The sequence below is a fragment of the Caballeronia sp. AZ7_KS35 genome (genome assembly GCF_023631045.1).
GTDB classification, from domain to species: Bacteria; Pseudomonadota; Gammaproteobacteria; order Burkholderiales; family Burkholderiaceae; genus Caballeronia; species Caballeronia zhejiangensis.
This window is the reverse complement of sequence record NZ_JALQDV010000001.1, coordinates 1,021,587-1,076,804: the sequence shown is the minus strand read 5'-3', so window position 1 is coordinate 1,076,804 and position 55,218 is coordinate 1,021,587. Positions and strand designations below refer to the sequence as shown.

The window sequence follows — 55,218 nt, the reverse complement described above, 5'->3', positions numbered from 1 at the left end:
ACGTAGCCGACTTGCGAGAGCCGGAACAGCGCCATCAGCAGATTGCGCTCGTATTTGCGGTTGAGATACTGGATCGGCGTCCAGTCGAGCTGCGCGAAACGTCCGTTGATGCGCCCCGCCTCGCCTTCCAGATTCTGTCGAATGCGCTGATAGGTCTGCACGTCCGAGCGCGTCGGCGGCGCGATCTGCACGAGCGACACGCGCCCATGCCAGCCGGGCGCATTCAGCAGCAGGCGCTCGAACGCCTGAAAGCGCTCGACGAGACCCTTCGAGTAGTCGAGACGATCGACGCTCATGATGAGCTTGCGGCCGCGCATGCTGTCACGCAGGCTTTTCACCGGCTTGCGGTTCGAGAACTGCTCGGCGGCCTTGGCGATGGCGTCCGGATAAATGCCGATCGGATACGCGCCCACCTTGAGCATGCGGCCGAAGGCCTGAAGCATGCCGTCGTCGTCGTTGTAGTGGCCGCGGCTCGTGCGTTCCACGTAATCGATGAACGACTGCTTGTCGGCATCCGTCTGAAAGCCGACGACGTCGTACTGGCACATCGCCGCGATCAGTTCCTCATGCGGCGGAACCGTACGCATCATCTCCGGCACCGGAAACGGAATATGCAGGAAGAAGCCGATCGGATTCGCGACGCCGAGCTTGCGCAGCTCCTGCGCGAACGGGAGCATGTGATAGTCGTGCACCCAAATGATGTCGTCGGGCTTGAGCAGCGTCTTCAGCTTGGCCGCAAGACTCGCGTTCACGCGCATGTAGCCCGCGTACTCCTCTCGATCGAAGCGCGAGAGGTCGTTGCGATAGTGAAAAGTCGGCCACAGGGTGGCGTTCGAGAAACCTCGGTAATACTGGTCGTAATCGCGGCGCGTCAGGCCGACGGTCGCGTAGGTCACTTTTCCGCTGTTCTCCAGAACAGGCGCGCCCGATTCGCCGACGATCTCGCCGCTCCATCCGAACCACACGCCCCCAGTCTCCTTGAGCGCGTCCAGAACGCCGATCGCGAGGCCGCCCGCGCTGGGCTTGCCTTCCTGGATCGGTGCGACGCGATTCGATACCACGATCAATCTGCTCATTACAGCATCACCTCATCAGTTGTCGTTGCATGCTCGAATTGGCGATCAAGGGTATGCAAAAGCTGTGCCTTTTTGTTGGTTTTTGTAAACGAAAGTTTGTATGGAGATGTTACGGACGAACGAAAACACGCGGCGAAGGCGCGCCGCGTAGAAATTTTTGTTCTTCTGCCGGATGCTGCCGCCGGCTGAAATCACGAGTCCTGCTCGGAGCCCAAATCGCGCTGATAGTCGATTCCTTCGCGCCGCACGCCGCCCTGATTGTGTTCGCCATCGGGCGGAACGCCAGGCGCGGGGCGGTTCTGCGAGGCGGGATCGTGTTCGGCGGGCGGTGCGGACGCGCTCTGCGTGCCGGCCGACTTGGCGGCTTCGGCGCGCGCTTCGCGCTTGGAAGAATGACGCGCGGAGCGTCGAAGTGCGGGATGCCTCATGATGCCTCCAGGTAAGAAGGCCGTCGCGATAGTGACGTCGGCGGCGTCGGACCGATGCGCTGCGATGAGCGCGGCTTCAGAAAAAACGACCGGCGACAGAACGTGTCGCCGGTCATCGTTGCGTCATCCGTTGTAATCCCTACGTCCGGGATGGAAACTTATTCAAACCTTGCACGAATTCTGGGCATTGTCCAACGTCTGCGGTTCAACATCGTTCTGACACGCTACTGCACATGCGGCTGATCGCCCGGTCCAGGCGGCGGATCGCCGATCGGCTGCGACGGCGGTTCGGGCGGCTCGCGCGTCGGGTCCGGATTGGTGTCGGGCGGAATCGGCGTGGGCGGCGGCTGGTCCGGCGGCGTCACCGGCGGGTCCGGCGGCTGCGGCGTCTGAGCTTCGAAACGGGCATCGTCGGAAGCGCGGATCGACATGTTGAGTGACATGATGGGCTCCTTGCGGTCTTGTGATCGTACTTTTCCCATCCGCGACACGCACTGGCGCGACTGCGCGGATGTCATTCGATCGGCAGCAAGGGCCATGCCCCTGAGACACATCGGCTACGTTCGCTTCTGAGACATTATCGGCGTAGAAAACGCGCCTGCCAATGAAAAACGCCTGCGGTTTTACAAGCCGCAGGCGTCGATTTGTCTAAAGATACGCGAAGTTCAGGGATTTTCGCTGTCGGAATCGCTTATGTCGCCGCCTTCGCCGACGGCAGCCTTGTTTGCATCCTCGCCGTACTCGACGAGCCGGTTATAGAGCGTTTTCAGGCTGATGCCGAGGATTTCCGCCGCGCGCGTCTTCACGCCGCCGCACTGATCGAGCGTCGCCAGAATGAGCTGACGGTCAGCCTGCGCGAGCGACGTGCCGAACGGAATCGTCACCGCCGTGCCCGCCGACGGCTTCGAAAGCGAAATCTGCAGCGGCACGGTCGCGGTGCTGTCCGAGTCCGACGCCGACATGATGTACGCGCGCTGCACGTAGTTCTTCAGTTCGCGCACGTTGCCGGGCCAGTTGTACGACGCCAGCATCTCGCGGACGGCGGGCGGGAAATCCTTTTTCGTGTTGTACCGTGCGTTCAGTTCGTCGAGAAACGCCTGGCCGAGCAGCTCGACGTCCTTGCCGCGCTCGCGCAGCGGCGGCAGGTTGATCGGGAACACGTTCAGACGGTGATAAAGGTCGAGGCGCAGCTTGCCTTCGAGCACGGCCTGCTCGGGATCGCGATTGGTCGCGGCGATCAGGCGCACGTCCGTCTCGATTTCCTTGGTCGTGCCGACGCGCATGAACATGCCCGTCTCCAGCACGCGCAGCAGTTTCACCTGAAGCTCGATCGGCATTTCGGTGATTTCGTCGAGGAACAGCGTGCCGCCGTTCGCGCGTTCGAAATAACCCTTGTGCTGCCGATCCGCGCCCGTGAACGAGCCGCGCTCGTGGCCGAACATCTCCGATTCGATCAGGTTCGGCGAGATCGCGCCGCAGTTCACCGCGATGAACGAATGCTTGCGGCGCAGCGAGAGCTCGTGCAGCGTCTGCGCGGCGACTTCCTTGCCGGTGCCCGACTCGCCGATGAGCAGCACCGATGCCGCCGTCGGCGCGACGCGGCCGACCTGGTCGTAGACGGTCTGCATCGCAGGTGAATTGCCCAGCATCAGACCGAAGCGCCCCATGCGGCGCAACTCGCCGCGCAAGGTGCCGATTTCCGCTTTCAGGTCGCCGGCGCGCGGCAGGCGCGAAAGGATGGCCTTCACGCGCTGCATGTTGATCGGCTTGACGAGGTAGTCGGCGGCGCCCATCTTGAGCGCGCTGACGGCGGATTCCACCGTCGCGTGTCCCGTAATGACGATGAACTCGACGCCCGAGCGCGGATCGAGATCCTCGAACAGGTCGACGCCCGTGCCATCGGGCAGTTTGAGATCGGTGAATACGACGTCCGGCGTTTGCCGCACGAGCTGGATGCGCGCCTCGCGCAGATCGCTGGCGGTGGCCGTCGTCAATCCGTCTTCGCCGATGATCGCGGCTAGCGCCTCGCGGGTACTGGGATCGTCATCGACAATCAATACGTGTGGCATTGCGTTTCGAATTCTTCCTAAGCGTTTCAGGGTCACACGCCAGGTGGCGGCGTGGTCTTCTCCGCGCGGCGGCGCTGCCGCACGGGCCGGTGCGATTCGCGGTTACGGCCGAAAAAAGATAATCGGCGTCACGCAGAATGCGCGAAAAATAAAATAATTTCCGATTTCTGCACGCTTGATTCGGTCCAAGTAAGTTTTTCCATTTAGGCAACTTATGGCCGAAGTTTCACTGATTATAAGCGTTTATCAAGATGAAAACGCACGCTGGTCCAGCGTGCGTGTGATTGATCGGACCATTAATTCGGCCGAATGTCTGAAGTGAATCAACTCCGCGGAAAATGCCATGCATCGGCGGTGCCGCCGACCGCACCGTGGCCATTTACGGCCTGCCCGCTCGCGCCGGTGGCGGGCGTGAGCACCTTGCCGCCCTCGTCTTCCCAACGGTTCAGATCGCGTGCAGTGCGCCGCCCGGCGTCCTGAGACTGCACCCACTTCCATGCGAGAACGCCGCCTAGCGCGAACAGCGCGCCGAAAATTCCGATTGAAGGCCGTGCCATTTGTGTTCTCTCCTTCGTCTAATGAAAATCGCCGCTGTCAGGAAAGCCGGCCGGAGCGATAAAGCTGTAAATCACCGCGAAACCAGAAGTCCCACCAGAAAACCGACGCCCGCCGCCATGCCGAGCGATTGCCAGGGATTGTCCTTCACGTATTTCTCGGTGCAATCGACGCCTGCGCGGTATCGGCTTTGCGCACTCGCCTGTGCATCTTCGAGCGCGCCGCGCGCCGAATCGACGTGATCGCGCAGACGCGAGCGCAGCGCATCGACGCCCTCGCCTGGCAGCGTCGCCGACAAGCGCAGCAATTCCTCCGCGTCGTTCAGCAGCACCTTGATGTCTTCGATGATCTTTTGCTTGCCCAACGCAAGCTGGACAGTCGTTTGACTCATGGAATGTAGTCCTCGCCCAAGTGGGTTTGTCGGGATCGTCGGCGCGCGTCAGCGCGTTTCGGCGACAGGCACGCCCGCGACGCGGAGGCGCTCGCCCGCCGCGCTCCGCGCGCGCAGGCTGCGCACGACGCCGCTCGCCATCAACGCGCCGCCCATCGCGCCGAACACGAGGCTCGTCACGTTCGCGGCACGCGCGAGCGCTGGCGTGCCCGCCGCATAGCCTAGCACCGCGCACATCAGCGCGGTCACGAGCGCGACAGCGGCCCAGTGATAGATGTCGATCGGCTCGCCGGCCGTGAGTTCCTTCCGGGTCCGGGCCGGCCGCGTGGGAATCGAGCGCGGATGTGCGCCCCCGTCGAAGTTGAAAATGTCTTCCATGATGCGTTGCCTCTCTCGCCCATCCTCGTGTGTGCGCCTCCGAGACCGCGCCCTTCGGCAATTTTTCGAATATGAGTCACGATGTGAGCCCTATCTTGCAGCTTTCGTGCCAGATCCGGCGACACCGCGCAGGACTGCCGATGGGAGGCGAACCCGCCGACGATCGGGTAACAATTACGCCGTCGCCTTGTAAATTTTCAGTACGGCAAGGAGAACCTTTCCGGAAGCGCCGCGAGGGCCCGCGTGATGCAGACAAAATGCGCCGAACGGCCGGCCCGCGCATTGCCGCAATGTCGTTGCGAATGGTTAAATAGCGTTTATGAGATAGGTGCGTTTGCAACGAACCGGCTCTGAACAAGCAGCCGATGCAGACGCGCCTGGACCGACGCTCAACCAGGAACGACGCTCACGGATCGCGTGAGTCTCAAGGGCAGCGCGCAAGGGCGCGTCATATGCCGATGCGCGCGGTCATCCACGGTTGCGCCGCTCGCGCGCGCCGAGCCGCGCCAGGCCGACCGCAACCGGAAGCGCCCGCGCGAGTCCGCCGCCCGCCCACTACATACGCAGCACTCAGGAACGATCAGGACACATGGCGTCAACCGATCTGGATCAGCCGCCCGCCGCGGTCGGCGATACACCCGCGCAAAGAAAACGCAACACGGGGGAAGTGCCGGGCTTGAAGTCTTATGGACTGCTCTATGGCTCGTCGCCCGTGATGCAGGAGTTGTACGCGCAAATCGAGCGCGTGGCCGCGACCGATGCGACCGCGCTCATCATCGGCGAGTCGGGCACAGGCAAGGAGCTCGTCGCCCGTACGATTCACGACCACAGCGCGCGCAAGGACGCGCCGTTCATCGCGGTGAACTGCGGTGCGATTCCCGACAATCTCATCGAGGCCGAGCTCTTCGGCCACGAGAAAGGCAGCTTCACGGGCGCGGTGCAGGGACGCATCGGCTATTTCGAGCATGCGAACGGCGGCACGCTCTTCCTCGACGAAGTGACCGAGATGTCGCCCGTGCGCCAGGTCAAGCTGCTGCGCGCGCTGGAAACAGGCACGTTCTTTCGCGTCGGCGGCAACGATCTCATCAGCTCCGATGTGCGCGTGATCGCAGCGACGAACCGCGATCCTGTCGCGGCCGTGAAGGAAAACGGCCTGCGCGAGGATCTCATGTACCGGCTCGCCGTGTTCCCGCTGCGCGCGCCGCCGTTGCGCGAGCGCGATTCGGATCGCGAACTGCTCGCACAGCATTTCCTGTCCGAAATGAACGCGCAGGAAGGCACGAACAAGGTGTTCAGCAAACGCGCGCTCGACGTGCTGCGAACGTATTCGTGGCCGGGCAACGTGCGCGAACTGAAGAACACGGTTTATCGCGCGTTCATTCTGGCGGAGAAGACGGTGGAGATCGCGCATCCGCATCTCGCATCGCGCGTGAAGAAGCCGGTCACGCAAGGCGACGCGATGAACGTCTGGGTCGGTACGCCGCTCGCCGATGCGCAGAAGCAGATCATCCTCGGCACGCTCAAACACTGCGGCGGCGACAAGCGGCGCGCCGCGAAAGCGCTCGGGGTGAGTCTGAAGACTTTGTACAACCGCTTGGGCGCGTACGAAAACGAGGACACCGAGGGCAGCGACGCGTCGTCGAATAGCGAAAGCTGAAGCGTATCCGAGGCGATATCCGCATGACCGGGAAGCGAGCGCAGACATCCGCGCTCGCTTTTTTTTCGCCCTCGGAGCGGTACGTGGATCGAAACGTGCTCTTCACGCTTGCAATTTCTTGCAATTTTCTCAAACCGGTAATTAGAAGCATGCTTCAAAATGCGCGGAGCCCGCGTGCGCGTTTCGTCGCTTCGCGTTGCCGGGCGGTGACTTGAGGGCGGAACCTCAAGTAGATTCGAGCCCCTCGAACCCCGATCGCAAGCGTCGGGAAACGGAAGACGAAGGAAAAGCAACATGCAGATCAGGGTTCATCGGCGCGGGTCGCGTGCCGCCGCGCTCGCCGCGATCGTTTCGGGCGCCATCGCTTGCGTGAGTCTCAGCGGATGCAACTCGCTCTACAGCGAAGGCGCGACGGCCGGCGCCGGTATCGCGGGCGCCGCGGTGGCAAACAGTGTCACCAGCAACGCCGCCGTCGCAACGGGCATCGGCCTCGGCGCGGTCGCCGCCGCGCGCGCGGGCGTGCAGTACACGCAGCGCGTCGCGCATACCTACTCGCAGGATCAGATTGCGACGGTCGCCGGTCCGCTCGCGGTCGGCGCGGTTGCGCCGTGGAAGGCCGTGCATTCAGTGCCGATCGAGGACGACGAAAAAGGCCGCGTGACGGTGAGCCGCACCATCAGCAGCGGCGTGCTCGAATGCAAGGAGATCGTGTTTTCCGTCGATCGCGACGCGACCAAGGACCGCCCCGCCGACAGCGCGTTCTACGTGGCATCGGTTTGCCGCGACGGCGACAAGTGGAAGTGGGCGTCGGCCGAACCGGCTACGCCGCGCTGGGGCGCCCTGCAATGACGCTGTCTTTCGACGTATCTTTTGCGCTGCGTCTTGGGCTCGTCGCTGCCGGCGCGGCCGCGTGCGTGACGATGAGCGGCTGCGCATCGATCGGCGCCGCGACGGGTGCGGTGGCGGGCGTCGCGACCGGCGCGTTCACGACGAACCCGGCTGTGGGCCTGGGCGTCGGCATCGCGGTGCAGGCCGCCACCGACGAACTCGTCGCGCGCACGATGAAATCGCTGCATCAGGATCAGCAGGTCATGATCGCGGTGACGGCGGGCATGTCGCAGGTCGGCGAAACGCGGCCATGGAAGGTCAAGCATACGTTGCCGGTCGAGAACGGCCACGGCGAGGTGCGCGTGCTGCGCGAGTTCAATAGCGCGCTCGCGAGCTGCAAGGAATTCGCGTTTTCGGTCGTCGATGGCGACGATGCGAAAGCGCCCGCCGAGTGGTTCGTCGCTACGGCCTGCCAGCAATCCGAAGGATGGAAATGGGCGTCGGCGGAACCGGCCGTCGAGCGTTGGGGGAATCTGCAGTAGGTTTCCCGCGGCTGGATATCGAACGCGCGGCGCTCGTCACGAGCGCCGCGCTTTTTTGCGGTCTCAGCCGTTCGCGATCGCTTCGAGCGCGACCCGCGCCAGAAAGCCGCTGCGGGTTTCGTGGCGCGCCTCGACGTAGCTGTCGATCTTGCGCAGCACGAATCGCGGCAGGCTGATGTTGATGCGCTCGGGACGCGAGTCGAGCTTCGAGAGATCGACTTCGACGTAGGCCCAGATTGCCGTGGCGAAGTCGGGGTTCGGCATCAGATCTTCAATCGGGGAAGGCACCAGCGAAACGTCCAAACCGTCCTCTATAAGAATCGAGACGTGGCTGTAGATTGCCTCCTTCGTATTTTTAATTGCCTCGTCGACCGTCTCTCCCGCAGAAAAAACGCCGGGAATGTCAGGCACGGTAACGCCGTAGCAACTGTCCGGGTCTTTGTGAATGGCGACTGGGAATTCCACTTTCGAATCTCCGTTATGAAGAGTACAGCCGGTTGAGCAACCCGGCCGTCTTGAGGACGCTTCTTACCGTTCCAATGGAAAGATCTTTTCGGGGATGAGGCACCGTGACCAAGCTCATATTTCCCCGACGTTTGAAATGATGGTGACTGCCGACAATTCGGTCCAAGTGCCACCCGTCATCCAGCAGCATTCGTATCAAGCGCGATGAATCCATCTCGTCTCCGAACGCTGCGTGTGTAGCTTTACACACGCAGCAACACTGTTCAAGACGAAAACGGTACGATTCAACGCACCGCGCGAACATTCAGCCAAACGGCCAACGCGCAAAGAAAAAGCGCGGCGCCGGCGCCGGCAACCGCGCTTCGCGTGCTTGCATCCACAGGAAACTCAAGCCTCCACGTCCTCCAGGCTCAGCATCTCGGTCTGATCGTTGTACGAGAAAATTTCCCCGTAGCGGCCCCAGTCGATAACCGCATCGAGCGTTTCCTGCGCGGCCTTGTCGGAGAGAAAGTCCTCCAGTTCCTGCTCGAAGCGCAAGCGCGGCGCGCGATGCCCAGGCCGCTCGTTCAGCACCTTCTTGATCCGCGCCGCCAGCGGCACGTGCCGCAGCAGATGCTCCGCGAACATCATCTTGCGCTCCTGCGTGCCGAACTCCGCGAACACGCGCGCCTGCGGCGTCAGATAGATGTCGCCCTCGCGCACGTCCGCGAAACCGAGATGTTGCAGCACTTCCGCGATCGGGAAGAGATCGTCCACTTCGAGATGCAGCGACCGCGCGATTTCCGGCATGTCCGCGCGGCCGTGGTACGGCTCGGCCGCGAGCGTTTCGATGAGACCCGCCATCAGGTTCGTCGAGACTTCGGGCAGCCAGCTTCCCAACTCCAGCCCCTTCTTCTTCGCTTCGCCCATCTGCCGCGCGGTCATCTTCGCGTAGATATCGTCGACGAGACGCCGGAACGCCGGATCCAAGCGATTGCGCGGATGCTTGAACGGCACCTTGATCTCGGCCATCACGCGGCCCGGATTCGACGACAGCACGAGAATGCGGTCGCACATGAACACCGCTTCCTCGATGTTGTGCGTGACGATCAGCACCGACTTGATCGGCATGCGCCCTTGCGTCCACAAATCGAGCAGGTCGGTGCGCAGGTTTTCGGCGGTGAGCACGTCGAGCGCGGAGAACGGCTCGTCCATCAACAGCAAGGTCGGATCGACGACCAGTGCCCGTGCGAAACCCACGCGCTGACGCATCCCGCCCGACAATTCACGCGGATACGCGTTCTCGAAGCCGTCGAGACCGATCAGGTCGATCGCGGCCAGCGCGCGCTCGCGCCGCTCGCGCGCGGCCACGCCTTGCGCTTCCAGACCCGCTTCCACGTTCTGCAGTACGGTCAGCCACGGAAACAGCGCGAAGGTCTGAAACACCATCGCGACGCCCTTCGCGGGACCGCGCAACGGCTCGTTCAGATAAGTGACTTCGCCGCCCGTCGGCTCGATCAGCCCGGCGATGATGCGCAAAAGCGTCGACTTGCCCGAGCCCGAACGTCCGAGCAATCCGACGATCTCGCCTTCGCGCAGCGAGAGATTCGCATCGTCGAGCACGAGCAGTTCGCCCTGCGTCTTGTTGAAGCCGCGGCTCACGTTCGCGACGCGCAGGATTTCCGCGCCGAGACGCGGCGGCGTGCCCTGGAGTCGCCGCGAGTCTTGCGCAGCGGACGTCTGCGTAGTTTTCAGGTTCTGCATCGGAACTCGTCCTCAATCCAGCCGGAGTCTTGCTTCGGCGTAGGCGTATAGCGGGCGCCACAACAGTCGGTTGAACAGCGTGACGAACAGCGACATCACGGCGATGCCAAGAATGATTTTCGGATAGTCGCCCGCGGCGGTCGTCTGGGCGATATATGCGCCGAGACCATGCGCGACAACCTCCGTCTTGCCCCACGACACCGCTTCCGCGACGATGCTCGCGTTCCACGCGCCGCCCGAAGCGGTGATCGCGCCGGTGATGTAGTAAGGGAAGATGCCGGGGAGCATGCATTTCTTCCACCACTGCCAGCCGCGAATCTGGAAGTTGGTCGCGGCCTCGCGATAATCGTTCGGGTAGGAAGACGCGCCCGCCACCACGTTGAAAAGGATATACCACTGCGTGCCGAGCACGATCAGCGGCGAGAGCCAGATATCCGGGTTCAGATGCCAGCGCACGATCACGACGACGAACACCGGAAACAGCAGGTTCGCCGGGAACGCGGCTAGGAACTGCGCGAGCGGCTGGATCTTCTCGGCGAGCGCGGGGCGCAGGCCGATCAGCACGCCGAGCGGCACCCAGATCACCGAAGCGATCGCGATCAGCACGACCACGCGCAAGAGCGTGATGAAGCCGAGCACGAACACGTGGCCGACTTCGCTCCACGTGACGCCCGTCGCGACGAACGACGCGACCTTCCACACGACGAACACCGTGACTAGCAGCACGGCCGTGCCCCACGCGATATCGCCCGCGCGCGTGGACGGCACCTTCGCGCGCAGCGGCAGGCCGACGTTTTCCAGCGCGCCCTGCAGCGACGGCAGCTTGATCGGCACGCGCGCCGCCTTCGCGAGGATCCAGCCGGCCGGAACCAGCAGACGGTGAATCAGGCGCGTGCGGCGGATCAGGTCGAGCAGCCACGACTTCGGCTCGTCGCCGGAACTCGTGTTCTCCATGCGGAATTTGTCCGCCCACGCGACGAGCGGGCGGAACATCAACTGGTCGTAGGCCAGGATGACGACGGTCATCGCGAGAATCACCCAGCCGATCGCGGAGAGATTGCGCTCGCCGATGGCGGTCGCGAGATACGCGCCGATGCCCGGCAGTACGATCGTGCGGTTGCCGACCGTGATCGCCTCGGAGGCGACCACGAAGAACCAGCCGCCCGACATCGACATCATCATGTTCCAGATGAGGCCCGGCATCGAGAACGGCACTTCGAGCTTCCAGAAGCGCTGCCAGTTGGTGAGATGAAAACCGCGCGAGACTTCGTCCAGATCGCGCGGCACCGTGCGCAGCGACTGATAGAAGCTGAACGTCATGTTCCACGCCTGGCTCGTGAAGATCGCGAAGATCGCCGCGCATTCGGCGCCGATCACGCGCCCCGGGAACATGGCGAGGAAGAACGTCACCGTGAACGAGATGTAGCCCAGCACCGGCACCGACTGGAGAATGTCGAGAATCGGCACGAGCACGATCGACGCGCGCCGGCTCTTCGCCGCGAGCGTGCCGTAGATCAGCGTGAAAATGAGCGACGCGACCATCGCCAGCAGCATGCGCAAGGTCGTGCGCAACGCGTATTCGGGGAGATTCGCGGGGTCGAGCGAGATCGCCTGGGTCTGCAGGGTCGAGATCGGCGCCAGGGTCTCGTGGAAACCGACTGCGGCGAGCGCGATGATGCAGATGATCATCGGGAACGCGACGAAATCCCAGCGGTTGGGCAGGATCCGCCACGCCGACGCATTCGCCGTGCGATTCAGATTGAAACCAAATTCCATGCAAGGCCCTCCCCGTAAGGCTTTGTTCCGACCGCGCCGGGCGCGGGATGTTGCTTCCGACGGCAGATAACCGTCAGGCGGGCAAGAAGCCTCTGCCCGGGACGACCCCATGCTCAACGCACGGAGCCGCCGAAACGACGACACGTTCAGCTCGCAGCGCGGCGCCAGGCAGTCGCCGCGTCAGACGATCCCCGTTCTGAACCGCGCGACACTACACCAACCCGCGTGACAGGCACAACCTTCATGCGGTCCGGCACGCGAATCATGCGATGTTTCTGTTGCTCTTCGGCACGGCACGGGCAAAATGAAGGGCAGCCCGCGTCGAATGCGCCCGGCGCTCGTGCTTTCGCTTCCTTTCAGTTTGGCTGCGGCTCGCCGCTATTCGACGAAGAAGCGCCAGCGCGTGCGCCCGGCGCGCGTCCGTTGTGTTGGACAGACGTCGCACGCCGTGACATGGCGCTTGATAGGCGGCAAAAAACATCGTCCAATCTGGGCTTATCACAAACAATAATTTGAGCGCCGATGCGATGCGAGACGCCAGATCCGAGCCGAATAACCGCCTGAGCCGCGCCCGCCGCCCCGTTGCGAGCACAAGCCGGAATACGGCAGACATCACGCGCTGCAATCCACACGCCCGCGTCGACCGCCATGTGCACACCGCGCCGAATGGCCGGCATGGCGCATGCGACCTTTGTCTCGCGTGAACCTCCCATGCGCGCGCGTCCGATGAACAAACTCATCCTGCACCGTGTGGTCGCGACGCTCGGCATCGCCGCGTTGGCGTGCGCGTGCTGGGTGGCCGCCGGCTTGTTGTCGGACCGAATGGTACAACAGGAGATGACGGCGACGGTGCGTACCGAGCGTCAGATGGCGGGGTCGATCGTCGACAACATGGCGCAGATCATCGCGAGCGATCTGGCGATGTCGCGCGCCATTCCCGCCACGCTCGCGCAGATGGACCTCACGCAGCGCGCGCTCGCGGAGTCGCGGAATTATGCCTCGAACCCGGCCGGGACGGAACTCGAACGCCGCAAGGACTGGACCGCGCGCCCCGCGCTCGAAAAGGTCAATCACTTCCTGCACGACGCGCAGGGCTTCTCCGGCCTCGACTCGATCTGGCTCGTCAACGAGCGCGGTTTCTGCATTGCGTCGAGCAACGCCGCCGACGACGACAGCTTCATCGGCTACGACATGAGCGCCCGGGGCTATGTCGCCCGCGCGCTGCTCGGCGGCTTCGTCGAGATGTACGGCGTCGGGCGGCTGTCCGGCGAGCCGGGCATCTTCATCGCGGCGCCCGCTTACGAAGACGGCATCCTGGTCGGCGCGGTGATCGCCAAAGTGAGCATCGACCGGCTGCGGCACTGGGTGTCGCGCGCCGGCACCTTCGTGACCGATGAAAACGGCGTCGTCGTGATGGCGCACGACGGCCGGCTCGAATACCAGGCGATGCCCAATGCGCCCATCGCGCGCATGACGGAGCGCGAACGCGTCGAGCACTATCGGCGCGAGTCGTTTCCGGAGCTGCGCATCTCGCACATCGGCGAGCAGATGCGCGCCTCGGAGCACTGGCTCGCGCCCGCGCTCGCGCAAACCTTCTACGCCGCGAACGGCAGCAACGTGCCTTCGCTCTACGACGAGCGCACGGGTCTCAATTCGGGACTGTCGGCGCATATCGTGCATCCGCTCACGAGCTGGCCGGAGATCAGCCGCAATCACAGCCGCGACCGCTTCCTCGTGTTCCTGACGATGCTCGGCGTCGTGACGCTCGCGATCGTGATCGCGACGTCGTATTCGCGTGAGCGGCGCCTGCACCGCGCGACCCGCGATCTCGCTGAACAGCTCCAGTCGGCCAATACGCTGCTTTCGGCCGAAGCGCGCCACGACGCGCTCACCGGCGCCCTCTCGCGCCGCTATTTCCTCGACACGCTGCGTCACGAAGTGGAGCTCGCGCGCTCGGTCGGCACCCCGCTGTCGGTGGCGATCGCGGATCTCGATCACTTCAAGCAGATCAACGACCGCTTCGGGCACGCGTCGGGCGATCGCGCGCTGGAGCATTTCGTCGAAGTGTGCCGTGCGCAGCTTCGTCCGAGCGATGCGATCGGGCGGCTCGGCGGCGAGGAATTCGGCATCCTGCTGCCGCAAACCCCGCTCGCCGACGCGCACGCCGTGCTTGAGCGCCTGCGGAAGCGCTTCCATCACGAGCACTGCGCGCATCTGCCGGACGACGCGGCGCTGTCGGTATCCATCGGCATCACGGAGCTCGCGCCCGACGACGCGCTCGAATGGATTCTCTCGCGCGCCGACCTCGCGCTTTACGAGGCGAAATCGCGCGGGCGCGACCGCAGCGAAATGCGCCCCGCCGATCCCGGCCCGTCCACCCGGCATCCCGAAGACACGCTGGCCGGCAAGTAGCCGGCCGAACCGGCGCGTCGAGTCACCGCACGGTCATGCGCGTGCCGCGACGCGCACGCATCGCGCAGGTATCATCGATGTTCGAAATCGAATGCCGCTGGCGTGAATCGGGAGGATTGCATGAAGGGAAATCTGGTCATCGTGTGCCGGGATCAGGACGCAGAAACGTTCGACCACCTGCTCGCCGAGTACGGCTCTTTTCAGACGCGGCTGTCGTCGACGACGTGGTTCCTGAAGATCGATCTCGCGCCCGAGGTGATTCAGGAGGAGATTCTCTCGCGCCTCGGCAAGTACACGACGCACTACATCTTCGAGGCGTCGACGGTGACGTACAACACGGTGGACAGCGAAGCGGCGTCCGCGCTCGAAACCCTGTTCGACTGACGCCGCTCCGCCTCTCTGACCGAGCGCGCCGTTACAGCGCGCGCTCTTCGTGCTGCGACCCGGCGCGGCGCTCCTGCACCGGCCGCGTGGCGCTGTCGAACGGAAAGGTCATCGTGACCTGCAATCCGCCGTCGGCACGATTGCCGATCTCGCACTCGCCGCCCGCACGTCGCGCGAGCCGCTCCACGATCGCGAGTCCGAGCCCGCTGTGGCCGCTGCCGCCGCGCGCCGGATCGAGCCGCACGAAAGGCCGGCTCGCCTTGATGAGATCGTCCGGCGCGATGCCCTTGCCGTGATCGGACACCGACAATACCCAGCCCTTGGCTTCCCGCCGCGTCTCGATGACGACCGGCGGCGCGCCGTATGCATGGGCGTTATCCAGCAGATTCGACAGCAACCGGTCCAGCGACGCCGCCGGCAGCGCGAAAGCGGGCCCCGCTTCGAGCTTCAGGCGGATCGGCTGCGCGTCCGGCGACACCGCGCGATACGCCCGCGCGATCCGCTCGCACTGCTCGTCGACGGGAACCGGCTCGCTGCCGTCCGGGCGGTCGTGCGCGAACACGAGGAACTGGTCGACGATATGCGCCATCGAATCGACATCGCGCACGACGCCGTCGCGCATTTTGTCGTCGTCCATCATTTCGGCGCGCAGACGCAGGCGCGCGAGCGGCGTCTTCAGATCGTGCGCGACGCCTGCAAGCATGACGGCGCGATCGTTCTCCGTCTGCGAGACCTCGCGGACCATCTGATTGAAGCCGTGCGTGAGCTGCCGCAATTCGCGCGGACCGCGCTCCGGCACGGGCGGCGTCGGCTGGCCGCGTCCGAAGCGCCCGACCGCTTGCGCGAGCGCGCGCAGTGGCGACTGCAACTGCCACGCGCCGAAAAGCGCGGCGAGCACGGCGGTCGAAAAGATCAGCGCGAGCCAGACGAGCATGCGGTCGCGCGAGCGCGGCGGACGCAGCGGCTGCACCGGCACGACGACCCAGCCTGCGTCCTTCGCGCCGTGCACCCAGACGCTCGGCGGGCCGCCGGGCTCGTTGAGACGCACGTCGGTGCCGTCGGGCAGACGGTCTTTCAGATCCTCGACAAAGCGCTGTAGCGGCGGCGGCGTGCCCTCGTCCGGCTGCTTCGGCACGTCCGGGCTATCGAGCGCCACGAGGCGCACGCGCGGCGGCAGCGGTTGATCCGGCGTATTGGCGATGTGCTGGCGCACCGCCTCGACCAGGAACACGGCCTCCTCGACGGCGAAGCGCGTCTGCACGTTATCGCGCTCGAAGCGGATGATCGCGAACCACGCGACATGCGACAACACCAGCATGCCGATGACGATGACGACCAGCCGGCCGAACAGCGTGTCAATTGCCCGGCGCATTTTGCTCGCCATCCGGCACGAACACGTAACCGCGTCCGCGCACCGTCTGGATGAAGCGCGGCGCCGACGGATCGGTTTCCAGGATGCGGCGCAGGCGCCACACCTGCACGTCGATGCCGCGATCGGTGCCGTCGTACTCCGGACCGTGGAGCAATTCGAGCAGGCGCTCGCGCGTGAGCGTGCGCATCGGGTTGTTCACGAAAATTTTCAGAAGCGCGAATTCGCTGCCCGACAGCGTGAGCGGCCTGTCGTCCTGTTGCAGCGTGCGCGACTGGAAGTCGAGCCTGAAGCGGCCGAACGAATACGGTTCGCGCTGCTCCGGCGCGGCGGACGGAATCGTGCGGCGGCGGCGCAGCACGGCCTGCACCCGCGCGAGCAGTTCGCGCGGATTGAACGGCTTGCCGAGGTAATCGTCCGCGCCGAGTTCGAGGCCGACGATGCGGTCAACGTCGTCCGCGCGTGCGGTCAGCATGATGACGGGGATGTCGTCGCCGGATGCGCGCAATGCTTTGAGCGCGGTCAGCCCGTCGACGCCCGGCATCATCAGGTCGAGCACGATGAGATCGGGCCGCTCGCGTTCGATGCGGCGTTCGAGACCGCCGGCGTCATGCAGCACCGATACCTCGATGCCCTGCCGGACCAGATAGTCGCGCAAAAGGTCGCGCAGTTCGGCGTCGTCGTCGACGACAAGTATTTGCGTAGTCATGGAATGGAGTTTAGCGCGTGCGTCAGACCTCGATTGATGACAGGCCTGCCATAAGGGTTACGGGGTGTTACGACGAAAGCGAGGCGTAAACCTGCGTAACAAGCCTAAACCATGCCGTAACACGCGGTGCACGGCGAACCCCTACGCTGTGTCTCACCGACAAGCGCGAGACCTCCACGCATCAACCCGTACGTCGATGCAGGTTTCGCGGCTTCGGCTTCGAAAACAATCAAGGGAGTACCAAGATGGCCAAGCAATATCGCATCCTCACCGCCGCCGCTGCCGCAATCGCGCTGACGTTCGGCACGGCCTACGCCGCGACGAACGACGCGCCGCCCCCGCCGCCTCCGGGCGGTCCGGCCATGATGGGCGGCCCCGGCGGTCACGGCGGCCACCGCATGGAAATGCGGATGCAGAAGCAGCTGGACGAACTGCACGGCCAGTTGAAGCTGAACGCGGATCAGGAAAAGCTGTGGCAGACCGCGCTCACGACGATGAAGCAGAATCGTCAGGCGATGCGCGAAAGCTTCAGGCAGATGCACGATCAGATGAAGTCGATGGAAAACCAGCCGATCCTCGACCTGAACGCGATGCACGCCGCGCATCAGAAGATCGAGCAGCAGAACGAGCAGTTGCGCGAGCAGACCGCGACCGCGTGGTTGAACTTCTATAACGCGCTGAACGACCAGCAGAAGACGACGGTCAGCACGGCGCTGAAGAAGCACTTCGCGAAGATGCGCGAGCACGAGCAGAAGATGCACGAGCGCTGGGGCAAGCACCGCGGCGGCCCGGACGGCGCACCGGGCGCGGCGGCGGGCGCATCCGCCACGGCCAAGCCGTAAGCCGTCTCGGCGCATGAAAGAAGGCCGCGGAGCATGCGCTCCGCGGCCTTCTTTACATCAGTGGAACGATCAGGCGAGGTCGAACAGCAGCACTTCCGCGTTATCGCCCTTCTCGATCGTCACCTTCGACACGTCTTCGAGCTTCACGGCGTCGCCCGCGCCGAGCGCTTCGCCGTTGACCGTCACCGCGCCGCGCGCCACATGCACATACACGCGGCGGCCCGCCGGCACGTCGAAGTCCGCGCGCTCGTCGCCGTCGAAAAGTCCCGCGAAGATGCGCGCGTTCGCGCCGATCTTCACCGAACCGTCGGTGCCTTCCGGCGATGCGATCACCCGCAGGCGGCCGCGCTTTTCATCGTCGGCGAAGCGCTTTTCCTCGTACCCGGGCGCGCCGCCCGGCGCATCCGGAATGATCCAGATTTGCAGGAAGTGCGCGGTGTCCGTCGGCGAACCGTTGAATTCGCTGTGGCGCACGCCGGTGCCGGCGCTCATGCGCTGGACATCGCCGGGACGGATCGTCGAGCCGTTGCCGATGCTGTCGCGATGCGCGAGCGCGCCCTCGAGCACGTAGCTCACGATTTCCATATCGCGATGGCCATGCGCGCCGAAGCCCTGTCCGCCCGCGACGCGGTCCTCGTTGATCACGCGCAGCGCGCCGAAGTGCATGTGCTCGGGATCGTAGTAATCGGCGAAGGAGAAGCTGTGATACGAGTCGAGCCAGCCGTGGTTGGCGTGACCCCGTTCGTTGCTGCGGCGAATCTCGATCATGGTATTTGCTCCCGCCCAAGGCGTTGTTTTGCGATGGAGAGAATGTAAGGGCGACGCCCTTCCGAAACAACGCGCGCCACGGCACTACATCGTTCCGCTGATGCATGTAATCGGACACATCCTGCTTCGAACTCGCGCCCTGGCCGGCTTCGGGTAAAATACCGCGCTTTTCCGGGCGGCGACGGGTTGGGAACGCCCGCGAGACGCCGGAACGCGCCGCGATGCGCCGGAAAAACGCATCCGAAACGTTGGCAGGGTTAGCAGCAGCGGCTGCTCGCAATTTTGGCCATCTAGAATACCGACCGCCGCGCTCGTCACACTCCATGCACGTCAGGCACCTTACCAAGGAATCACCATGTTGCAAGGCTACGGTCCGCTGATCCTCGCGGGCACCTGGCAGACCGTCAAGCTGGCGGTGCTGTCGCTCGTGTTCGCCTTCGTGATCGGCCTGATCGGCGCGGCGGCGAAGCTGTCGAAGAACCGCGTCGCGTCGGGCGTCGGCACCGTCTACACCACGCTCATCCGCGGCGTGCCCGATCTCGTGCTGATGCTGCTGCTCTTCTACAGCATCCAGATCTGGCTGAATCTCTTCACCGACGCGATGGGCTGGGATCAGATCGACATCGATCCGTTCCTCGCCGGCATTCTGGTGCTCGGCTTCATCTACGGCGCGTATTTCACCGAAACCTTCCGCGGCGCGTTTCTTTCCGTGCCGCGCGGCCAACTCGAAGCGGGCGCGGCCTACGGCATGACGCCGTGGCAGACCTTCGCGCGCATCATGTTTCCGCAGATGATGCGTTTCGCGCTGCCGGGCATCGGCAACAACTGGCAGGTGATGGTCAAGGCGACGGCGCTCGTGTCGATCATCGGTCTCGCGGACGTCGTCAAGGCCTCGCAGGACGCGGGCAAGGGCACGCTGCGTTTCTTCTTCTTCACGCTGCTCGCGGGCGCGATCTATCTCGCGATCACCACGATCTCGAATCTCGTGCTGATCTGGCTGGAGCGGCGCTATTCCATCGGCGTGCGCAAGGCCGACCTCTAATCGGTCCATTACAGGGCGGCAGGGATCATGATCGAAATCATCCAGGAATACTGGAAGAATTACCTCTTCACCGACGGCTACCGCATCACCGGTCTCGCGATCACGATGTGGCTGCTCGTCATCTCCATCGGCCTCGGCTTTTGTCTTTCGGTGCCGCTCGCGGTCGCGCGGGTGTCGAAGAACAAGCTGCTCTCGCGTTCGGTGTGGCTCTATACCTACGTGTTTCGCGGCACGCCGCTCTATGTGCAGTTGCTGCTCTGCTACACGGGCCTGTATAGCCTCCAGGTCGTGCGCGATCACATGCTGCTTTCCGAGTTCTTCAGAAGCGGGATGAACTGCACGCTGCTCGCGTTCACGCTGAATACGTGCGCCTACACCACCGAGATTTTCGCCGGCGCGATCAAGGCGACGCCCTACGGCGAAATCGAAGCCGCGCGCGCGTATGGCATGTCGAGCTTCACGCTGTATCGGCGCGTGATTCTTCCGTCGGCGTTGCGGCGCGCGCTGCCTTACTACAGCAACGAAGTCATTCTGATGCTGCACGCGACCACCGTCGCGTTCACGGCGACCGTGCCGGACATCCTCAAGATCGCGCGCGATGTCAACTCGGCGACGTATCAGTCGTTCGAGGCGTTCGGCCTCGCCGCCCTGCTCTACCTCTGCATTTCGTTCGCGCTCGTGTGGCTGTTCCGCCGCGCCGAGCATCGCTGGCTCGCTTATTTGCGGCCGCAAGGCAAATAAGTTCACCGCCGCTCAAGGACCGTTCATGATTTCCCAGCAGCACAAGCTTATCGTCGATGACATTCACAAGCAGTACGGCAGCAACGAAGTTCTCAAGGGCGTGTCGCTGAAGGCGAAGGCCGGCGACGTCATCAGCATCATCGGGTCGTCGGGCTCGGGCAAGAGCACGATGCTGCGCTGTATCAACTTTCTCGAACAGCCGAATCAGGGGCGCATCTTCGTCGACGGGAAAGAAGTCCGCACGATGAAGGACAAGACCGGCGCGCTGAAGGCGGCGGACGCGCAGCAATTGCGGCAGGTTCGCTCGAAACTGTCGATGGTCTTCCAGCACTTCAATCTCTGGTCGCACATGAACGTGCTGGAGAACGTGATCGAGGCGCCCGTCAACGTGCTCGGACTTTCGCGGAAAGAAGCGGAGGAGCGCGCGCGTACCTATCTGGAGAAAGTCGGGCTCGCGCCGCGCGTGGAGAAGCAGTACCCGTCGCATCTGTCGGGCGGACAGCAGCAGCGCGTGGCCATCGCGCGGGCGCTCGCGATGCATCCCGATGTCATGCTCTTCGACGAGCCGACCTCCGCGCTCGATCCGGAGCTCGTCGGCGAAGTGCTGAAGGTGATGCAGACGCTCGCCGAGGAAGGCCGCACGATGATCGTCGTCACGCACGAGATGGCGTTCGCGCGCAACGTGTCGAACCATGTGGTGTTTCTGCATCAGGGGCGCATCGAGGAAGAAGGCCATCCGGATGCCGTGTTCGGCAACACGAAGAGCGAGCGCCTGAAGCAGTTTCTGTCGGGCAGCCTGAAGTAAGCGATCGCTGCCGGAAGCAGCCTTCCACTCCAAAAAAAGCGTCCGTGAGGCGCTTTTTTTACGCCCGCCCGCAAGGCTTTAGACCTCTTTCGCGCCCTGACTCGACCTAGCGCCGCGGCGAGCGCGCGTCAATAGGCGACAAACCTGACCCCGAAACTTACATGCCGCTGAAGCCCTGATGGAATAAGGCTTTGCGGCGTATTTCCCATCCTGTGGGTCGACTGCCTAGCACATGGGCATTGCATTTTTGACACAAACGGTCGGCGATCGTCATTTTTCTTTGGCGACCATAACGTAATTTGTTAAATTGGTAACGAAAGTACCAAAACGAAGTACACAAAAAGTAGTTTTACTTCAAAAGTCCAAAAGAAACTGAGGAACGGCACCGATCGACGGATCGGGGTCAGATTCGCGCCCACGACGTGCGAATCGTCACTAGCACTACAGCCCGCGCGTGTCCTTCCTCTGAAAACATTTTCGGTTGGGTGCGCTCGCATCGAACCACACAGCAGCACTTGGGTTCTATTTCTTGACAGGGTTGGAGGAGATGATGAAGAAAGCTTTGCTCGCGTCGGCAGCACTGCTGGCGTTCAGCGCGGGGGCGCACGCTCAGAGCAGCGTGACGCTGTATGGCCGCCTGGACGCGGGGCTCGAATACATGAACGGTGTGCCGACCGGTCCGGCCGGCGCGCCCGCCACCGGCTCTTCGCACCGCTTCAAGGCGGAAAGCGGCGATTGGGGCACGAGCTTGTGGGGTTTGAAGGGCGTCGAAGATCTGGGCGGCGGCTATCGCGCCGTGTTCCAGTTGGAAGGCAGCTTCAACACCATGACGGGTCAAGGCCCGGGCGGCGGCGGCCTCTTCAATCGCTGGGCGACGGTCGGTATCGCGAACAATCAGTTCGGTACGCTGTTGCTGGGTCGTGAACTCTTCATCGCCAACGGCGTATGGGACTTCGATCCGTTCGGTCAGTCGAACTGGTCGTCCGCATCGCTGGTGCGTGGCCGCAACTGGCCGCAGTCGAGCAACAACATTTCGTACCAGTCGCCGAAGTTCGCGGGCTTCGACTTCTACGGTCAGTACTCGCTCTCGAACGCGACGAACTGGAACGGTAACGGCACGACGCCGCAAGGCCGCGAAGCGGGCGCGTACATCACGTACACGACGCCCCTCTTCCAGATTCGCGGTATGTACGACGAAATCCGCAACCCGGCAAACGGTACGCTCGGCGGCGCGTACAACCCGATCGACGGCGGCTCGGGCGGCAACGGCGTCTATGCGTACTCGCGCGAGTACACGGCGATGTTCAACCTGTTCCTCGGTCAGTTCAAGGTACAGGGCGCTTATCAGGCAATCCGCAGCTCGGGCATGACGGGCCAGTTGCCCGGCCAGCCGACCACGCTCGATCACGAATGGGGCGGCGTGACGTGGCAAGCCACGCCGGCAGCAGCGCTGATCGCGGCGGTGTACCACGTCAACGGCAACAACGGCGCGGGTAACGCGACCATCTACACGGTCGGCGGCTCGTACAACCTGTCCAAGCGCACGCTGCTCGACCTGCAGGTTGCGACGGTGCAGAACAGCAAGGCCGCGAACTACGGTCTCAACGCCAACAACTATGGCTCGGCTGCTTCGACGGACAACCCGTTCCCTGGCCACAGCCAGACGGGCGTGTACGCAGGTATCCAGCACTCGTTCTAAGCAACGGGTCTGACAGAAAAGTCTTTTAGAAGGTTTTCACGCTGCTGCGAGAGGCGCGTATCGGTGCGGTGCCCGAAAGGGTATCGCACCGTTTTTTATTGGATCGCGAGACTTTCGGGCGTTTGCAGCTCGGGCATAACGAACGTCGATGCCGACGGTATCCTGCCCGCGCACGACATTTGTCAACTCGGCAACTAAAACTACAAAACCGGGCATCCGACAAAGTAGTTCTACTTCACAATCCCTCCGAATTCGAGAAATGACGCGGATCGCGGCGTGATCGCGATGCCTCGTCATGCACATGTTTTCTTTGACAGCGTTTTGGAGGGGATGATGAAGAAGGTATTGCTCGCGTCGGCAGCACTCATGGCGTTCAGCGCAGCGGCACATGCACAGAGCAGCGTGACGCTGTACGGCCGCATCGACGCGGGACTCGAATACATGAGCGGCGTGCCCGACGGCGCCGGCGGCAGCACGCATCGTTTTCGCGCCGAAAGCGGCGATTGGGGCACGAGCCTGTGGGGCATCAAGGGCGCCGAGGACCTGGGCGGCGGCAACCGCGCCGTTTTCCGGCTGGAAAACGGCTTCAACGCGATGAACGGCCAGGCGCAAGGCAACCTCTTCAATCGCTGGGCGACGGTCGGTATCGCCAACGATCAGTTCGGTACGGTTCTGCTCGGCCGTGAGCTCTTCATCTCGAACGGCATATGGGACTTCGATCCGTTCGGTCAGTCGAACTGGTCGTCGGCATCGCTGGTGCGTGGTCGCAACTGGCCGCAGTCGAGCAACAACATTTCGTATCAGTCGCCGAAGTTCGCGGGCTTCGATTTCTACGGCCAGTACGCGCTGTCCAACGCGACCAACTGGAACGGCAACGGCACCACGCCGCAGGGCCGTCAGGCCGGTGCGCAGATCACCTACACATCGCCGCTGTTTCAGGTGCGCGGCATCTACGACGAGATCCGCAACCCGGCGAACGGCACGCTCGGCGGTGACTACAGCACGGGCAACGGTGCCTACGCCTACTCGCGCGAATACACGGCGATGTTCAACGTGTTCCTCGGCCAGTTCAAGCTGCAGGGCGGCTATCAGGCGATCCGCACGTCCGGCATGACGAACCTGCTGCCCGGCCAGCCGAGCACGCTCGATCACGAATGGGGCGGCGTGACGTGGCAAGCCACGCCGGCAGCGGCGCTGATCGGCGCGGTGTATCACGTGAACGGCAACAACGGCGCGGGCAACGCGACCATCTATTCGGTCGGCGGTTCGTACAACATCTCGAAGCGCACGCTGTTCGACATTCAGATCGCCACGGTGCGCAACAGCAGCACCGCGAACTACGGCCTGAACGCCAACAACTACGGCACGTCGGCGGCGACGGACAACCCGCTCGTCGGACACAGCCAGTCGGGCGTGTACGCGGGCATCCAGCACTCGTTCTGACGCGCCGGTTCGATCCGCAAGACAAAGGGCCGCCGATTCGCATCGGCGGCCCTTCGTTCATCGCGCTTCGAAAGCGCTTCAGTCCCGCGCCATTCCCGACGCGCCGTGGCTCAGCCAGTCGAGCACGGCGGCGGCGTCATCGTCGCTCGACTGACGCGCCTTCGCGACCGTCTCGCTGATCTTCGCGCCGGGCTTCGGCGCGGCACGGCGAATCGCGACGCCGACCGCGAGAATGTCGATGATGACGAGGTGCAGAATGCGCGAGATCATCGAAAGCTGCGACTCGCGGATCTCGATGTGATCCGTCTCCAGCGCGACCGTCGCGCGCTTGGCGAGCGGCGTGTTGCTCGACGTAATAGCGATGACCGTCGCGCCTTGCTGCATCGCCACTTCGAGCACGCGCAGCAGTTCCGGCGCGCGCCCCGACTTCGACACCGCCACGATCACATCGCCCTTGCCGAGCAGCGCCGCGGACGCCGCCTGCATGTACAGGTCGCCGTACGCGATCGTCGGAATGCCGAAGCGGAAGAACTTGTAGTGCGCGTCCTGCGCGACGATATTCGAATTCCCGAGCCCGTAGAACTCGATGCGCCGCGCGCCGTTGAGGATATCGATCGCGCGCTCGACGTTCTCGAAGTTCAGATGCTCGCGCAACTGCAGGATCGCCGACACGGTGTTGTCGAGCACCTTCGCGCCGAAGTCGGTGGCCGTATCGCCGAGATGCACCTGGCTGTGGCTCACCGGAATGGTGCCGGTCAAGCCGGTCGCGAGCTTCAGCTTGAAGTCGGACAAGCCCTGGCAGCCGAGCGAGCGGCAAAAGCGGATCACCGTCGGCTGACTGACGTCGGCCTTGCGCGCGATGTCGATGATCGGATCGTTGATGATCGAGCGCGGATGATTCAGCGCGAGATCGGCGACGCGCCGCTCGGCGGGCGTCAGCGCGTCACGCATCTGGCGGATGCGTTCGAACACGGCCGACGAACCGCTGTTCGCGCGATTCGACAACTGTTCCGACAAAATCGCCGACACGCCGAGAAACGCCGGATATTCCGCCGTGATGATGTACGTCGGAATGCCCGACAGATACTGCTGGAAGCGCCCTTTCGACTCGAAGCGCTCGCGAAACGGCGACTTGTGGAACAGCTCGCCGAGCTTCAGCACGATGCCGCCGCCGATGTAAATGCCGCCCAGCGCGCCCAGCGTCACCGCGATATTGCCCGCGAACGTGCCGAGGATCGCGCAGAAACAGTTCACCGTTTCGAGCGCGAGCGGCTCGCCTTGCAGCGCGCGCGTCGTGACATCGGCGGCGGTGAAGGTGTCGGCGACCGTGACGTTGTCGCGCTCCGCGAACGCCCGGTAGATCAGCTCCAGCCCCTGCCCCGCGCACACGCGCTCGAACGAGACGTGCGGAAACTTGCGGCGCGCATAGCGGGTGACGAGGTCTTCGTTCTCGTCGAACGGCGAAAACGTCGCGTGACCGCCTTCGCTGCCGAGCGCGATCCAGCGATCGTCCGCCGGAATCAGCCCGGAGACGCCCAAACCCGTGCCGGGGCCGAGCAGACCGATCACGCTGTTCTGCCGCCGCGAGCCGCCGCCGACCTGTTCGCGCTGGGCGTCGGTCAGGCCGGGCAGCGCCATCGCGAGCGCGGTGAAGTCGTTCACGACGAGCAGCGTGTCGAAGCCGAGCGCGCGGCGCGTCGCCTCGATCGAGAAGCTCCAGTCGTGATTGGTCATCTTCACGTGATCGCCGTCGACCGGATTCGCGATCGCGATCGCCGCATGATTGACGCGGCCGACCTTCGTGTCCTTCAGATACTGCTGCATCACCTCCGCGATGCCGGGGTAATCGGCCCCCGGATACACGCGGATCTGCCCGATCTCGCCGGTTGCGGTCTCCAGCGCGAAGCGCGCGTTCGTGCCGCCGATGTCGGCCAGAAGCCGCGGTCCGTCGGCGTGCTGAGCCGCTGTCTTATGCACACCAGTAGACATCGAGCTTCACTCCTTCAGCGTGGGCCAGCGTCGAGATGGCGTTTTTTTGCGGCGCGGCGAGCGCCGCGTTCAGGACGTCGAGTTTCTTCTGCCCGGCGATGAACAGATACAACTGCCCGATCTGCTTGAGCGCCGACATCGACAGGCTCACGCGCGCATGCGGCGCCGCGCCCGGATGCACGGCGATGAACCGGTCCGGCGTGGAGATCGCGAAATCCCATTCGGACGCGTCGGCGAAAATCGAGGCCGTGTGGCCGTCCTCGCCCATGCCGAGCACGGCCACGTCCGGCAGACGGCGGCGCGGATCGGCGTTCAGTTCGGCGATGTGCGCCTCGAGCGGCTTGGCCGTATCGACGAGCGGCAGGAAATACGCCGACCCCGCCGCGTTCTGCAGCAGCGTGTCGCGCACGAGCTGCGCGTTGCTCGCGGAATCGGTTTCGGGCACCCAGCGGTCGTCGACGAGCGTCACGTCGATGTGCGCCCAGTCGAGCGGCTCGCGCGAGAGCGACTGCAAGAACGGTTTCGGACTCGTGCCGCCCGAGACCGCCAGCGTGGCGTGAGCGGTTTGTCCGGCGGCGTCGGCCGATGCCGCGCCTCTTGCCGCGAGGGACGCTTTCAGCGCGTCGCTCACGGCTTTCGCCAGCGCGTTCGAATGGGCGCGCGGATCGTCGAAAGTATGAAGCTCGATCACTGCTCCTCCTGCTTGTTCTGGTTTATCGATCCGCTTTCTGTTCGCGCCGTCGCAATGACGGGCGAAGCGGTGTCCTGAATCTTCGTGCGCGCCGCGCGCCTCTTGCGGGCTGCGTCGGCGTCACTCCCTCAATTCTCTTCTTCCAGCCAGCACGTGCCCGCCTGCGCGAGCATCGCGCTCGATGCCGCCGGTCCCCACGTGCCCGCCGCATACGGCTTCGGCTTGCTGGTCGCCGATGCCCACGCGTTCAGGATCGGCTCGACCCAGCGCCACGCCGCTTCCTGCTCGTCGCGCCGCACGAAAAGCGCGAGGCGGCCGTGAATCACATCGAGCAGAAGCCGCTGATACGCCTCCATCTGTCCTTCCTTGAAGAACTGATCGAACGCGAGATCCAGATGTACGCTCGCGAGGTTCATGCCCTCGCCCGGCTGCTTCGCCAGGCAGTAGAGACGAATCGACTCGTTCGGCTGCAACCGGATCACGAGACGGTTCGCGCCCGCGCGCAATGCGTTCGCGCCGAGCGCCGAATGCGGCACCGCGCGGAAATTCACGACGATCTCCGCGACGCGATCCGCGAGCCGCTTGCCGGTGCGCAGGAAAAACGGCACGCCCGCCCAACGCCAATTCTCGATCTCCACCTTCAGCGCGACGAAAGTTTCCGTCGTGCTGTCGGCGCGCACGCCCGGCTCGGTCACGTACGCGGGCACCGCCGTACCGCGGATCACACCCGCATGATATTGCCCGCGCACCGCGACGCGGCTGATGTCGCGCTCGTCGATGGGCTTGAGCGCGCGCAGCACGCGCAGTTTCTCGTCGCGCACGGAGTCGGAGTCCATCGAGTGCGGCGGCTCCATCGTCACGATGGAAAGCAACTGGAGCAAGTGGTTCTGCACCATGTCGCGCAGCGCGCCCGTATTGTCGTAGAAGTCGCCGCGCGCTTCCACGCCCAGTTCCTCGGCGATCGTGATCTGGATGCTCTCGACCCATTCCCGCCGCCACAGCGGCTCGAAAAGCGCGTTGCCGAAGCGCAGCGCGAGCAGGTTCTGCACCGGCTCCTTGCCGAGATAGTGATCGATCCGATAGATCTGCTCTTCCTGGAAGATTTCGCCGACGGCGTCGTTGATCGCGTTCGACGACTTCAGGTCGTAGCCGAGCGGCTTTTCGAGCACGATGCGCGCGTTCTGGTTCAGGCCGACATCGGCCAGCGCCCGGCAGATCGGCACGAACAGCGACGGCCCCGTCGCCAGATAGAAGACGCGCGTGCCGTCGAACCGGGCGAGCGCGTCGCGCAAGACGACGAAGTCCTCCGGACGTCCCAGGTCCAGCCCGACGTACTCGAAGCGCTCGATGAAGCTCTGCCACGCGGCTTCATCGATGCCGTTCTTCGCTACATGCGGCTTCACGTGATCCTCGACCCACGCGCGGTATTCCTCTTGCTGCTTGGCCTCGCGCGCGACCGAGACGATTCTGCCCGCCGGATTGAGCATGCCCGCGCGATGCGCCTCGAAGAGCGCGGGAAGAATCTTGCGCATGGAGAGGTCGCCGGTGCCGCCGAAGAGTACGAAGGTGAAGTTCGAGTCGCTTTGCATGAGTCTCTACGTGGGTTCGAGAGCGGATGTGAGTCGAATCGGGGCGAGTCGCCCGGGTGACTACGGATGACAGCGTAGTCCGATAAAATTTTTTTTGACACTGAATTGTAGTTTAACTACAATCCAAATCAAGAGGAAATGTCATCTACAGAAAATTGCCAAAGTCAATCAGACAAGTCTGGTGACGAGCTTTTTTACAGATGATCGTTCTGAGCGCATGTTAACGGAGCGCGCGGCGCGCCGCTTTCCACGGAAAGCGCCCCTTGCGGCTCACGATCGTTCAGGCCTCGCGCCTCGCCGTCGAGTGCGTCTTTCGGGGCAACGCTCGAACGAACGGGTAAAAATCAAAAGAGGAGACAGCCGTTGCGATTCAACCCACTCATCTCTTGAGCGCCGTGCGGCCGACTATCGGTCTGCCGGCCCGGCACGTCGCGTCCGTCGTGACTCGCGCCTGCCGCATCCCCGCCGACACCGCCGATTCCCGGCCATCCAGTTTTGCCGTTTTTTCGACCACCGCTTCTTAGCCATGCTTCTGGCTGCATCGGGAGCCAATCGTTTCTTGTCAGGTGTCTGGAGGAGATAAACAATGAAAGTCCGTAAGCTCATGGGCGCGCTGTGCGCCGCAGGTCTTCTGTGCGGCGCGACGGCGTCGGCGGTTCAGGCTGCCGAGGCCGTTTCCGTGTTGCACTGGTGGACGTCCGGCGGCGAATCCAAGGCTGTCGGCGTGCTCAAGGACGACATGACGAAGCAGGGTTACACCTGGAAGGACTTCGCTGTCGCGGGCGGTGCGGGCGCGGCCGCGATGACCGCGCTGAAGACGCAGGTCATCTCGGGCAACGCGCCGTCGGCGGCGCAGATCAAGGGTCCGCTGATCCAGGAATGGGCCGAGCAAGGCGTCCTCGTGCCGATCGATTCCGTCGCGGGCGACTGGAAAAAGAACCTGCCGCCGGAAATCGACAAGATCATCCACGCCGACGGCCACTACGTCGCCGCGCCCTTCTCGGTGCATCGCGTGAACTGGCTGTACATCAACAAGGCCGCGCTCGACAAGGCGGGCGGCAAGGTCCCGACCAACTGGAACGAGTTCTTCCAGGTCGCCGACAAGATGAAGGCCGCGGGCATCATGCCGATCGCGATGGGCGGCCAGCCGTGGCAGGACCTGACGCTGTGGGAAGACGTCGTGCTGTCGCAGGGCGCGGACTTCTACAAGAAGGCGATCGTCGATCTCGATCAGAAGACCTTGACCTCGGACAAGATGGTTCAGGTGTTCGACACGGTCCGCAAGATCCAGGGCTACTTCGATAGCGGCCGCACGGGCCGCGACTGGAACCTCGCGACCGCGATGGTCATCAACGGCAAGGCCGGCATGCAGTTCATGGGCGACTGGGCGAAGGGCGAATTCGCCGGCGCCGGCAAGAAGGCGGGCACGGACTACGTGTGCGCGCCGGTGCCGGGCACGGAGAAGGCCTACACGTTCAACGTCGACTCGTTCGTGTTCTTCCAGCAGAAGGGCCAGAAGGCTGCGACGCCGGGCCAGCTCGCGCTCGCGAAGACCATCATGACGCCGGAATTCCAGGAGCAGTTCAGTCTGAACAAGGGGTCGATCCCGGTGCGTCTCGGCGTCCCGATGGATAAGTTCGACGACTGCGCGAAGAAGTCCTACGCTGATGAACAGACGGCGATCAAATCGGGCGGCTATGTTCCGTCGCTCGCGCACGGCATGGCTCAGGGCGATGCCGTCGCCGGCGCGATGACCGACGTCGTGACGAAGTTCATGAATTCGTCGCAGGATTCGAAGAGCGCGGTTGCCGCACTCGCGAACGCCGCCAAGACGAAGTAAGGCCGCATCCGCCCGGCGCGTGTGCGAAAGGCATGCGCCGGGCGGGGCAAGACAGAGCAGGACTGCATCTGTAACGTCGCAACATTTCAGCGCCAGCAGGCATTCGCCACAGAAGCGCCAGTCAGTGCACCTAAACGCACGAAAAGCGCCGGCGCATCTTCCAGGAGTCGAGTCGTGACTGCCTCCATCGCCGCGGACAAGAAACCGCAAAACCCGCCCCGTCGCGCGTCACCGACGGCGGCGCTCGCCGATCGCATGATTCCGAAGCTGGTGCTCGCTCCCAGCGTCGTGATCGCGATCGTTTTCGTGTACGGCTTCATCGCCATTACCGGGTATCTGTCGCTTTCCGAATCGCGGCTCATGCCGCGCTACGATTTCGCGGGCTTCGACCGCTACAAACAGCTTTTCGCCAACGATGTCTGGTGGACTTCCGCCGCCAACCTCGGCTGGTTCGGCATTCCGTTCATCGGGATTTGCGTGTTCCTCGGCCTTTTCCTTGCGATCCTTCTCGACCAGAAGATCCGCAACGAAGGTGCATTGCGCGCGGTCTTCCTCTATCCGATGGCGCTTTCGTTCATCGTGACCGGCACCGCGTGGCAGTGGATTCTGAACCCCGGCCTCGGTCTGGAGAAAGTATTTCATGACTGGGGCTGGACGAGTTTCTCGTTCAACTGGCTCGGCGACCCGGACAAGGCGATTTTCTGCGTCGTGATCGCCGCGGTGTGGCAATCGACGGGCTTCGTGATGGCGCTCTTCCTCGCCGGTCTGCGCGGCGTCGACGGCGAAATTTTCAAGGCCGCGCAAGTCGATGGCGCGACGCTGCCGACCATCTACCGCAAGATCGTGATTCCGAGCATGCGCCCGGTGTTCTTCTCCGTGCTGCTGATCCTCTGCCACATCACGATCAAGACCTTCGACCTCGTCGTCGCGTTGACGGCGGGCGGTCCGGGCACGTCGTCGTCGCTGCCGGCAATCTTCATGTACACGTTCTCGTTCAATCGCGGGCAACTGGGCGTGGGCGCCGCATCGTCGATGATGATGCTCGCCACCGTCGTCGCCGTGCTCGTGCCGCTCATGTATCTCGAATCGAGGAGCACCCGCAATGCAGCCTAAGATGACCCTGAGCCGCGCCGTCATCTACGCGGTGCTCATACTTTTCGCGCTCTACTTCCTGTTCCCGATCTACGTGATGCTGTCGACGTCGTTCAAGGATCTCGACCAGCTTCGCACGGGCAATCTGCTCACGCCGCCGACGCACTTCACGTTCGCGCCGTGGGTCAAAGCGTGGCAGGAAGCGTGTACCGGCGTGCGCTGCGACGGCATGGAGCCGTTCTTCATGAACTCGGTCCGCATGGTGATCCCCGCCGTGCTGATCTCGTCGTTCATCGGCGCGTTCAACGGCTACGTGCTCACGCACTGGCGCTTCCGCGGCGCGGACGCCATCTTCACGATGCTGCTCGTCGGCTGCTTCATCCCCTTCCAGGCGATCCTTCTTCCTATGGCGCGTCTGCAGGGCTTTCTCGGCCTTTCGAACACGACGACCGGCCTCGTGCTCGTACACGTGATCTACGGCATCGCGTTCACGACGATGTTCTTCCGCAACTTCTACGTGAGCATTCCGGCCGAGCTCGTGAAGGCGGCGCGCATCGACGGCGCGGGTTTCTTCACCATCTTCACGAAGATTCTGCTGCCGGTGTCGCTGCCGATCTTCATGGTGTGCCTGATCTGGCAATTCACGCAGATCTGGAACGATTTCCTGTTCGGTATCGTGTTTTCGGGCGTGGATTCCATGCCGATCACGGTGGCGCTGAACAACCTCGTGAACACATCGACGGGCGTGAAGGAATACAACGTCGACATGGCCGGCGCGATCATCGCCGCATTGCCGACGATCCTCGTCTACATGATCGCGGGACGTTATTTCGTGCGCGGGCTGACCGCCGGCGCGGTGAAGGGTTAAACGAGCAGTATCGAGAGATAGAGGATTCACATGGCAAGCCTTTCCATCCGTGACGTGTACAAGACCTACCCGAACGGGGTGCCGGTTCTCAAGGGCGTCAATATCGATATCGAGGACGGTCAGTTCCTGATCCTCGTCGGCGGCTCGGGCTGCGGCAAGTCGACCCTGCTGAACATGATCGCGGGTCTGGAGACCGTGACCCGTGGCGACATCATGATCGACGGCAAGACGGTCAACGACCTCTCGCCGAAGGACCGCGATATCGCGATGGTGTTCCAGTCCTACGCGCTCTACCCTTCGATGAGCGTGCGCGACAACATCTCGTTCGGTCTCAACATTCGCAAGGTGCCGAAGGACGAGCAGAAGAAGATCGTCGATCGCGTGTCGGAGACGCTGCAGATCGGTCATCTGCTCGATCGCAAGCCGGGGCAACTGTCGGGCGGGCAGCGTCAGCGCGTCGCGATGGGCCGCGCCCTCGCACGCGATCCGGTGATGTTCCTGTTCGACGAGCCGCTTTCGAACCTCGACGCGAAGCTGCGCATCGAGATGCGTTCGGAGATCAAGCTCTTGCATCAGCGCCTCGGCACGACGATCGTCTACGTGACGCACGATCAGATCGAAGCGATGACGCTCGGCGATCGCATCGCGGTGATGAAGGACGGCATCGTGCAGCAGTTCGGCGCGCCGCAGGAGATTTACGATTCGCCGTCGAATCTGTTCGTCGCGGGCTTTATCGGCGCGCCGCCGATGAACTTCATCACGGGCAAGCTCGTCGAGTCGGGTTCGGGCGTCGGTTTGCAACTCGATACGGGCGTCACGCAGAAGGTGCTGAATCTGCCGTTCGATGCGGGTCGTTTGCGCAGCAAGGTCGGGCAGGATGTGATTCTGGGCCTGCGCCCGGAGCGCATCACCGATTCGCGCAGCGCGCACGATGTGTCGGATGCGAGCCTGCAGCCGGTCGACGTGCGCGTCGACGTGATCGAGCCGACCGGCCCGGACACGCTCGTGTTCGCGCAGGTGAACGGCAAGCGCGTCGTGTCGCGCGTGCACCCTGCGAGCAATCCGCAGCCGATGACGAACATGACCCTGCTGTTCGATGTGTCGAAGGCCGTGCTGTTCGATCCGCAGACGGAAGAGCGGCTGGCTTGAGTCTGCCTGGTCGTTGAAGTTGAAAGCCGCGCTGATGCGCGGCTTTTTCATTGCGCCGCCATAACAGGCACAATCGGCGTTTTGCCTTTCGAAGCTCCGATTCCGCATGACCATCCTCGATCAGAATCCCGAACTCGCCTGGCCGCCCTCCGACGGCCCCGATCCCTTCATCGGCCTCGAAGCGCTCGACGACGCCCGCGTGCAGTCGTGGATCGACGCCCAGAACCGCCGCACCGAAGCCGCGTTCGGCAACACGCCCGACGCGCGCGCCCTCGCCGGCCGGCTCGAAAAGGCGTACACGTCGAAAGACCGCATCGTCGCCTGTTCGCGTTACGGCGACTGGGGCTACAACACATGGCAGGACGACGCGCATCCGCTCGGCATCGTACGCCGCACGCCGTGGTCTGCGTGGCTCGAAGGCAAGCCCGCATGGGAAACGATCCTCGACGTCGACGCGCTCGACCTGAACACCGACGCGGTGGGCGACACACGCTGGGCCCTCGCCGACTTCGACATGCTCTATCCCGACTACGATCGCGCGCTCGTGAGCCTGTCGCCGGGCGGCTCGGACGCGTGCATGGTGCGCGAGTTCGAGATCGCGTCGAAAACGTTCGTCGCGGATGGCTTCGCATTGCCCGATGTCGGCAAGCACGACATCTCGTGGATCGATCGCGACACCGTGTACGTCGGCTGGGACGACAGCAAGACGAACCCGAGCCCGGCGCTGACGACATCCGGATTTCCACGGCAGGCGCGTCGCTGGAAGCGCGGCACGCCGCTCGCGGATGCGCCCGTCGTGTTCGAAGGCAATCGGCGCGACGTGTCGGCGGGCGTGGACTACGATCCGATCGAGAAGCTGCATCTCGCGTCGCGCGCGGTCACGTTCTACGACACGCTCAACTACTGGCTCGACGAAACCGCCAACGAATGGCGCCAGTACGATCTGCCGTCGCACGCGGAAATCGAGCACTGGAACGGCTGGCTCTTCGTCACGCCGCGCAAGTTCTGGAACGCGGGCGGGCGCCGCTACGCGCCCGGCACGCTGACCGTCATCCGCCGCGACGCGTTTCTCGCCGGCTCGCGCCGGTTCACGGCGCTTTTCACGCCGTCGGAACGCCTCGTCCTCGCGGGCATCGACTTCACGAAGCAGTTCCTCATCGTTTCGCAGATGGATGACGGCACGCCGCGCGTCACGCTGCTGCGCCCGGACGCGAATCCCGATGACGCATGGCAGGCGCGCGAATTCGCGCTGCCGGAAGCGAGCCAGTCATGGGTCGATTCGATCGACAGCGAACGCGACGACACCGTGCTCATCCACGTCGAGCATTTTCTGTTGCCGCCGTCGCTCTATCACGCCGATCTCGCCAGCGACGCGCCCTGGCGACTGCTCGCGCGCCTTCCCGCGCAATTCGACGCAACCGGTCTCGCCGCCGTGCGCCGCCACGCGATCGCGCCGGACGGCGAGCGCATTCCTTACTGGCTGATCGGAAGAGACATCGAGACCACCGCCGAACCGCGCCCTTGCCTGCTCTACGGCTACGGCGGCTTCGAAGTCGCGCTCGACCCCGGCTACGACGCAACCACGGGCATCGCGTGGCTCGAACGCGGCGGGCTGTACGCGGTCGCGAATATCCGTGGCGGCGGCGAGTTCGGCCCGGCGTGGCATCAGGCGGCATTGCGCGAGAACCGTCAAATTTCGTTCGATGATTTCACCGCGGTGGCGCAAGCGCTCGTCGATAGCGGCGTCACGACGCCGAAGAAGCTCGCCATTCGGGGCGGCAGCAACGGCGGCCTGCTCACCGGCGCGTGCATGGTCCAACGGCCCGAGCTTTTCGGCGCCGTGCTGTCCGAAGTGCCGCTGCTCGATATGGCGCGCTTTCACTTGCTGCTGCAAGGCGCATCGTGGATCGACGAATACGGCGATCCCGACGACGCCGGCGATCTTCATCATCTGATGGCGTATTCGCCGTATCAGAACGTGAAGGCCGACGTGACGTATCCGCCGGCGCTGTTCACGTCATCGACGAGCGACGACCGCGTGCATCCCGGCCACGCGCGCAAGATGGCCGCGAAGATGCAGGCGCAAGGCCACGCCGACGTCTGGTATCAGGAGACCGGCGACGGCGGGCACGGCGCGGGCGTCGAACCCGGAGCGGTCGCGCAGGCGGAAGCCGCGGCCTTCACGTTTCTCGCGGCGACGATCGGCCCCCTCGAATAGCAGCACGCGGGGACGTTTCAGTCGATGCCTATCGAGAAGCGCGAACGCATTCTGCAGGATCTGGACCCTTCGAATGCGCTTCCCGAGTCATGCCGATACCGATCCCGCCGACACGCTTCACGCTCGACCCCGATGCGTTCGCCGCCGCCGGCGAACGCGCCTTCGTCACGTCGAACCTGCATGAGATCGTCGCGCTCTGCGTGATCTCCGATGTCAACGAGGCCACGCTGTCCGCGCTCGCGGCGCGCGGCACTCCTCTCGCGCCGCCCATGCCGACGCTCGCGCGCGCGGTTTAGGCGAACATCGGTTTCACGGCGCGCAACAGCGCGTTTCGGCCGTCACGCGGCCTTGCCCACCGATTCGAATTCCTTCGATATGTCGTCGTTCGACGACGGCCTACACTCGTCTCATTCCTTGATGCAGTCCAGCTTCGTCGACAAGGCTGAAACGGCAACGAGGAATAACCGAATCGACACGAACCCGATCAGGAAGCACCTTTGACCCAGGCACCACTGATCGCTCATCTGGAGAACATGCCTATTGCCCCTGCGACCGAAGCGAGCCGGTAAACAACTTTGACCCAGTAAGTTACCGAATCGACAAACAACTGCGATCGACCCAGGAAGCACCTTTGACCCAGGCACATCTGATTCGAGACCGCAAAAACGAGCATCAAATGTTGAGCCTCGCCACATAGCGAGGCTTTTTTGTTTCTGCGCGCCGTTCAGACCTTCACGGGCGCCGCGTGCGAGCGCAGCACCAGCGTGCGCCCGGCGAATGTCAGCACGCCGCACACGCCTATCACGATGCCCATGCCATGCGGCGAAACATCGTGAAACAAGCCGACGGCGAGACTCGCGAGCGCGCCGAGCGCGAGCTGCATCGCGCCGAAAACCGCGGCGGCCGCGCCCGCGTTGTGCGGATACCGATGCATCAGCTCGGTCGTGCAATTGGCCGACAGCAGTCCGACCACGCCGACCACGAAGAACAGCGTCACGACGATCGACCACAGGCCGCCCAAGCCCGTCAGCGCCACGAACGCGACCGCGAGCGCCGCCGCGACGCTCACGAACGATGCAGCCGAAATCATCTTCATCGCGCCGACGCGGCCGACGAACTTCGTGTTGAGCACATTCCCCGCGATGATGCCGACGATGTTCAGGCCGAACAGCAGCCCGTAATACTGCGGCCTGACGTGGAAGTAATCGATATAGACGAACGGCGTGGCGGTGATGTACGCGAACATCGACGCGAAAGCCATGCCGCCGCACATCATGTGGCCCCAGGTGACGGGATCGGTCAGCAGATGCCCGTAAGCGGCGAACGATTTGCCGACCGCCGCGCTCGCGCGCCTTTCCTTAGGCCATGTCTCCGGCACGCGCAGATACGCCGTCACCGCGCATGTCACGCCGAAGAGCGTCAGCGCGACGAACACGACGCGCCAGCTGCCCAGCAGCAGCAATTGCCCGCCGATCAGCGGCGCGAGCAACGGTCCGATCGACGTGACGATGGACAGCATCGACAGGACGCGTGCCGCGTCGGTCGGCGCGTGGGCGTCGCGGGCGATCGCGCGCGCGAGCACCGACGCCGCGCCCGCGCCGAGCGCCTGCAGGAAGCGCACGAAGACGAGCGCGTCGATGGAAAACGCCGCCGCGCAGCCGATGCTCGCGAGCGCGTACAGCGCGATGCCGCCGAGCAGGACGGGGCGGCGGCCATAGGCGTCGGACATCGGACCGTAGAGCAGCATGCCGAACGAGAAGCCGAACATGAAGCTCGTCAGCGTGCTTTGCGCGGCGGCCGGGCTCGTGCCGAACGCGGCGGCGAGCGACGGCAGGCTCGGCAGATACATGTCGATCGACAGCGGGCCGCACGCGGCGAGCGCGCCGAGCAGAAGGATCAAACGGCCATCGGGCCGGCGCCGGGTGGTGTCGGACATGGAGTTCGGGAGACGGGGAAGCGTTGAGGCCGCGCGGCATCCTTACCGCGCAAGGAGCAAACATTGTACGCGAGCCCTTGCCGCGATCCGGCCCCGGTCGCGACGCTGCGTTAAGCTCATCGCTCTCTTCTCGTCCGACCGAACCCATGACCGCCTTTCTGCTGATCTGGAGCCCAAAGAAATGGCCGTGGCCCGACTTGCCCGAGTTCGCGCGGCGCGTCGCCGCAGGCGATGCCGTTGCCGACGTATGGGGTTGCGGCACCGCGCGCGGACTCTTGCCGGGCGATCGGGTCTTCGTGCATCGCGTGTCGCAGGAACCCAGGGGCGTGTTCGCGTCGGGCTGGGTGACGCGCGCGCCGCACGAAGTGCCGGATGCCGGAGCCAAGCGCGGCTATCGGCTGCGCATCGACTTCGTTTATGACTGGCTCGTCGATGCGCGCGAGCAGGTCGTCGTCACGCGCGACGAATTGCGCGCGCATCCGTTCTCCGTGCAGACGTGGGACGCGCAGATGTCCGGCACGCTCATCAAGCCGATCGCCGAGGGCGCGCTGGAAAAACTGTGGGCCGCACGCACCGGACGGCGCTCGATGCGACCCTAGCCGGACACGGTTGCATTGCAACGACTCCGGTACAATTTCAGCATCGTTTTTCGCGCCGGACGGCGCGTTTCGCGCGCCGTGCAGACGTTGCAGCGGCAGCCGGGCGCGTGTCCTCGCGACTCCCGCATCCACTTTTCAGTGCAGGCTTCCATCCATGTCCAAGAATCAAGCTCTCTTCGAACGCGCGCAGCGAACCATTCCCGGCGGCGTGAACTCGCCGGTGCGGGCGTTCCGCTCGGTCGGCGGCACGCCGCGCTTCATCGAGCGCGCAGAAGGCGCGTATTTCTGGGATGCGGATGGCAAGCGCTATATCGACTACATCGGCTCGTGGGGCCCGATGATTCTCGGCCATGTCCATCCGGAAGTGCTCGGCGCCGTACAACGCGTGCTCGCGAACGGCTTCTCGTTCGGCGCGCCGACCGAAGCCGAAATCGAAATCGCCGAGGAAATCTGCAAGCTCGTGCCGTCGATCGAACAGGTGCGGATGGTGTCATCCGGCACCGAAGCGACGATGAGCGCATTGCGCCTCGCGCGCGGCTTCACGAACCGCAGCCGCATCGTCAAGTTCGAAGGTTGCTATCACGGGCACGCGGACAGCCTGCTCGTCAAAGCCGGCTCCGGTCTGCTCACGTTCGGGAATCCCACTTCCGCCGGCGTGCCCGCCGACATCGCGAAGCACACGACCGTGCTCGAGTACAACAACGTCGAGCAATTGAACGAGGCGTTCAAGGCGTTCGGGCCGGAAATCGCGTCGGTGATCGTCGAGCCGGTCGCGGGCAACATGAATCTCGTGCGCGCGACGCCCGAGTTTCTCAACGCGCTGCGCGAACGCTGCAACGAATACGGCTCCGTGCTGATCTTCGACGAAGTCATGTGCGGCTTTCGCGTGGCGCTCGGCGGCGCGCAGCAGGTCTACGGCATCAAGCCCGATCTCACCTGTCTCGGCAAGGTCATCGGCGGCGGCATGCCGGCGGCCGCGTTCGGTGGACGCCGCGACATCATGGCTCATCTCGCGCCGCTCGGCGGCGTCTATCAGGCGGGCACGCTGTCGGGCAATCCGATCGCGGTGGCCGCGGGCCTGAAGACGCTGCAACTGATCCAGCGTCCCGGTTTCTACGACGATCTCGCCAAGCAGACGCGCAAGCTCGTCGACGGCCTCACCGGCGCCGCCCGCGACGCGAAGGTGCCCTTCTCCGCCGATTCGATCGGCGGCATGTTCGGCCTGTATTTCATGGACAGCGTGCCGGGCAGCTTCGCGCAAATCCAGCAAGGCGACACGAGGCGCTTCAATGCGTTCTTTCACGCGATGCTCGATGCCGGTGTGTACTTCGCGCCGTCCGCGTTCGAAGCGGGCTTCGTGTCGAGCGCGCACGACGACGCGATCATCGACGCGACGATCGACGCGGCGCGCGGCGCGTTCGCGTCGCTCGCCGCCTGACGTTTCCGGGCCGCGCCGATGTTCTCGCAAACCGACTTCACGCACATGGAGCGCGCGCTCGCGCTCGCCTCGAAGGGCATGTACACGACGACGCCGAATCCGCGCGTCGGCTGCGTGCTCGTCAAGAACGGCGAAGTGATCGGCATGGGCTACACGCAGCCGGCCGGCCAGGATCACGCCGAAGTGCAGGCGCTGAAGGACGCCCGTTCGCGCGGCAAGGATCCGCGCGGCGCGACCGCGTATGTGTCGCTGGAACCGTGCAGTCACTTCGGCCGCACGCCGCCGTGCGCGCATGCGCTCATCGATGCGCGCGTCGAGAAAGTAATCGCCGCGATGGAAGATCCGAACCCGTCGGTGTCCGGCCGCGGCTTGACGATGCTGCGCGACGCCGGCATCGACGTGCGTTGCGGACTGCTCGCGAACGAGGCGCACGAGATGAACATCGGCTTCGTGTCGCGTATGACGCGCCGCCGTCCGTGGGTGCGAATGAAGGTTGCGGCCACGCTGGACGGCCGTACCGGTTTGCCGACGGGCGAGAGTCAGTGGATCACGGGCGAAGACGCGCGCGCCGACGGCCACGCGTGGCGCGCCCGCGCCTGCGCGATTCTCACGGGAATCGGCACGGTGCGCGAGGACGATCCGCAACTGACCGTGCGCGCGGTCGACACGCCGCGCCAGCCGCAACGCGTGCTGATCGACAGCCGGCTGGACGTGCCGATGCACGCGCGCGTCCTCGACGGCGCGCCGCCCTGGATTTTCCATTCCGCCGACGCCGATCCGGCGCGCATCGACGCGTTGCGCGAGAAAGGCGCGGATCTGATCGAGCTGTCGAACGAGTACGGCAAGGTCGATCTGCCCGCGATGCTCACGGCGCTCGCCGATCGCGGAATCAACGAATTGCATGTCGAAGCGGGCCACAAGCTGAACGGCTCGCTGCTGCGCGAAGGCTGCGTCGACGAACTGCTGATCTATCTCGCGCCGAGCCTGCTCGGCAGCGCGCCCGGCATGTTCGACTTCGCGCCGCCCGACACGCTGGATGCGCGGCCGCATCTGAAATTTCATCGCATCGACCGGCTCGGCGACGATCTGCGCATACTTGCGCGTTTTGCCGAAGCCAACGTGGCGAGCTGACCCAGCACCGAATCGAGGAGTCCGACCGATGTTCACAGGAATTGTCGCGGCCGTGGGCCGAATCGAAAAAGTCACGCCGCTCGGTGCCGAGCCGGAAGCGGGCGTGCGTCTGACGGTCGCCGCGGGCGATCTCGATCTCGCCGACGTCGAGCTCGGCGACAGCATCGCGATTCAGGGCGCGTGCATGACGGTTGTCGAGAAATCGGCCGGCACGTTCGACGTCGAAGTGTCGCGCGAGAGTCTCAACAAGACCGTCGGACTCGGCGATGCGGGCGCCGGCGTGAATCTGGAAAAGGCGTTGCGCGCGCACGACCGGCTTGGCGGGCACCTCGTATCCGGTCACGTCGATGGGCTGGGCGTCGTGTCGAAGTTCGAGCCGGTGGGCGAATCGCACGAATTGCGCATCGTGGCGCCGAAGGATATCGGCAAGTACCTGGCTTACAAGGGCTCGGTGACGGTGAACGGGGTGAGCCTCACGGTGAATTCCGTCAGCGACAGCGCCGACGGCTGCGAGTTTTCCATCAATCTGATTCCGCATACCGTCGAAGTGACGACGCTCAAGGCGCTTGCCAAAGGCGAGAAGGTCAATCTGGAGATCGATCTGATCGCGCGGTATGTGGAGCGGATGATGAGTGCGGGGTGAATGCTCGCGTTGTCCTGACCTAGCGCTCCGGACCCCACAGATCCCTGAATTCGGAGGAAGTCTCTTTCATGTTCCGGAGCGACAAGAAAGTGATCGTGTCACCGGACAACAGATAGAGCAGCACGTAGTCATCGAACAGATGTTCGTGTAGCTCGCCTTGATGAGGCGCGCCCGACTTCGTGACGTCCACGATCTCCTCGATCGTCAGCAAAGCATCGACCGTATCCGGCTTCGAATTGAGAAGGCGTCGTCCAAGAGCCGGAAAGCGCCGAAGCACCGGTACGACCTTCTTTTCGATCGCCTCGACTAGCCGAAGGAAGCTTTCAGGCCGGTCAACGCGGTTCCAGTAGCGCTCGATATCCGTGAGTCGGGCATTGAATTCGCTCGAGATTCGGACGGTCGTGCGCTTGCGTTCATCATTCACGGTCCGACTCTCCGTCATCGGTTTGCGGCGCTCCCAGACGCGCTTTCAGACGGATGAAGTACTCGTCGGCATCTTCCGTTTCGTTCTTGTCGAGGCTCTTCAGGGCGGTCAACGCGTCGTTCAGCAGCACCAGATGAATGCGGGACCTCTCCATGCGGTAGAACGCTTCGAGCTTTTCCGCGCTGATCAACGCGGCATAGCTTTCTCCGTTCTTCGTGATGATCTTTTCATTGCCGCCGCGAACCTCGTCGACGAGTTCAGAGAGATTTGCACGCGCCTGAGAGAGCGGAATGATGTCCCTTGCCCTATAAGCCATGTTCGGCCCCATTAAGTTTAATGTACACAACATTGTACAAAACCCATCCGCTTTAAAGTTACAGTGAGGACAGTTTCCCAAACGCTTGCCCGTCGCGCCATTCGTCCGAATGGCTTAGGAAACCTCCACCTCTCGAAGAGAGTCGATTTCCCCGACGCTCCACCAGCCGTGGCGTAAAATACGCGCTTTCCCCAAATCAGAGCCCGCTCGGGACGTCATCATGTCGCTCGCCTCCACTCCTGAGATCATCGCTGAACTGAAAGCCGGCCGGATGGTGATCCTCGTCGACGAAGAAGACCGCGAGAATGAAGGCGATCTCGTCGTCGCCGCAGAATTCGTCACGCCCGAAGCGATCAACTTCATGGCGAAGCACGGCCGCGGCCTCATTTGCCTCACGCTCACGCAGGAACGCTGCAAGCAGTTGAACCTGCCGCTCATGACGCATCGCAACGGCACGCAGTACGGCACGGCGTTCACGGTGAGCATCGAAGCCGCCGAGGGCGTGACGACCGGCATCTCGGCCGCCGACCGCGCGAAAACCATCGCCGCGGCCGTCGCGCACGATGCGCGCGCCGAGCACATCGTTCAGCCGGGCCACGTCTTCCCGATCATGGCGCAGCCGGGCGGCGTGCTCGTGCGTGCGGGCCATACGGAAGCCGGCTGCGACCTGACCGCGCTCGCGGGTCTCACGCCCGCCGCGGTGATCTGCGAGATCATCAAGGACGACGGCGAAATGGCGCGTCTGCCCGACCTCATCGAGTTCGGCCAGCAGCACGGCATCATGATCGGCACCATCGCCGATCTGATCCACTACCGCAGCCGCACCGAATCGATCATCGAGAAAGTCTGCGAGCGGACGATGCAGACCGCGCACGGTCCGTTCCGCGCGCTGCTGTATCGCGACGAGCCCACCGGTTCGCCGCACATCGCGCTCGTGCGCGGCACGCCGCGTCCGGATCGCGACACGCCGGTGCGCGTGCACGAACCGCTCTCCGTGCTGGATCTGCTCGAAATCGACTCGTCGACGCACTCTTGGACCATCGACGCCGCGATGAAGGAAATCGCCGCGCGCGATCTCGGCGCGATCGTCATGCTCAATTGCGGCGACACGAAGGAACATCTCGTCGACGTGTTCCGCGCGTTCGACCAGAAGGACAAGGCGGCGGAACTCAAGCGCCGCCCGATCGACTTCAAGACCTACGGCATCGGCGCGCAAATTCTGCGCGATATCGGCGTCGGCAAGATGGAAGTGCTCGCGAATCCGCGCAAGCTCGGCAGCATGTCGGGCTACGGCCTGGAAGTGACAGGCTTCGTGCCGATGCCCGGCTGCCCCGCCACCGCCGCGCCCGCCGATACGAGCATCACGCAGTTGCGCTCGGCCTGAACGCCAAACCCAATCTGAACCAACGGAAATCATTCATGGAAATCGGACAATACCAGCCGAACCTCGACGGTGACGGCCTGCGCATCGGCATCGTGCAGTCGCGCTTCAACGAACCGGTGTGCAACGGCCTCGCCGACGCCTGCATCGAGGAGCTGGAACGCCTCGGCGTGATCGGCCAGGACGTGCTGCTCGTCACGGTGCCCGGCGCGCTCGAAATTCCGCTCGCGCTGCAAAAGCTCGCGGAATCCGGCCAGTTCGACGCGCTGATCGCGCTCGGCGCCGTCGTGCGCGGCGAGACGTATCACTTCGAGCTCGTGTCGAACGAAAGCGGCTCGGGCATCTCGCGCATCGCGCTCGACTTCGGCATTCCGGTTGCGAACGCCGTGCTGACGACCGAGAACGACGAGCAAGCCGTCGCCCGCATGACCGAAAAGGGTCGCGACGCCGCGCGCGTGGCGGTCGAAATGGCGAATCTGTCCGTCGCGCTCGAGCAGCTCGGCGGCGACGATGAAGACGAAGACGAAGAAGACGAGGACCGCGCATGAAGAGCGCACGACGCCGTTCGCGCGAACTCGCGACGCAAGGGCTTTACCAGTGGTTGCTGTCGGGCGCGCCCGCCGGCGAAATCGACGCGCAGTTGCGCAATTCTCAAGGTTTCGACAAGGCCGATAAGGATCATCTCGATGCGATCCTGCACGGCGTGATCAAGGAATCCGACGCGCTGTCGGCCGAGTTGCAGCCGTGCCTCGATCGTCCGATCGAGCAGCTGTCGCCGGTCGAGCGCGCGGTGCTGCTGGTTGCCGCCTTCGAGTTCAAGCATCACATCGACGTGCCGTATCGCGTCGTCATCAACGAAGCAGTCGAGTTGACGAAAACTTTCGGCGGCTCGGACGGCTACAAGTACGTCAATGGCGTGCTGGACAAGCTCGCCGTCGTGATGCGGCCCACCGAAGCGCAGGCGCGCGGCCGCGGAGCATAAATGAACCAGACAGCCGAACCGCTCGTGCGGCTGGCGTCGCGCGTCGACGCAATCGAGCCGTTCTACGTGATGGAGCTGATGAAAGAGGCGCAGGCGCTCGAGCGCGCGGGCCGCGACATCATCCACATGAGCATCGGCGAGCCGGATTTCACCGCGCCGGAGCCGGTCACGAACGCCGCCGCCGATGCCCTGAAGCGCGGCGTGACGCAGTACACCAACGCGCTCGGCATCCACGCGCTGCGCGAGGCGATTGCGCAGCATTATCGCGATACCTTCGGCCTGGCCGTCGACCCCGAGCGGATCGTCGTGACGGCGGGCGCGTCGGCGGCGCTGCTGCTGGCGTGCATGGCGCTCGTCGATAACGGCGACGAAGTCCTGATGCCCGATCCCTGCTATCCGTGCAACCGGCATTTCGTGTCGGCGGCGGATGGCAAGCCGGTGCTCATCGCGAGCGGCCCGGCCGAGCGCTTCCAGTTGACGGCCGAGCATGTCGAGGAGAACTGGAGCGAGAAGACGCGCGGCGTGCTGCTCGCGTCGCCATCGAATCCGACGGGCACGTCGATCGAGCCGGACGAACTGCGGCGCATCGTCGACACGGTGCGCGCGCGCGGCGGCTTCACGATCGTCGACGAGATTTACCAGGGCCTGAGTTACGACGCGAAACCCGTGTCCGCGCTCTCCTTCGGCGACGACGTCCTCACCGTGAACAGCTTCTCGAAGTACTTCAACATGACCGGCTGGCGGCTCGGCTGGCTCGTCGTGCCGCACGCGATGGTCAGCGCGGTAGAAAAGCTGTCGCAGAATCTGTTCATCTGCGCGTCGGCGCTCGCGCAACATGCGGCGCTCGCGTGCTTCGAGCCGGGGACGATCGGGATCTACGAAGCACGGCGACTGGAGTTCAAGCGGCGTCGCGATTACATCGTGCCGGCGCTGCGCTCGCTCGGTTTCGGCGTGCCGGTCGTGCCGGACGGCGCGTTCTACGTCTACGCCGACACGACGACGGTTCATCACCCCGCCGCCGGCGACAGCGATGCGCTCACGCATTCGATGCTCCACGACGCGGGCGTCGTGCTCGTGCCGGGCGCGGATTTCGGTTTTCACGCGCCGCAGCGCTACATCCGGCTGTCGTATGCGACGTCGCAGGCGAAGCTGGAAGAAGCGGTCCAGCGACTGGGCACGCTGTTCCGTCGATAATCGCGACGGCACACGCAACAAAAAGGGCACCCGCGGGTGCCCTTTCCTTTTTACGTCTGCCGAAAGCCTTACGCGCCCAGCTCCGCCGATGCGACGTGCTTCGTGTCCACGTCGCCATCGTCCTGCGATTTCTTCGGCGATTCGATCGTCGCGTGAACGCGTTTGTCCGCGGACGTCGAGGCGAGAACCTGCTTCGGCGCGGCCTGGACCGGCGCCTGCGGCGCGTTGATCGGCACATTGCGGCCACGCGCGACATCGCGCAGACGCGAGCGCTCGGCCAGCACCTTCGCGCCGTAACCGCCGTCGTCCTGCGTCGTCGAGCCGACGTAGTAGCGCAAGCCGCCCGCCACCGAGCCGCCGCGCGCGATGCAATCCTTCAGCACGAGCGCGCCGACCTTGATGTTCGCGAGCGGATCGAGCGCCGCGTGCGAGCCGCCGAAGTACTCGAATTTGTCGGAATGCACCTTCGACATGACCTGCATGAGGCCCTGCGCGCCGACGCCGCTTTCCGCATACGGATTGAAGCCCGATTCGATCGCCATCACCGAAAGCAGCAGCAGCGGATCGAGGCCGACTTCGCGACCCGTATCGAACGCGGCGCGCACGAGTTCCGTGACCGGCTCTTGCGCCACGCGATAGCGACGCGCGATGAAATTCGCGACGAGCTTCTGCTCACGCGCCGAGACGAGCACGCGGTCATCGCGCGCATCCGCGACGACGCGTTGCGCAGGAATCAGGTTCGCCAGCATGCCGACGGACGGCATCGTGCGCGGATCGAGCCCGTTGGGCGACACGGCCAGGCTGATGCCGCCGGTGAGCTGACGGGTGCTGGCGTCGTCGCTGGCCGCCGCGCCGAGCGACGGGGTCACGGCGGCCGGCGCCTTGGCAATTTCGGGCGCCGCCGTGTTAGCGGCCACGTTCACGGGCAGCGCGGCGTCGCCGGGCGCGCGATGCACCGCCGAGAACGGCGGCAGCGGCTGGCCGGCGAGCAAACGCGCCGGACCGGCCTGGACCGCGGCCGACACGAACGGCATGATCTTTGCAGCGAACGTCGTGCGCCAGGAAGGCGCCAGCCAGAGCGCGAGCGCACTGACAACGGCCGCGCAACCGACCACGGCGAAGAGATGGTGACTCAAACGGCGTCCGCGACGTAGCGCTACGCGCACAACCTGCGCGGCGCGGGAGTCGGAACCCCACCAAACCGAAGCATTCATCGATACTCCCAATGTTGCATGATTTGCGCAGATGAATACGAATGAAGCACGTACTCGAAAGACAAATCAGACACCGCTCACTCTCGGTAAGCGTCAGCGGCATCGGGGATACGGCAAGCGCCGTCTGAAAAGCCGATCCGGCAAAAATCCGCCGGGTTGCGCGGCACGAACTGCATGCCCTGAACGCGCACGTGGCTTTCCACGCGAAAAACCGGCGTGTGAAACGCCGGCAATGACAACCAACAGCCATGAATCGCCGGGCAGGAGCGGCGCAGGCGACGCATTGGCGTCTGACAGACCTGAGGCTAAGGTAAAAAGTTTCAAAACCTGCAATGGATGCCAAGCGATTCTAACAGGGTTTAATGATCCGTCAATGCTATAGACTTTGGTTTCAATTACTTACAGTTATATTGAACAGTGTTCAGCAGCCGAAAACCACGTCTCCCGGGCGATTCCAAGCGGTTTTCGCTGAATGTCGCCCAACGCACGGACGCCGACGCAGGTAAAATCGACAATCGCTTAGCGCGCAGCCGTCCCGCCCGGCGAGTTCTGCCTCCGGGCGCCTTCGAGTCCACTTCCGACCATCGATGAAATACAAAGATCTGCGCGACTTCACCGCCCGCCTTGAAGCGCTCGGTGAACTCCGCCGCATTCGGCAGCCCGTCTCTCCCGTTCTCGAAATCACCGAAGTCTCCGATCGCGTGTTGCGCGCGGGCGGACCGGCGCTGCTGTTCGAAGCGCCCACCCGTCACACGATGCCCGTGCTCGCGAACCTGTTCGGCACGACGCGGCGCGTCGCGCTCGGCATGGGCATCGAGACGGACGCGCAAAGCGGTTCCGATGTGAGTCTCGGCAGCGACGTCGCCGCGCTGAGTTCGTTGCGCGATGTCGGCAGGCTGCTTTCCGCGCTCAAGGAGCCCGAGCCGCCGAAGGGCCTGAAGGATGCCGGCAAGCTGCTCTCGCTCGCGAAGGCCGTGTGGGACATGGCGCCGAAGTCGGTCAGCGCGCCGCCCTGCCAGGAAATCGTGTGGGAAGGCAACGACGTCGATCTCAATCGGCTGCCGATCCAGACATGCTGGCCCGGCGACGCCGGTCCGCTGCTCACCTGGGGCCTCACCGTCACGCGCGGGCCGAACAAGCCGCGTCAGAATCTCGGCATCTATCGGCAACAGCTGATCGGGGGCAACAAGCTCATCATGCGCTGGCTCGCGCATCGCGGCGGCGCGCTCGATTTCCGTGAGTTTGCGCTCGCGAATCCCGGCAAGCCGTATCCCGTGGCGGTCGTGCTCGGCGCCGATCCGGCGACGATTCTCGGCGCAGTGACGCCCGTGCCCGATTCGTTGTCCGAATATCAGTTCGCTGGTCTCCTGCGCGGATCGCGCACCGAACTCGCCAAATGCCTGACGCCGGGCGTCGATACATTGCAGGTGCCGGCACGCGCGGAAATCGTGCTCGAAGGTTTCATCTATCCGCAAGACGGCGCGCCGCCGCCTGCGCCCGCAGGCGCGCCGCCGCGTCCGTCGGCGGGGGCGTCGGCGAAATACGAGCACGCGCTCGAAGGCCCGTACGGCGATCACACCGGCTATTACAACGAGCAGGAATGGTTTCCGGTCTTCACCGTCGAGAAGATCACGATGCGCCGCGACGCGCTGTTCCATTCCACCTACACAGGCAAACCGCCGGACGAGCCTGCCGTGCTCGGCGTCGCGCTGAACGAAGTCTTCGTGCCGCTGTTGCAGAAGCAGTTCACCGAGATCACCGATTTCTATCTGCCGCCGGAGGGCTGCAGCTATCGCATGGCGATCGTGCAGATGAAGAAGAGCTATCCCGGCCACGCGAAGCGCGTGATGTTCGGCGTCTGGAGCTTCCTGCGGCAATTCATGTATACGAAGTTCATCGTCGTCGTGGATGAAGACGTGAACGTGCGCGACTGGAAGGAAGTGATCTGGGCGATCACGACGCGGGTCGATCCGACGCGCGACACCGTGATGGTCGACAGCACGCCGATCGATTATCTCGATTTCGCGTCGCCGGTTGCGGGTCTCGGCTCGAAGATGGGACTCGACGCGACCAACAAGTGGCCCGGCGAAACGAATCGCGAATGGGGCCGCCCGATCGTCATGGACGAAGCCGTGAAGCGCCGCGTCGATACGCTCTGGACCGAACTCGGACTCGACAAATGACGATCGCGGCCACGCTCTATCGAGGCGATGTCATCGAGAACACGCACGCGGCGCATGTCGCGGTCGTCGATGCCGATGGCCGCCTCATCCATTCTTTCGGCGATCCGCGCCGCGTGACGCTGCCGCGCTCGGCCGCGAAGCCCGCGCAGGCGCTCGCCGTCATCGAAACGGGCGCGCTCGAACGCTTCGGCTTCACCGACGAGGACCTCGCGCTGATGTGCGGATCGCACAGCAGCGAGCCGCGTCATATCGAGCGCGCGCTCGCGATGCTCGCGAAGTCGAACGCGAGCGAAAGCGATCTGCGCTGCGGCGGCCATCCGCCGATTTCAGACGCCGTGTACAAGGACTGGATCCGGCGCGATTTCACGCCGACCGCCGTCTGCAGCAATTGCTCCGGCAAGCACGCCGGCATGCTCGCGGGCGCGCGCGCGATGAACGCGCCACTCGCCGATTACCACTTGCCCGGTCATCCGCTGCAGGCGCATGTGAAGCGGACGGTGGCGCGCGCCGTCGATCTCGCCGATGACGAAGTGCAATGGGCCATCGACGGCTGCAATCTGCCGACGCCCGCCTTCCCGCTCGAACGTCTCGCGCGGCTCTATATGAACATCGCCGCCGCGTCGGACGGCTCGCCGCTCGCACGCGTCCATCGCGCGATGACGTCGCATCCGGAACTCGTCGCGGGCGAAGGCCGCTTCTGCACGCTGGTGATGCAGGCGTTCGGCGGCGCGCTCGTCGCCAAGACCGGCGCGGACGCGAGTTACGCGATCGGCGTGCGCCGCGAGACAGGTCCGATCGGCATCGCGGTGAAAGTCGAGGACGGCAATACGGCCGTGGTGAACGCGGTCGTCGTCCATCTGCTCGATGCGCTCGGCATCGGCACGCAAACACAGCGCGATGCGCTCGCCGCCTTCCGTAATCCGCCCACACGCAACACGATGAACGTGCCGACCGGCCGTCTCGATGTCAGCTTCACGCTTCACAACCATCAATAACAACATGCATTCGTGGTCGTTGCTGTCGGACGGGTTCTTTCTGTCGCTGTCGTTGTGTCTGGATATCGGGATCGCCAACGTCGCGATCATTTCGCTCGCGCTGTCGCACGGATTCAAGCCGGGGATGGTGCTCGGCCTCGGCACGTGCTTCGGCGATCTGTTCTACGCGGCGCTCGCGCTCGCGGGCATGTCCGCGCTCTTGCAGTTCTCCGCCGTGCGCTGGGTCGTGTGGATCGGCGGCGCCGTCGTGCTGCTCTTTCTCACCTGGAAGATGGCGCGTGAAGCGCTCAATCCGGCGTCGGCGCCGCCCGTCGAAGGCGAAGCGGATCTCACCGTGCCGCGCCCGAAGCATTGGCAAAGCTTCGTGCGCGGATGCCTGCTTGCGGTGTCGTCGCCGAGCGCGATATTGTGGTTTGCGGCGGTCGGCGGCGCGCTCATCGCCAAGGCCGGCGCGACGAGTCCCGTCAGCGCGTCGGTGTTTCTGATCGGCTTCTTCTGCGGCGGGCTCGGCTGGACGATCTTCATCTGCACGCTCGCGAGCCACGGCCGAAAGCGCGCCGGCACGCAGCTCCTGCGCGCGTGCCACGTGATGTCCGCCGTGCTGTTCGCGTACTTCGCGTACAGCGTGATCGTGAACGGCTACCGCGATCTGATCGTCAACGCAGCGTCGTGACGATCCGCCATCACGCGAGATACTGCGACAGCTTCGGCAAATCGACGTTGCCGCCCGACACGATCACGCCGACGCGCTTGCCTTCGACCGGCACGACCTTCTGCAGCACGGCGGCCGCCGCGAGGCAGCCGGTCGGCTCGACGACCATCTTCATGCGCTGCGCGAAGAAGCGCAGCGTGTCGATCAATTGCGCATCGCTCACGGTGACGATCCGGTCCACGTGACGCTGGATGATCGGAAAGTTGTATTCGCCGACGTGCGTCGAAGCGGCGCCATCGGCGATCGTGCGCGGCACGTCGATATGCACGATTTCGCCGCGAGCGAGCGATTGCTGCGCGTCGTTGCCCGCCTCCGGCTCGACGCCGATCACCTTGCAGTCCGGCGACAACGCCGCCGCCGCGAGCGCGCATCCGCCGATGAGCCCGCCGCCGCCCAGACACACGAACAGATAATCGAGCGAACCGGTTTCCTCGATCAGTTCCTTCGCCGCCGTGCCCTGCCCCGCGATCACATGCGGATGGTCGTAGGGCGGAATCAGCGTCATGCCGCGTTCCTCGGCGAGCTTGCGGCCGATTTCCTCGCGATTTTGCGTGTAGCGGTCGTAGGTGATCACTTCGCCGCCGTAGCCGCGCGTCGCCTCCATCTTCGCGGCGGGCGCGTCTTCCGGCATGACGATCGTCGCGCGGATGCCGGCGAGCTTCGCGGACAGCGCGATCGCCTGCGCATGATTCCCCGACGAGTACGTGATGACGCCCGCTGCGCGCTGGCGGTCGTCGAAATGAGAGAGCGCGTTGTAGGCGCCGCGGAACTTGAACGCGCCCATGCGCTGGAAGTTCTCGCACTTGAAGAAGAGCGACGCGCCCGCGATGGCGTCGGCGGTGCGGGAAGTCAGGACGGGCGTGCGATGGGCGAATCCTTCGATGCGCCGGGCGGCGTCGGCGACGTCATCGAAAGTCGGGGCGGGAAGAGTGGACATCGGCGTGAGAGCGTGAGGTGAGGAGGATCATCATTGTCCCAGTTCCGTCGCAAAAATCCAGAAATCGGCCCGTAAACGCAGAAGGCGATGCATGCATGCATCGCCTTCGGAATAAGCCGTTCGGGCCGATCAGCGGCGCCAGTAGCCCGGTCCGTGACGGTAGTAACCGTGATGCCGGTAATACGGACGGCCGTAGTAGCCATAGCCGCCGTAGCCGCCATAAACCACCGCGGGCGGCGGCGCATACATGACAGGCGGCGGCGCCACATAAACGGGCTGCGGCGGCGCGACATAGACAGGAGCCGGCGGCGCGGCGTACACCGGGTAAGCCGGCACCCCGATACCCACGCCCACCGACACATGCGCCTGCGCTGCACCGACGAATCCCACGCCGAGCGCACCAGCGACCAACAAACCACCGAGCTTTTTCACTTTGGTTCTCCTCGCCGCTACGCATGATGGCCGGTCCAGGCGGCTCACGAGCGACGGTATGAGTCGAATTTATCGAAAAAGCAGATCGGTCGGCGGAGTCATTTGTTGCAAATTGCAAGATGCTTAACGCTGCCAGGAGACCGAAAGCCGGGCGATGGCCGCAAACAGGCTCCGATCGACCGTTCGGCGGACCTGCGCGCGGTGGCTCGACTCGATATACGCCATAAGTTAAAAAACGGCGTAACGTCTATTTACAAAAGAACGGAAAAGCCCCGACGGACAATGCGTCCGCCGGGGCTTCTCATGTAATGCGCGAGATTCTTAAAAGCTCGAAGCGTCGTTCAACCCACTTTGACGTAAGCGAATTCACGCGTGACGTTCGGCGGCACATAAGCCGCGCCGATAACGACGCGAGGCGTCAGTCGCTTTTTCTGATCCCACCAGCGGCGCCGTTGGGCTTGGCTCAAAAATCGCAGATGCTTTCTATAAGAGAAAATGCTCACGGCAACCTCCGAACGTAGCGAATGAAACCTTGATGGGAGAGTGGGCCGCATCCCGCCGCGCCTGCGCTCCCGCTGAAATCGTCTTCTCTTTAGTATCGAGCGCCCTGTTCGTTCCTCAATGTACGCAAAGAAACCAAGCCTTCACGTCGATATGCGATTGATGTGTGTTAAACCACATTCAGCGAAAAGCATGCTTTTTGGCCGGAAAATTCGTCCTGTCCGATTTCTCGCCCACTCATTCGAAGGGAAACAATCCCGCCCAATGAAGCGCTCGGCCCTTTCGCTTTCCGTCTTTATATCCTGCCAGTTTTGCGTGAAATACGCTTTTCGCGATCGTCTCAAAATGGCAACACTAGGGTTTTCCGACACTGGCGTTTCATGCGGATGAGTCTCCTGCGATTAACTTTCGCGTACCTTTCACGCAATCGCCCGACCAATCGCGCGCGGCGCGTGCGACAACGTCCCCAAGCGGCTGCAAAGCCATGTTAAGGTGACGTCCGGCGCCCCATCAGGCAAGCCTGTTGGGCGGGGAGTTCGAATCGCCGAGAACAGAAAAACGCGAAGCTTCGTCTAACGGCGTGCGGGCGACGGGCGCGCAAACGCGCATGATGCGCCGCGCGCCGCGATGACTTCGACGAGATACTCAGTCCAGAGAACGAACAATGATCAAGGTCAGCATTCAAGATTCGCGCCGCGCGGACGGCCGCCATCCAGACATCACTCGCGGGCGGCTCTGCGCCCGCTAGCGCCTTTCGTCTCCCTTCACCTTTCGCTTAACCCGACCCGGCGCACGTCGCAACACTGCGCACGCATCCTAGAGGACCCGAGATGTTCGGCGATATCGCCCGTTTTCTGCTCAACACCCTTTTCACCCTGTTCGGCGCGGCGCTCCTGCTGCGCGCATGGATCCAGGTCGTGCGGATGCCGCCCTACAACCCCGTGTCGAACGCCGTGATGCAGGCGACCAACTGGCTCGTGCTGCCGCTGCGCAAGATTCTTCCCGGCGGGAAGATCGACTGGGCGAGCATCGTCGCGGCGTTCATCGCCTCGGCTGTCTACGTGACGCTGATGGTCGTGCTCGCGGGCGTCGATCCGACGCTCATGGCGCCGACCCTTCTGCTCGTCGCGTTGCTGACCGTCGTCAAATGGGCGCTGAACCTGATTATCTGGGTGACGATCCTGATGGCGCTCCTGTCGTGGCTCAATCCGCAGTCGCCGGCGATGCCGCTGCTGTATCAGATCACCGCGCCGTTTCTCGATCCGCTGCGGCGCATCCTGCCGCGACTCGGTGGCATCGATCTTTCGCCGATTCTGCTCTTCGTGATCGTGCAGGTGCTGCTGATGGTCGTGACGCGCGTCGCCGTCTCGATGACGCTCTTCGGCATCTGAAACCCGCGCGCAATTGCGCCTCGGGACGCGTTGCGCTTACAATAGCCGGCTCATGCGGGCGTCGTATAATGGCTATTACCGTAGCTTCCCAAGCTACAGACGTGGGTTCGATTCCCATCGCCCGCTCCAGAATCCCAGCGAAAGCCGCCCCAAGTCACGTTTGGGCGGCTTTTTAGTTTCGCGCATCCGTTCCAGCATCGCCTCATGAGCCACGATCCCCAAGACGAAGCCGACGACAACGGCACGCACCCGTCCGACGTCAACGAAAACGCCACGCTGCGGCATCGGCGCATCCGCAGCTTCGTCACGCGCGCGGGGCGCGTATCGCCGGGGCAGCAGCGCGCGATCGACGATCTCGGCCCGCGCTACGTCGTGCCCTACACGCCGCAGCTCGCCGACTGGGACGCGCACTTCGGCCGCCACGCGCCGCGCGTGCTCGAGATCGGTTTCGGCATGGGCGCGACGACGGCGGAAATCGCGGCCGCGCGTCCGGGCGATGACTTCATCGGCGTCGAAGTGCACGAGCCGGGCGTCGGCGCGCTGCTGAAGCTGATCGGCGAGCAAGGGCTCGGCAATATCCGCATCCTTCAGCACGACGCCGTGGAAGTGCTCGAACACATGATCGCGCCCGACAGTCTCGACGGCGTGCACATCTACTTTCCGGATCCGTGGCACAAGGCGCGCCATCACAAGCGCCGCCTGATTCAGCCGAAGTTCGTCGCGCTGCTCGTGTCGCGCATGAAGCCGGGCGGCTATATCCATCTGGCGACCGACTGGCAGAACTATGCCGAGCAGATGCTCGAAGTGCTGTCGGCGGAACCGGCGCTCGAAAACACCGCCGACGGCTACGCGCCGCGCCCCGATTTCCGCCCGGTCACGAAGTTCGAGCGGCGCGGCCTGCGGCTCGGCCACGGCGTCTGGGATCTGATGTTCCGCCGCCGCTGAACGGCATCGCGCAGAAAGGAAAACGCCATGGCAAGCCGTGGCGTTTTGCTTTGCGTGGCGAGAGCGGGATCAGTCGGCCCAGCTCAATCCGCCGCTGTATCCGACGATCAGGATCAGCAAGCCGAAGCCGATGCGATACCACGCGAACGCCGTGAAATCGTGCGACGCGACGTAGCGCAGCAGCCAGCGCACGCAGACGAACGCGCTGACGAAAGCCGCGACGAGCCCGATGACGAACAGCCCGATATCGTTCACGGTCAGCGTGCGCCAGTACTTGGCCATTTCGTAGAGCGTCGCGCCGAAGAT

The 55,218-nt window shown here is 64.0% G+C and carries 54 protein-coding genes and 1 tRNA gene (2 of these 55 running past the window's edge); 31 read left to right on the top strand and 24 right to left on the bottom strand.

All coding sequences use genetic code 11. From position 1 onward, the window contains the following. From otsA to NCT05_RS05115, 7 genes are all read right to left on the bottom strand, one after another. Positions 1-1,076, bottom strand: partial view of an alpha,alpha-trehalose-phosphate synthase (UDP-forming) gene (gene otsA / locus NCT05_RS05145; RefSeq protein WP_008350786.1) — the 5' portion only. It extends 379 nt beyond the left edge of the window; the window shows 1,076 of its 1,455 coding nt (coding positions 1-1,076); the start codon lies at positions 1,074-1,076; the stop codon falls past the left edge of the window. Positions 1,077-1,267: 191 nt separating this feature from the next. Continuing rightward, a complete protein-coding gene (locus tag NCT05_RS05140) occupies positions 1,268-1,504 on the bottom strand; it encodes a hypothetical protein (protein ID WP_008350788.1) in 237 nt (78 codons plus the stop codon). Between the two features lie 224 nt (positions 1,505-1,728). Then, positions 1,729-1,947: a hypothetical protein gene (locus NCT05_RS05135; protein WP_008350790.1), complete on the bottom strand. Its 219-nt coding sequence runs from the start codon at positions 1,945-1,947 to the stop codon at positions 1,729-1,731. Between the two features lie 222 nt (positions 1,948-2,169). Next, complete coding sequence (locus tag NCT05_RS05130) at positions 2,170-3,573, bottom strand: sigma-54-dependent transcriptional regulator (protein WP_008350792.1); 1,404 nt, start codon at positions 3,571-3,573, stop codon at positions 2,170-2,172. Positions 3,574-3,896: 323 nt separating this feature from the next. Next, on the bottom strand, positions 3,897-4,130 hold the full coding sequence (locus NCT05_RS05125) for a hypothetical protein (protein WP_250434233.1): 234 nt from the start codon (positions 4,128-4,130) through the stop codon (positions 3,897-3,899). A gap of 71 nt (positions 4,131-4,201) precedes the next feature. Further along, on the bottom strand, positions 4,202-4,519 hold the full coding sequence (locus tag NCT05_RS05120; RefSeq protein WP_008350795.1) for an ElaB/YgaM/YqjD family protein: 318 nt from the start codon (positions 4,517-4,519) through the stop codon (positions 4,202-4,204). Positions 4,520-4,567: 48 nt separating this feature from the next. Continuing rightward, positions 4,568-4,897 (bottom strand): hypothetical protein, encoded by a 330-nt coding sequence (locus tag NCT05_RS05115; RefSeq protein ID WP_008350796.1) that lies wholly within the window; start codon positions 4,895-4,897, stop codon positions 4,568-4,570. A 589-nt stretch (positions 4,898-5,486) separates the two neighbouring features. Here NCT05_RS05115 and NCT05_RS05110 point away from each other — a divergent pair. The 3 genes from NCT05_RS05110 (at position 5,487) to NCT05_RS05100 (ending at position 7,924) form a co-directional block, all read left to right on the top strand. Continuing rightward, on the top strand, positions 5,487-6,554 hold the full coding sequence (locus NCT05_RS05110; protein WP_008350797.1) for a sigma-54 interaction domain-containing protein: 1,068 nt from the start codon (positions 5,487-5,489) through the stop codon (positions 6,552-6,554). Positions 6,555-6,848: 294 nt separating this feature from the next. After that, positions 6,849-7,403, top strand: a complete 555-nt coding sequence (locus NCT05_RS05105) for a hypothetical protein (RefSeq protein ID WP_250501838.1) — start codon at positions 6,849-6,851, stop codon at positions 7,401-7,403. Further along, positions 7,400-7,924: a hypothetical protein gene (locus NCT05_RS05100; RefSeq protein ID WP_008350799.1), complete on the top strand. Its 525-nt coding sequence runs from the start codon at positions 7,400-7,402 to the stop codon at positions 7,922-7,924. Before NCT05_RS05105 ends, NCT05_RS05100 begins: the two co-directional genes overlap by 4 nt. Positions 7,925-7,987: 63 nt before the next feature. On the opposite strand, the gene NCT05_RS05095 is transcribed toward NCT05_RS05100, so the two are convergent. From NCT05_RS05095 to NCT05_RS05080, 4 genes are all read right to left on the bottom strand, one after another. Next, positions 7,988-8,389, bottom strand: coding sequence for a type II toxin-antitoxin system HicB family antitoxin (locus tag NCT05_RS05095; RefSeq protein WP_033536674.1), 402 nt, complete (start codon positions 8,387-8,389; stop codon positions 7,988-7,990). A 13-nt stretch (positions 8,390-8,402) separates the two neighbouring features. Next, positions 8,403-8,603, bottom strand: coding sequence for a type II toxin-antitoxin system HicA family toxin (locus tag NCT05_RS05090; RefSeq protein WP_075644177.1), 201 nt, complete (start codon positions 8,601-8,603; stop codon positions 8,403-8,405). Positions 8,604-8,776: 173 nt separating this feature from the next. Next, positions 8,777-10,132, bottom strand: coding sequence for an ABC transporter ATP-binding protein (locus NCT05_RS05085; RefSeq protein ID WP_250496706.1), 1,356 nt, complete (start codon positions 10,130-10,132; stop codon positions 8,777-8,779). A gap of 12 nt (positions 10,133-10,144) precedes the next feature. Next, complete coding sequence (locus NCT05_RS05080; protein ID WP_008350803.1) at positions 10,145-11,908, bottom strand: ABC transporter permease; 1,764 nt, start codon at positions 11,906-11,908, stop codon at positions 10,145-10,147. Between the two features lie 726 nt (positions 11,909-12,634). On the opposite strand from NCT05_RS05080, the gene NCT05_RS05075 reads away from it, so the two are divergent. Further along, a complete protein-coding gene (locus NCT05_RS05075; RefSeq protein WP_250501837.1) occupies positions 12,635-14,320 on the top strand; it encodes a sensor domain-containing diguanylate cyclase in 1,686 nt (561 codons plus the stop codon). Positions 14,321-14,440: 120 nt separating this feature from the next. Beyond that, complete coding sequence (locus NCT05_RS05070) at positions 14,441-14,704, top strand: hypothetical protein (protein ID WP_008350806.1); 264 nt, start codon at positions 14,441-14,443, stop codon at positions 14,702-14,704. A 31-nt stretch (positions 14,705-14,735) separates the two neighbouring features. Here the strand turns inward: NCT05_RS05070 and NCT05_RS05065 are convergent, their stop codons facing one another. Continuing rightward, complete coding sequence (locus NCT05_RS05065) at positions 14,736-16,076, bottom strand: ATP-binding protein (protein WP_008350808.1); 1,341 nt, start codon at positions 16,074-16,076, stop codon at positions 14,736-14,738. Beyond that, a complete protein-coding gene (locus tag NCT05_RS05060; protein ID WP_008350810.1) occupies positions 16,060-16,782 on the bottom strand; it encodes a response regulator in 723 nt (240 codons plus the stop codon). The genes NCT05_RS05065 and NCT05_RS05060 overlap by 17 nt, the downstream gene beginning before the upstream one ends. Positions 16,783-17,027: 245 nt before the next feature. On the opposite strand from NCT05_RS05060, the gene NCT05_RS05055 reads away from it, so the two are divergent. After that, complete coding sequence (locus NCT05_RS05055; protein ID WP_034471310.1) at positions 17,028-17,624, top strand: Spy/CpxP family protein refolding chaperone; 597 nt, start codon at positions 17,028-17,030, stop codon at positions 17,622-17,624. A 69-nt stretch (positions 17,625-17,693) separates the two neighbouring features. On the opposite strand, the gene NCT05_RS05050 is transcribed toward NCT05_RS05055, so the two are convergent. Continuing rightward, positions 17,694-18,392 carry a pirin family protein gene (locus tag NCT05_RS05050; protein ID WP_250501836.1) on the bottom strand — a complete coding sequence of 233 codons (699 nt, stop codon included), beginning with the start codon at positions 18,390-18,392 and terminating at the stop codon, positions 17,694-17,696. 355 nt (positions 18,393-18,747) lie between these two features. Between NCT05_RS05050 and NCT05_RS05045 the strand changes: the two genes are divergently transcribed. The 5 genes from NCT05_RS05045 to NCT05_RS05025 all read left to right on the top strand — a co-directional run bounded on the left by NCT05_RS05045 (position 18,748) and on the right by NCT05_RS05025 (position 24,122). Next, positions 18,748-19,434: an ABC transporter permease gene (locus NCT05_RS05045; protein WP_008350817.1), complete on the top strand. Its 687-nt coding sequence runs from the start codon at positions 18,748-18,750 to the stop codon at positions 19,432-19,434. A 27-nt stretch (positions 19,435-19,461) separates the two neighbouring features. Beyond that, positions 19,462-20,175 carry an ABC transporter permease gene (locus NCT05_RS05040; RefSeq protein ID WP_008350819.1) on the top strand — a complete coding sequence of 238 codons (714 nt, stop codon included), beginning with the start codon at positions 19,462-19,464 and terminating at the stop codon, positions 20,173-20,175. A 25-nt stretch (positions 20,176-20,200) separates the two neighbouring features. Further along, positions 20,201-20,980 (top strand): ABC transporter ATP-binding protein, encoded by a 780-nt coding sequence (locus NCT05_RS05035; protein WP_250501835.1) that lies wholly within the window; start codon positions 20,201-20,203, stop codon positions 20,978-20,980. A gap of 550 nt (positions 20,981-21,530) precedes the next feature. Next, the gene (locus NCT05_RS05030; protein WP_008350822.1) at positions 21,531-22,679 is read left to right on the top strand and encodes a porin; all 1,149 of its coding nucleotides are present in this window, start codon (positions 21,531-21,533) and stop codon (positions 22,677-22,679) included. A 333-nt stretch (positions 22,680-23,012) separates the two neighbouring features. Next, the gene (locus NCT05_RS05025) at positions 23,013-24,122 is read left to right on the top strand and encodes a porin (RefSeq protein WP_008350824.1); all 1,110 of its coding nucleotides are present in this window, start codon (positions 23,013-23,015) and stop codon (positions 24,120-24,122) included. A 78-nt stretch (positions 24,123-24,200) separates the two neighbouring features. Here the strand turns inward: NCT05_RS05025 and NCT05_RS05020 are convergent, their stop codons facing one another. From NCT05_RS05020 to zwf, 3 genes are all read right to left on the bottom strand, one after another. Beyond that, the gene (locus NCT05_RS05020) at positions 24,201-26,111 is read right to left on the bottom strand and encodes a bifunctional transcriptional regulator/glucokinase (RefSeq protein ID WP_033536676.1); all 1,911 of its coding nucleotides are present in this window, start codon (positions 26,109-26,111) and stop codon (positions 24,201-24,203) included. Continuing rightward, complete coding sequence (pgl, locus tag NCT05_RS05015) at positions 26,092-26,802, bottom strand: 6-phosphogluconolactonase (RefSeq protein WP_250501834.1); 711 nt, start codon at positions 26,800-26,802, stop codon at positions 26,092-26,094. Before pgl ends, NCT05_RS05020 begins: the two co-directional genes overlap by 20 nt. 128 nt (positions 26,803-26,930) lie before the next feature. Further along, the gene (gene zwf / locus NCT05_RS05010) at positions 26,931-28,391 is read right to left on the bottom strand and encodes a glucose-6-phosphate dehydrogenase (protein ID WP_250501833.1); all 1,461 of its coding nucleotides are present in this window, start codon (positions 28,389-28,391) and stop codon (positions 26,931-26,933) included. A gap of 586 nt (positions 28,392-28,977) precedes the next feature. Between zwf and NCT05_RS05005 the strand changes: the two genes are divergently transcribed. The 6 genes from NCT05_RS05005 (at position 28,978) to NCT05_RS04980 (ending at position 35,854) form a co-directional block, all read left to right on the top strand. After that, complete coding sequence (locus tag NCT05_RS05005) at positions 28,978-30,231, top strand: ABC transporter substrate-binding protein (RefSeq protein WP_008350833.1); 1,254 nt, start codon at positions 28,978-28,980, stop codon at positions 30,229-30,231. Between the two features lie 255 nt (positions 30,232-30,486). After that, positions 30,487-31,344: a carbohydrate ABC transporter permease gene (locus NCT05_RS05000; protein ID WP_250501873.1), complete on the top strand. Its 858-nt coding sequence runs from the start codon at positions 30,487-30,489 to the stop codon at positions 31,342-31,344. Next, positions 31,334-32,191 carry a carbohydrate ABC transporter permease gene (locus tag NCT05_RS04995; protein ID WP_008350838.1) on the top strand — a complete coding sequence of 286 codons (858 nt, stop codon included), beginning with the start codon at positions 31,334-31,336 and terminating at the stop codon, positions 32,189-32,191. The genes NCT05_RS05000 and NCT05_RS04995 overlap by 11 nt, the downstream gene beginning before the upstream one ends. 30 nt (positions 32,192-32,221) lie before the next feature. After that, a complete protein-coding gene (locus NCT05_RS04990) occupies positions 32,222-33,340 on the top strand; it encodes an ABC transporter ATP-binding protein (protein ID WP_008350840.1) in 1,119 nt (372 codons plus the stop codon). 106 nt (positions 33,341-33,446) lie between these two features. After that, positions 33,447-35,558 (top strand): prolyl oligopeptidase family serine peptidase, encoded by a 2,112-nt coding sequence (locus tag NCT05_RS04985; RefSeq protein ID WP_034471316.1) that lies wholly within the window; start codon positions 33,447-33,449, stop codon positions 35,556-35,558. 89 nt (positions 35,559-35,647) lie between these two features. Beyond that, on the top strand, positions 35,648-35,854 hold the full coding sequence (locus NCT05_RS04980) for a hypothetical protein (protein WP_175981805.1): 207 nt from the start codon (positions 35,648-35,650) through the stop codon (positions 35,852-35,854). Between the two features lie 428 nt (positions 35,855-36,282). On the opposite strand, the gene NCT05_RS04975 is transcribed toward NCT05_RS04980, so the two are convergent. Then, positions 36,283-37,494 (bottom strand): Bcr/CflA family multidrug efflux MFS transporter, encoded by a 1,212-nt coding sequence (locus tag NCT05_RS04975; RefSeq protein ID WP_008350845.1) that lies wholly within the window; start codon positions 37,492-37,494, stop codon positions 36,283-36,285. Between the two features lie 146 nt (positions 37,495-37,640). Between NCT05_RS04975 and NCT05_RS04970 the strand changes: the two genes are divergently transcribed. The 4 genes from NCT05_RS04970 to NCT05_RS04955 all read left to right on the top strand — a co-directional run bounded on the left by NCT05_RS04970 (position 37,641) and on the right by NCT05_RS04955 (position 41,305). Next, positions 37,641-38,093, top strand: a complete 453-nt coding sequence (locus tag NCT05_RS04970; protein ID WP_250496704.1) for a hypothetical protein — start codon at positions 37,641-37,643, stop codon at positions 38,091-38,093. 154 nt (positions 38,094-38,247) lie between these two features. Then, positions 38,248-39,531: a glutamate-1-semialdehyde 2,1-aminomutase gene (hemL, locus tag NCT05_RS04965; RefSeq protein ID WP_008350851.1), complete on the top strand. Its 1,284-nt coding sequence runs from the start codon at positions 38,248-38,250 to the stop codon at positions 39,529-39,531. An 18-nt stretch (positions 39,532-39,549) separates the two neighbouring features. Then, on the top strand, positions 39,550-40,662 hold the full coding sequence (gene ribD / locus NCT05_RS04960) for a bifunctional diaminohydroxyphosphoribosylaminopyrimidine deaminase/5-amino-6-(5-phosphoribosylamino)uracil reductase RibD (protein ID WP_250501832.1): 1,113 nt from the start codon (positions 39,550-39,552) through the stop codon (positions 40,660-40,662). Between the two features lie 28 nt (positions 40,663-40,690). Beyond that, complete coding sequence (locus NCT05_RS04955; protein WP_250496702.1) at positions 40,691-41,305, top strand: riboflavin synthase; 615 nt, start codon at positions 40,691-40,693, stop codon at positions 41,303-41,305. A 19-nt stretch (positions 41,306-41,324) separates the two neighbouring features. Here NCT05_RS04955 and NCT05_RS04950 read toward each other — a convergent pair whose 3' ends face one another. Together NCT05_RS04950 and NCT05_RS04945 are read right to left on the bottom strand one after the other, a co-directional pair. Continuing rightward, on the bottom strand, positions 41,325-41,729 hold the full coding sequence (locus tag NCT05_RS04950) for a hypothetical protein (RefSeq protein ID WP_250501831.1): 405 nt from the start codon (positions 41,727-41,729) through the stop codon (positions 41,325-41,327). After that, positions 41,722-42,057 carry a type II toxin-antitoxin system Phd/YefM family antitoxin gene (locus NCT05_RS04945; RefSeq protein ID WP_409017137.1) on the bottom strand — a complete coding sequence of 112 codons (336 nt, stop codon included), beginning with the start codon at positions 42,055-42,057 and terminating at the stop codon, positions 41,722-41,724. Before NCT05_RS04945 ends, NCT05_RS04950 begins: the two co-directional genes overlap by 8 nt. A 208-nt stretch (positions 42,058-42,265) precedes the next feature. Between NCT05_RS04945 and ribBA the strand changes: the two genes are divergently transcribed. The 4 genes from ribBA to NCT05_RS04925 are packed head-to-tail and all read left to right on the top strand — an operon-like array spanning position 42,266 to position 45,602. Next, positions 42,266-43,429: a bifunctional 3,4-dihydroxy-2-butanone-4-phosphate synthase/GTP cyclohydrolase II gene (gene ribBA, locus NCT05_RS04940; protein WP_033536677.1), complete on the top strand. Its 1,164-nt coding sequence runs from the start codon at positions 42,266-42,268 to the stop codon at positions 43,427-43,429. A 35-nt stretch (positions 43,430-43,464) separates the two neighbouring features. Next, on the top strand, positions 43,465-43,974 hold the full coding sequence (gene ribH, locus NCT05_RS04935; protein WP_008350863.1) for a 6,7-dimethyl-8-ribityllumazine synthase: 510 nt from the start codon (positions 43,465-43,467) through the stop codon (positions 43,972-43,974). Continuing rightward, a complete protein-coding gene (gene nusB / locus NCT05_RS04930) occupies positions 43,971-44,408 on the top strand; it encodes a transcription antitermination factor NusB (protein WP_008350865.1) in 438 nt (145 codons plus the stop codon). The genes ribH and nusB overlap by 4 nt, the downstream gene beginning before the upstream one ends. After that, on the top strand, positions 44,409-45,602 hold the full coding sequence (locus NCT05_RS04925) for a pyridoxal phosphate-dependent aminotransferase (protein ID WP_250501830.1): 1,194 nt from the start codon (positions 44,409-44,411) through the stop codon (positions 45,600-45,602). A 68-nt stretch (positions 45,603-45,670) separates the two neighbouring features. Here NCT05_RS04925 and NCT05_RS04920 read toward each other — a convergent pair whose 3' ends face one another. Further along, the gene (locus NCT05_RS04920) at positions 45,671-46,816 is read right to left on the bottom strand and encodes a lytic transglycosylase domain-containing protein (RefSeq protein WP_250501829.1); all 1,146 of its coding nucleotides are present in this window, start codon (positions 46,814-46,816) and stop codon (positions 45,671-45,673) included. Positions 46,817-47,403: 587 nt separating this feature from the next. Between NCT05_RS04920 and NCT05_RS04915 the strand changes: the two genes are divergently transcribed. From NCT05_RS04915 to NCT05_RS04905, 3 genes are read left to right on the top strand one after another with little or no spacing between them, the layout of a single operon-like run. Next, positions 47,404-48,999, top strand: a complete 1,596-nt coding sequence (locus NCT05_RS04915) for a UbiD family decarboxylase (protein WP_250501828.1) — start codon at positions 47,404-47,406, stop codon at positions 48,997-48,999. Continuing rightward, positions 48,996-49,994: an asparaginase gene (locus NCT05_RS04910; RefSeq protein ID WP_250501827.1), complete on the top strand. Its 999-nt coding sequence runs from the start codon at positions 48,996-48,998 to the stop codon at positions 49,992-49,994. The genes NCT05_RS04915 and NCT05_RS04910 overlap by 4 nt, the downstream gene beginning before the upstream one ends. Positions 49,995-49,998: 4 nt before the next feature. Then, positions 49,999-50,667 (top strand): LysE family translocator, encoded by a 669-nt coding sequence (locus NCT05_RS04905; RefSeq protein ID WP_008350875.1) that lies wholly within the window; start codon positions 49,999-50,001, stop codon positions 50,665-50,667. A gap of 10 nt (positions 50,668-50,677) precedes the next feature. Here NCT05_RS04905 and NCT05_RS04900 read toward each other — a convergent pair whose 3' ends face one another. Continuing rightward, positions 50,678-51,643 (bottom strand): threo-3-hydroxy-L-aspartate ammonia-lyase, encoded by a 966-nt coding sequence (locus NCT05_RS04900; RefSeq protein WP_250501826.1) that lies wholly within the window; start codon positions 51,641-51,643, stop codon positions 50,678-50,680. Between the two features lie 129 nt (positions 51,644-51,772). Then, positions 51,773-52,075 (bottom strand): hypothetical protein, encoded by a 303-nt coding sequence (locus tag NCT05_RS04895; protein ID WP_034471336.1) that lies wholly within the window; start codon positions 52,073-52,075, stop codon positions 51,773-51,775. A gap of 1,331 nt (positions 52,076-53,406) precedes the next feature. Between NCT05_RS04895 and NCT05_RS04890 the strand changes: the two genes are divergently transcribed. From NCT05_RS04890 to trmB, 3 genes are all read left to right on the top strand, one after another. Further along, complete coding sequence (locus NCT05_RS04890) at positions 53,407-53,967, top strand: YggT family protein (protein WP_008350879.1); 561 nt, start codon at positions 53,407-53,409, stop codon at positions 53,965-53,967. Positions 53,968-54,021: 54 nt separating this feature from the next. Beyond that, a tRNA-Gly gene (locus NCT05_RS04885) sits at positions 54,022-54,096 on the top strand. A gap of 75 nt (positions 54,097-54,171) precedes the next feature. After that, positions 54,172-54,912, top strand: a complete 741-nt coding sequence (gene trmB / locus NCT05_RS04880) for a tRNA (guanosine(46)-N7)-methyltransferase TrmB (RefSeq protein WP_008350880.1) — start codon at positions 54,172-54,174, stop codon at positions 54,910-54,912. Positions 54,913-54,981: 69 nt separating this feature from the next. Here trmB and NCT05_RS04875 read toward each other — a convergent pair whose 3' ends face one another. After that, positions 54,982-55,218, bottom strand: partial view of an undecaprenyl-diphosphate phosphatase gene (locus NCT05_RS04875; protein ID WP_250501825.1) — the 3' portion only. It continues 597 nt past the right edge of the window; 237 of the gene's 834 nt are visible here — the last part of the coding sequence; the start codon falls outside the window, past its right edge; it ends in the stop codon at positions 54,982-54,984.

What these genes read in the sequence shown, in the direction of transcription:
- NCT05_RS04995 (WP_008350838.1), top strand. Translation starts at nt 31,334, where the DNA reads ATGCAGCCTAAGATGACCCTGAGCCGCGCCGTCATCTACGCGGTGCTC.
- NCT05_RS05060 (WP_008350810.1), bottom strand. Translation starts at nt 16,782, where the DNA reads ATGACTACGCAAATACTTGTCGTCGACGACGACGCCGAACTGCGCGAC.
- NCT05_RS04890 (WP_008350879.1), top strand. Translation starts at nt 53,407, where the DNA reads ATGTTCGGCGATATCGCCCGTTTTCTGCTCAACACCCTTTTCACCCTG.
- NCT05_RS04925 (WP_250501830.1), top strand. Translation starts at nt 44,409, where the DNA reads ATGAACCAGACAGCCGAACCGCTCGTGCGGCTGGCGTCGCGCGTCGAC.
- NCT05_RS05120 (WP_008350795.1), bottom strand. Translation starts at nt 4,519, where the DNA reads ATGAGTCAAACGACTGTCCAGCTTGCGTTGGGCAAGCAAAAGATCATC.
- hemL (WP_008350851.1), top strand. Translation starts at nt 38,248, where the DNA reads ATGTCCAAGAATCAAGCTCTCTTCGAACGCGCGCAGCGAACCATTCCC.
- NCT05_RS05085 (WP_250496706.1), bottom strand. Translation starts at nt 10,132, where the DNA reads ATGCAGAACCTGAAAACTACGCAGACGTCCGCTGCGCAAGACTCGCGG.
- ribD (WP_250501832.1), top strand. Translation starts at nt 39,550, where the DNA reads ATGTTCTCGCAAACCGACTTCACGCACATGGAGCGCGCGCTCGCGCTC.
- NCT05_RS05110 (WP_008350797.1), top strand. Translation starts at nt 5,487, where the DNA reads ATGGCGTCAACCGATCTGGATCAGCCGCCCGCCGCGGTCGGCGATACA.
- NCT05_RS05000 (WP_250501873.1), top strand. Translation starts at nt 30,487, where the DNA reads ATGATTCCGAAGCTGGTGCTCGCTCCCAGCGTCGTGATCGCGATCGTT.
- NCT05_RS05125 (WP_250434233.1), bottom strand. Translation starts at nt 4,130, where the DNA reads ATGGCACGGCCTTCAATCGGAATTTTCGGCGCGCTGTTCGCGCTAGGC.
- nusB (WP_008350865.1), top strand. Translation starts at nt 43,971, where the DNA reads ATGAAGAGCGCACGACGCCGTTCGCGCGAACTCGCGACGCAAGGGCTT.
- NCT05_RS05065 (WP_008350808.1), bottom strand. Translation starts at nt 16,076, where the DNA reads ATGCGCCGGGCAATTGACACGCTGTTCGGCCGGCTGGTCGTCATCGTC.
- ribH (WP_008350863.1), top strand. Translation starts at nt 43,465, where the DNA reads ATGGAAATCGGACAATACCAGCCGAACCTCGACGGTGACGGCCTGCGC.
- ribBA (WP_033536677.1), top strand. Translation starts at nt 42,266, where the DNA reads ATGTCGCTCGCCTCCACTCCTGAGATCATCGCTGAACTGAAAGCCGGC.
- NCT05_RS05080 (WP_008350803.1), bottom strand. Translation starts at nt 11,908, where the DNA reads ATGGAATTTGGTTTCAATCTGAATCGCACGGCGAATGCGTCGGCGTGG.
- NCT05_RS05100 (WP_008350799.1), top strand. Translation starts at nt 7,400, where the DNA reads ATGACGCTGTCTTTCGACGTATCTTTTGCGCTGCGTCTTGGGCTCGTC.
- NCT05_RS04915 (WP_250501828.1), top strand. Translation starts at nt 47,404, where the DNA reads ATGAAATACAAAGATCTGCGCGACTTCACCGCCCGCCTTGAAGCGCTC.
- NCT05_RS05050 (WP_250501836.1), bottom strand. Translation starts at nt 18,392, where the DNA reads ATGATCGAGATTCGCCGCAGCAACGAACGGGGTCACGCCAACCACGGC.
- NCT05_RS05045 (WP_008350817.1), top strand. Translation starts at nt 18,748, where the DNA reads ATGTTGCAAGGCTACGGTCCGCTGATCCTCGCGGGCACCTGGCAGACC.
- NCT05_RS05020 (WP_033536676.1), bottom strand. Translation starts at nt 26,111, where the DNA reads ATGTCTACTGGTGTGCATAAGACAGCGGCTCAGCACGCCGACGGACCG.
- NCT05_RS04985 (WP_034471316.1), top strand. Translation starts at nt 33,447, where the DNA reads ATGACCATCCTCGATCAGAATCCCGAACTCGCCTGGCCGCCCTCCGAC.
- NCT05_RS04970 (WP_250496704.1), top strand. Translation starts at nt 37,641, where the DNA reads ATGACCGCCTTTCTGCTGATCTGGAGCCCAAAGAAATGGCCGTGGCCC.
- NCT05_RS04910 (WP_250501827.1), top strand. Translation starts at nt 48,996, where the DNA reads ATGACGATCGCGGCCACGCTCTATCGAGGCGATGTCATCGAGAACACG.
- NCT05_RS05135 (WP_008350790.1), bottom strand. Translation starts at nt 1,947, where the DNA reads ATGTCACTCAACATGTCGATCCGCGCTTCCGACGATGCCCGTTTCGAA.
- NCT05_RS05005 (WP_008350833.1), top strand. Translation starts at nt 28,978, where the DNA reads ATGAAAGTCCGTAAGCTCATGGGCGCGCTGTGCGCCGCAGGTCTTCTG.
- NCT05_RS05115 (WP_008350796.1), bottom strand. Translation starts at nt 4,897, where the DNA reads ATGGAAGACATTTTCAACTTCGACGGGGGCGCACATCCGCGCTCGATT.
- zwf (WP_250501833.1), bottom strand. Translation starts at nt 28,391, where the DNA reads ATGCAAAGCGACTCGAACTTCACCTTCGTACTCTTCGGCGGCACCGGC.
- NCT05_RS04990 (WP_008350840.1), top strand. Translation starts at nt 32,222, where the DNA reads ATGGCAAGCCTTTCCATCCGTGACGTGTACAAGACCTACCCGAACGGG.
- NCT05_RS05130 (WP_008350792.1), bottom strand. Translation starts at nt 3,573, where the DNA reads ATGCCACACGTATTGATTGTCGATGACGATCCCAGTACCCGCGAGGCG.
- NCT05_RS05070 (WP_008350806.1), top strand. Translation starts at nt 14,441, where the DNA reads ATGAAGGGAAATCTGGTCATCGTGTGCCGGGATCAGGACGCAGAAACG.
- NCT05_RS05090 (WP_075644177.1), bottom strand. Translation starts at nt 8,603, where the DNA reads ATGGATTCATCGCGCTTGATACGAATGCTGCTGGATGACGGGTGGCAC.
- NCT05_RS04955 (WP_250496702.1), top strand. Translation starts at nt 40,691, where the DNA reads ATGTTCACAGGAATTGTCGCGGCCGTGGGCCGAATCGAAAAAGTCACG.
- NCT05_RS04980 (WP_175981805.1), top strand. Translation starts at nt 35,648, where the DNA reads ATGCCGATACCGATCCCGCCGACACGCTTCACGCTCGACCCCGATGCG.
- NCT05_RS05055 (WP_034471310.1), top strand. Translation starts at nt 17,028, where the DNA reads ATGGCCAAGCAATATCGCATCCTCACCGCCGCCGCTGCCGCAATCGCG.
- NCT05_RS05025 (WP_008350824.1), top strand. Translation starts at nt 23,013, where the DNA reads ATGAAGAAGGTATTGCTCGCGTCGGCAGCACTCATGGCGTTCAGCGCA.
- NCT05_RS04920 (WP_250501829.1), bottom strand. Translation starts at nt 46,816, where the DNA reads ATGAATGCTTCGGTTTGGTGGGGTTCCGACTCCCGCGCCGCGCAGGTT.
- NCT05_RS05105 (WP_250501838.1), top strand. Translation starts at nt 6,849, where the DNA reads ATGCAGATCAGGGTTCATCGGCGCGGGTCGCGTGCCGCCGCGCTCGCC.
- NCT05_RS05140 (WP_008350788.1), bottom strand. Translation starts at nt 1,504, where the DNA reads ATGAGGCATCCCGCACTTCGACGCTCCGCGCGTCATTCTTCCAAGCGC.
- NCT05_RS05040 (WP_008350819.1), top strand. Translation starts at nt 19,462, where the DNA reads ATGATCGAAATCATCCAGGAATACTGGAAGAATTACCTCTTCACCGAC.
- NCT05_RS04975 (WP_008350845.1), bottom strand. Translation starts at nt 37,494, where the DNA reads ATGTCCGACACCACCCGGCGCCGGCCCGATGGCCGTTTGATCCTTCTG.
- NCT05_RS05035 (WP_250501835.1), top strand. Translation starts at nt 20,201, where the DNA reads ATGATTTCCCAGCAGCACAAGCTTATCGTCGATGACATTCACAAGCAG.
- NCT05_RS05075 (WP_250501837.1), top strand. Translation starts at nt 12,635, where the DNA reads ATGAACAAACTCATCCTGCACCGTGTGGTCGCGACGCTCGGCATCGCC.
- NCT05_RS05030 (WP_008350822.1), top strand. Translation starts at nt 21,531, where the DNA reads ATGAAGAAAGCTTTGCTCGCGTCGGCAGCACTGCTGGCGTTCAGCGCG.
- NCT05_RS04900 (WP_250501826.1), bottom strand. Translation starts at nt 51,643, where the DNA reads ATGTCCACTCTTCCCGCCCCGACTTTCGATGACGTCGCCGACGCCGCC.
- trmB (WP_008350880.1), top strand. Translation starts at nt 54,172, where the DNA reads ATGAGCCACGATCCCCAAGACGAAGCCGACGACAACGGCACGCACCCG.
- NCT05_RS04945 (WP_409017137.1), bottom strand. Translation starts at nt 42,057, where the DNA reads ATGGGGCCGAACATGGCTTATAGGGCAAGGGACATCATTCCGCTCTCT.
- NCT05_RS04905 (WP_008350875.1), top strand. Translation starts at nt 49,999, where the DNA reads ATGCATTCGTGGTCGTTGCTGTCGGACGGGTTCTTTCTGTCGCTGTCG.